The organism is Achromobacter deleyi (assembly GCF_902859705.1).
Taxonomy (GTDB): domain Bacteria; phylum Pseudomonadota; class Gammaproteobacteria; order Burkholderiales; family Burkholderiaceae_B; genus Achromobacter; species Achromobacter deleyi.
The window spans coordinates 55289-109218 of sequence record NZ_CADIJO010000006.1 but is presented as its reverse complement, the minus strand read 5'-3'; the positions used below and the strand labels follow the sequence as shown (position 1 = coordinate 109218).

Annotated in this window: 61 protein-coding genes and 1 tRNA gene (1 of these 62 cut by a window edge); 38 read left to right on the top strand and 24 right to left on the bottom strand. The window is 68.0% G+C overall.

Annotated features, from left to right (window positions below; translation table 11 throughout):
• Both HV798_RS11180 and HV798_RS11175 read left to right on the top strand, forming a co-directional pair.
• Positions 1-180 carry the 3' end of a glutamate-cysteine ligase family protein gene (locus tag HV798_RS11180; protein WP_175193363.1) on the top strand. 1293 nt of this gene lie to the left of the window's left edge, so only the last 180 of its 1473 coding nucleotides appear in the window; its start codon lies beyond the left edge, outside the window; the stop codon is at positions 178-180.
• Between the two features lie 172 nt (positions 181-352).
• Positions 353-796, top strand: a complete 444-nt coding sequence (locus tag HV798_RS11175) for a CesT family type III secretion system chaperone (protein WP_246288701.1) — start codon at positions 353-355, stop codon at positions 794-796.
• Positions 797-828: 32 nt separating this feature from the next.
• On the opposite strand, the gene HV798_RS11170 is transcribed toward HV798_RS11175, so the two are convergent.
• From HV798_RS11170 to sctW, 8 genes are read right to left on the bottom strand one after another with little or no spacing between them, the layout of a single operon-like run.
• Positions 829-1095 (bottom strand): EscF/YscF/HrpA family type III secretion system needle major subunit, encoded by a 267-nt coding sequence (locus tag HV798_RS11170; RefSeq protein ID WP_025137564.1) that lies wholly within the window; start codon positions 1093-1095, stop codon positions 829-831.
• A 10-nt stretch (positions 1096-1105) separates the two neighbouring features.
• A complete protein-coding gene (locus tag HV798_RS11165; RefSeq protein ID WP_025137563.1) occupies positions 1106-1375 on the bottom strand; it encodes a hypothetical protein in 270 nt (89 codons plus the stop codon).
• A 37-nt stretch (positions 1376-1412) separates the two neighbouring features.
• Entirely contained in the window at positions 1413-2807 is a 1395-nt protein-coding gene (gene sctD, locus HV798_RS11160) for a type III secretion system inner membrane ring subunit SctD (RefSeq protein ID WP_175193362.1), read from the bottom strand.
• 25 nt (positions 2808-2832) lie between these two features.
• Positions 2833-4926 (bottom strand): type III secretion system export apparatus subunit SctV, encoded by a 2094-nt coding sequence (gene sctV, locus HV798_RS11155; protein WP_025137561.1) that lies wholly within the window; start codon positions 4924-4926, stop codon positions 2833-2835.
• Between the two features lie 8 nt (positions 4927-4934).
• Positions 4935-5294, bottom strand: a complete 360-nt coding sequence (sctY, locus tag HV798_RS11150; protein ID WP_175193361.1) for a type III secretion apparatus assembly chaperone SctY — start codon at positions 5292-5294, stop codon at positions 4935-4937.
• Between the two features lie 8 nt (positions 5295-5302).
• A complete protein-coding gene (sctX, locus tag HV798_RS11145) occupies positions 5303-5710 on the bottom strand; it encodes a type III secretion apparatus assembly protein SctX (protein WP_175193360.1) in 408 nt (135 codons plus the stop codon).
• Positions 5711-5729: 19 nt separating this feature from the next.
• On the bottom strand, positions 5730-6140 hold the full coding sequence (locus tag HV798_RS11140) for a type III secretion system chaperone family protein (RefSeq protein WP_175193359.1): 411 nt from the start codon (positions 6138-6140) through the stop codon (positions 5730-5732).
• On the bottom strand, positions 6137-7240 hold the full coding sequence (gene sctW, locus HV798_RS11135; RefSeq protein ID WP_175193358.1) for a type III secretion system gatekeeper subunit SctW: 1104 nt from the start codon (positions 7238-7240) through the stop codon (positions 6137-6139). The genes HV798_RS11140 and sctW overlap by 4 nt, the downstream gene beginning before the upstream one ends.
• Before the next feature lie 229 nt (positions 7241-7469).
• On the opposite strand from sctW, the gene HV798_RS11130 reads away from it, so the two are divergent.
• The 23 genes from HV798_RS11130 (at position 7470) to sctC (ending at position 24838) form a co-directional block, all read left to right on the top strand.
• Positions 7470-8195, top strand: coding sequence for a hypothetical protein (locus HV798_RS11130; RefSeq protein ID WP_246288699.1), 726 nt, complete (start codon positions 7470-7472; stop codon positions 8193-8195).
• Between the two features lie 36 nt (positions 8196-8231).
• Positions 8232-9035: a hypothetical protein gene (locus HV798_RS11125; protein ID WP_175193357.1), complete on the top strand. Its 804-nt coding sequence runs from the start codon at positions 8232-8234 to the stop codon at positions 9033-9035.
• Positions 9036-9124: 89 nt separating this feature from the next.
• On the top strand, positions 9125-9715 hold the full coding sequence (locus tag HV798_RS11120) for a hypothetical protein (RefSeq protein WP_246288726.1): 591 nt from the start codon (positions 9125-9127) through the stop codon (positions 9713-9715).
• 38 nt (positions 9716-9753) lie between these two features.
• On the top strand, positions 9754-10065 hold the full coding sequence (locus tag HV798_RS11115) for a hypothetical protein (RefSeq protein WP_025137553.1): 312 nt from the start codon (positions 9754-9756) through the stop codon (positions 10063-10065).
• Between the two features lie 24 nt (positions 10066-10089).
• The gene (locus HV798_RS11110; protein WP_025137552.1) at positions 10090-10590 is read left to right on the top strand and encodes a SycD/LcrH family type III secretion system chaperone; all 501 of its coding nucleotides are present in this window, start codon (positions 10090-10092) and stop codon (positions 10588-10590) included.
• A 1-nt stretch (position 10591) separates the two neighbouring features.
• Positions 10592-11410 carry a type III secretion system translocon subunit SctB gene (sctB, locus tag HV798_RS11105; RefSeq protein WP_175193356.1) on the top strand — a complete coding sequence of 273 codons (819 nt, stop codon included), beginning with the start codon at positions 10592-10594 and terminating at the stop codon, positions 11408-11410.
• A 22-nt stretch (positions 11411-11432) separates the two neighbouring features.
• The gene (gene sctE / locus HV798_RS11100; RefSeq protein WP_175193355.1) at positions 11433-12716 is read left to right on the top strand and encodes a type III secretion system translocon subunit SseC family protein; all 1284 of its coding nucleotides are present in this window, start codon (positions 11433-11435) and stop codon (positions 12714-12716) included.
• A gap of 25 nt (positions 12717-12741) precedes the next feature.
• Positions 12742-13221: a CesD/SycD/LcrH family type III secretion system chaperone gene (locus tag HV798_RS11095; protein WP_281360842.1), complete on the top strand. Its 480-nt coding sequence runs from the start codon at positions 12742-12744 to the stop codon at positions 13219-13221.
• A 12-nt stretch (positions 13222-13233) separates the two neighbouring features.
• On the top strand, positions 13234-13671 hold the full coding sequence (locus tag HV798_RS11090) for a tetratricopeptide repeat protein (protein ID WP_029953791.1): 438 nt from the start codon (positions 13234-13236) through the stop codon (positions 13669-13671).
• Positions 13672-13678: 7 nt separating this feature from the next.
• Positions 13679-14107, top strand: a complete 429-nt coding sequence (gene sctI, locus HV798_RS11085; RefSeq protein WP_175193354.1) for a type III secretion system inner rod subunit SctI — start codon at positions 13679-13681, stop codon at positions 14105-14107.
• Positions 14107-14943 carry a type III secretion system inner membrane ring lipoprotein SctJ gene (gene sctJ / locus HV798_RS11080; protein WP_175193353.1) on the top strand — a complete coding sequence of 279 codons (837 nt, stop codon included), beginning with the start codon at positions 14107-14109 and terminating at the stop codon, positions 14941-14943. The genes sctI and sctJ overlap by 1 nt, the downstream gene beginning before the upstream one ends.
• A gap of 2 nt (positions 14944-14945) precedes the next feature.
• Complete coding sequence (locus HV798_RS11075; protein WP_175193352.1) at positions 14946-15602, top strand: SctK family type III secretion system sorting platform protein; 657 nt, start codon at positions 14946-14948, stop codon at positions 15600-15602.
• Positions 15572-16210: an HrpE/YscL family type III secretion apparatus protein gene (locus HV798_RS11070; RefSeq protein WP_025137544.1), complete on the top strand. Its 639-nt coding sequence runs from the start codon at positions 15572-15574 to the stop codon at positions 16208-16210. The genes HV798_RS11075 and HV798_RS11070 overlap by 31 nt, the downstream gene beginning before the upstream one ends.
• A 2-nt stretch (positions 16211-16212) precedes the next feature.
• Positions 16213-17544: a type III secretion system ATPase SctN gene (gene sctN, locus HV798_RS11065; protein ID WP_025137543.1), complete on the top strand. Its 1332-nt coding sequence runs from the start codon at positions 16213-16215 to the stop codon at positions 17542-17544.
• The gene (gene sctO / locus HV798_RS11060; protein WP_175193351.1) at positions 17541-18047 is read left to right on the top strand and encodes a type III secretion system stalk subunit SctO; all 507 of its coding nucleotides are present in this window, start codon (positions 17541-17543) and stop codon (positions 18045-18047) included. The genes sctN and sctO overlap by 4 nt, the downstream gene beginning before the upstream one ends.
• Entirely contained in the window at positions 18044-18610 is a 567-nt protein-coding gene (locus HV798_RS11055; RefSeq protein ID WP_175193350.1) for a hypothetical protein, read from the top strand. The genes sctO and HV798_RS11055 overlap by 4 nt, the downstream gene beginning before the upstream one ends.
• Before the next feature lie 12 nt (positions 18611-18622).
• Positions 18623-19687 (top strand): type III secretion system cytoplasmic ring protein SctQ, encoded by a 1065-nt coding sequence (gene sctQ / locus HV798_RS11050; RefSeq protein ID WP_246288697.1) that lies wholly within the window; start codon positions 18623-18625, stop codon positions 19685-19687.
• Positions 19684-20352, top strand: a complete 669-nt coding sequence (gene sctR, locus HV798_RS11045; RefSeq protein ID WP_025137539.1) for a type III secretion system export apparatus subunit SctR — start codon at positions 19684-19686, stop codon at positions 20350-20352. The genes sctQ and sctR overlap by 4 nt, the downstream gene beginning before the upstream one ends.
• Positions 20353-20359: 7 nt before the next feature.
• Positions 20360-20626 carry a type III secretion system export apparatus subunit SctS gene (gene sctS, locus HV798_RS11040; protein ID WP_008163300.1) on the top strand — a complete coding sequence of 89 codons (267 nt, stop codon included), beginning with the start codon at positions 20360-20362 and terminating at the stop codon, positions 20624-20626.
• Between the two features lie 15 nt (positions 20627-20641).
• Positions 20642-21442: a type III secretion system export apparatus subunit SctT gene (sctT, locus tag HV798_RS11035; protein ID WP_025137538.1), complete on the top strand. Its 801-nt coding sequence runs from the start codon at positions 20642-20644 to the stop codon at positions 21440-21442.
• Positions 21439-22497: a type III secretion system export apparatus subunit SctU gene (gene sctU / locus HV798_RS11030; RefSeq protein WP_025137537.1), complete on the top strand. Its 1059-nt coding sequence runs from the start codon at positions 21439-21441 to the stop codon at positions 22495-22497. Before sctT ends, sctU begins: the two co-directional genes overlap by 4 nt.
• Positions 22494-22886: a CesT family type III secretion system chaperone gene (locus HV798_RS11025; protein ID WP_175193349.1), complete on the top strand. Its 393-nt coding sequence runs from the start codon at positions 22494-22496 to the stop codon at positions 22884-22886. Before sctU ends, HV798_RS11025 begins: the two co-directional genes overlap by 4 nt.
• A gap of 47 nt (positions 22887-22933) precedes the next feature.
• Positions 22934-24838, top strand: coding sequence for a type III secretion system outer membrane ring subunit SctC (sctC, locus tag HV798_RS11020; protein ID WP_175193451.1), 1905 nt, complete (start codon positions 22934-22936; stop codon positions 24836-24838).
• 73 nt (positions 24839-24911) lie between these two features.
• On the opposite strand, the gene HV798_RS11015 is transcribed toward sctC, so the two are convergent.
• The 4 genes from HV798_RS11015 to HV798_RS11000 all read right to left on the bottom strand — a co-directional run bounded on the left by HV798_RS11015 (position 24912) and on the right by HV798_RS11000 (position 29755).
• Positions 24912-25523 (bottom strand): RNA polymerase sigma factor, encoded by a 612-nt coding sequence (locus HV798_RS11015; RefSeq protein WP_175193348.1) that lies wholly within the window; start codon positions 25521-25523, stop codon positions 24912-24914.
• A 256-nt stretch (positions 25524-25779) separates the two neighbouring features.
• On the bottom strand, positions 25780-26349 hold the full coding sequence (locus HV798_RS11010; RefSeq protein ID WP_175193347.1) for a BspR family type III secretion system anti-sigma factor: 570 nt from the start codon (positions 26347-26349) through the stop codon (positions 25780-25782).
• Between the two features lie 200 nt (positions 26350-26549).
• Entirely contained in the window at positions 26550-27755 is a 1206-nt protein-coding gene (locus tag HV798_RS11005) for an ABC transporter substrate-binding protein (protein ID WP_175193346.1), read from the bottom strand.
• Positions 27752-29755: a SpoIIE family protein phosphatase gene (locus HV798_RS11000; RefSeq protein ID WP_175193345.1), complete on the bottom strand. Its 2004-nt coding sequence runs from the start codon at positions 29753-29755 to the stop codon at positions 27752-27754. Before HV798_RS11000 ends, HV798_RS11005 begins: the two co-directional genes overlap by 4 nt.
• A 109-nt stretch (positions 29756-29864) precedes the next feature.
• Here HV798_RS11000 and HV798_RS10995 point away from each other — a divergent pair, with 109 nt between their 5' ends.
• A complete protein-coding gene (locus tag HV798_RS10995; protein ID WP_175216409.1) occupies positions 29865-32333 on the top strand; it encodes an MFS transporter in 2469 nt (822 codons plus the stop codon).
• Between the two features lie 36 nt (positions 32334-32369).
• Here the strand turns inward: HV798_RS10995 and alr are convergent, their stop codons facing one another.
• Positions 32370-33521: an alanine racemase gene (gene alr / locus HV798_RS10990; RefSeq protein ID WP_175195634.1), complete on the bottom strand. Its 1152-nt coding sequence runs from the start codon at positions 33519-33521 to the stop codon at positions 32370-32372.
• Between the two features lie 134 nt (positions 33522-33655).
• A complete protein-coding gene (locus HV798_RS10985; RefSeq protein ID WP_025137528.1) occupies positions 33656-34087 on the bottom strand; it encodes an ATP-binding protein in 432 nt (143 codons plus the stop codon).
• A 194-nt stretch (positions 34088-34281) separates the two neighbouring features.
• On the opposite strand from HV798_RS10985, the gene HV798_RS10980 reads away from it, so the two are divergent.
• Positions 34282-34617, top strand: a complete 336-nt coding sequence (locus HV798_RS10980; protein ID WP_175195618.1) for an STAS domain-containing protein — start codon at positions 34282-34284, stop codon at positions 34615-34617.
• 27 nt (positions 34618-34644) lie between these two features.
• Here the strand turns inward: HV798_RS10980 and HV798_RS10975 are convergent, their stop codons facing one another.
• Positions 34645-34875 carry a hypothetical protein gene (locus HV798_RS10975; protein WP_175195616.1) on the bottom strand — a complete coding sequence of 77 codons (231 nt, stop codon included), beginning with the start codon at positions 34873-34875 and terminating at the stop codon, positions 34645-34647.
• A gap of 187 nt (positions 34876-35062) precedes the next feature.
• Between HV798_RS10975 and HV798_RS10970 the strand changes: the two genes are divergently transcribed.
• From HV798_RS10970 to HV798_RS10960, 3 genes are all read left to right on the top strand, one after another.
• Positions 35063-35998 (top strand): NUDIX hydrolase, encoded by a 936-nt coding sequence (locus HV798_RS10970; RefSeq protein ID WP_175195614.1) that lies wholly within the window; start codon positions 35063-35065, stop codon positions 35996-35998.
• A 128-nt stretch (positions 35999-36126) separates the two neighbouring features.
• Positions 36127-37008: a carboxylating nicotinate-nucleotide diphosphorylase gene (nadC, locus tag HV798_RS10965; RefSeq protein ID WP_175195612.1), complete on the top strand. Its 882-nt coding sequence runs from the start codon at positions 36127-36129 to the stop codon at positions 37006-37008.
• 30 nt (positions 37009-37038) lie between these two features.
• Entirely contained in the window at positions 37039-38025 is a 987-nt protein-coding gene (locus HV798_RS10960; protein WP_175195610.1) for a tripartite tricarboxylate transporter substrate binding protein, read from the top strand.
• Positions 38026-38087: 62 nt separating this feature from the next.
• Here the strand turns inward: HV798_RS10960 and HV798_RS10955 are convergent, their stop codons facing one another.
• The gene (locus HV798_RS10955; RefSeq protein WP_175195608.1) at positions 38088-38765 is read right to left on the bottom strand and encodes a tellurite resistance TerB family protein; all 678 of its coding nucleotides are present in this window, start codon (positions 38763-38765) and stop codon (positions 38088-38090) included.
• A gap of 181 nt (positions 38766-38946) precedes the next feature.
• On the opposite strand from HV798_RS10955, the gene HV798_RS10950 reads away from it, so the two are divergent.
• Positions 38947-39345: an OsmC family protein gene (locus HV798_RS10950; protein ID WP_175195606.1), complete on the top strand. Its 399-nt coding sequence runs from the start codon at positions 38947-38949 to the stop codon at positions 39343-39345.
• 89 nt (positions 39346-39434) lie between these two features.
• Here HV798_RS10950 and fabI read toward each other — a convergent pair whose 3' ends face one another.
• The 3 genes from fabI to gloB form a co-directional block, all read right to left on the bottom strand.
• The gene (gene fabI, locus HV798_RS10945; protein ID WP_029953785.1) at positions 39435-40220 is read right to left on the bottom strand and encodes an enoyl-ACP reductase FabI; all 786 of its coding nucleotides are present in this window, start codon (positions 40218-40220) and stop codon (positions 39435-39437) included.
• 134 nt (positions 40221-40354) lie between these two features.
• Entirely contained in the window at positions 40355-41770 is a 1416-nt protein-coding gene (locus tag HV798_RS10940) for a transglycosylase SLT domain-containing protein (protein ID WP_025137520.1), read from the bottom strand.
• Between the two features lie 7 nt (positions 41771-41777).
• A complete protein-coding gene (gloB, locus tag HV798_RS10935; protein ID WP_175195604.1) occupies positions 41778-42599 on the bottom strand; it encodes a hydroxyacylglutathione hydrolase in 822 nt (273 codons plus the stop codon).
• 20 nt (positions 42600-42619) lie between these two features.
• On the opposite strand from gloB, the gene HV798_RS10930 reads away from it, so the two are divergent.
• The 7 genes from HV798_RS10930 to HV798_RS10900 all read left to right on the top strand — a co-directional run bounded on the left by HV798_RS10930 (position 42620) and on the right by HV798_RS10900 (position 49643).
• Positions 42620-43399, top strand: coding sequence for a class I SAM-dependent methyltransferase (locus HV798_RS10930; protein WP_175195602.1), 780 nt, complete (start codon positions 42620-42622; stop codon positions 43397-43399).
• A gap of 51 nt (positions 43400-43450) precedes the next feature.
• Positions 43451-43912 carry a ribonuclease HI gene (rnhA, locus tag HV798_RS10925; protein WP_175195600.1) on the top strand — a complete coding sequence of 154 codons (462 nt, stop codon included), beginning with the start codon at positions 43451-43453 and terminating at the stop codon, positions 43910-43912.
• Positions 43913-44111: 199 nt separating this feature from the next.
• Positions 44112-45191: an efflux RND transporter periplasmic adaptor subunit gene (locus HV798_RS10920; protein WP_175195599.1), complete on the top strand. Its 1080-nt coding sequence runs from the start codon at positions 44112-44114 to the stop codon at positions 45189-45191.
• A gap of 25 nt (positions 45192-45216) precedes the next feature.
• Positions 45217-48339 carry an efflux RND transporter permease subunit gene (locus HV798_RS10915; protein WP_175195597.1) on the top strand — a complete coding sequence of 1041 codons (3123 nt, stop codon included), beginning with the start codon at positions 45217-45219 and terminating at the stop codon, positions 48337-48339.
• A gap of 4 nt (positions 48340-48343) precedes the next feature.
• Positions 48344-49066 carry a DNA polymerase III subunit epsilon gene (dnaQ, locus tag HV798_RS10910; RefSeq protein WP_025137514.1) on the top strand — a complete coding sequence of 241 codons (723 nt, stop codon included), beginning with the start codon at positions 48344-48346 and terminating at the stop codon, positions 49064-49066.
• 60 nt (positions 49067-49126) lie between these two features.
• Positions 49127-49201 (top strand) — tRNA-Val (locus HV798_RS10905).
• 274 nt (positions 49202-49475) lie between these two features.
• Positions 49476-49643 (top strand): hypothetical protein, encoded by a 168-nt coding sequence (locus HV798_RS10900; protein ID WP_025137513.1) that lies wholly within the window; start codon positions 49476-49478, stop codon positions 49641-49643.
• Between the two features lie 52 nt (positions 49644-49695).
• Here the strand turns inward: HV798_RS10900 and HV798_RS10895 are convergent, their stop codons facing one another.
• The 5 genes from HV798_RS10895 to HV798_RS10875 are packed head-to-tail and all read right to left on the bottom strand — an operon-like array spanning position 49696 to position 53740.
• Positions 49696-50163 carry a YaiI/YqxD family protein gene (locus HV798_RS10895; protein WP_025137512.1) on the bottom strand — a complete coding sequence of 156 codons (468 nt, stop codon included), beginning with the start codon at positions 50161-50163 and terminating at the stop codon, positions 49696-49698.
• Positions 50163-50426, bottom strand: coding sequence for a hypothetical protein (locus HV798_RS10890; protein ID WP_025137511.1), 264 nt, complete (start codon positions 50424-50426; stop codon positions 50163-50165). The genes HV798_RS10895 and HV798_RS10890 overlap by 1 nt, the downstream gene beginning before the upstream one ends.
• A 42-nt stretch (positions 50427-50468) precedes the next feature.
• A complete protein-coding gene (locus tag HV798_RS10885; protein ID WP_175195595.1) occupies positions 50469-51998 on the bottom strand; it encodes a TAXI family TRAP transporter solute-binding subunit in 1530 nt (509 codons plus the stop codon).
• Positions 51995-53203: a sodium/glutamate symporter gene (gene gltS, locus HV798_RS10880; protein WP_175195593.1), complete on the bottom strand. Its 1209-nt coding sequence runs from the start codon at positions 53201-53203 to the stop codon at positions 51995-51997. The genes HV798_RS10885 and gltS overlap by 4 nt, the downstream gene beginning before the upstream one ends.
• Before the next feature lie 33 nt (positions 53204-53236).
• Positions 53237-53740: a GNAT family N-acetyltransferase gene (locus HV798_RS10875; RefSeq protein WP_175195591.1), complete on the bottom strand. Its 504-nt coding sequence runs from the start codon at positions 53738-53740 to the stop codon at positions 53237-53239.
• Positions 53741-53930 lie beyond the last annotated feature (190 nt).

The window sequence follows — 53930 nt, the reverse complement described above, 5'->3', positions numbered from 1 at the left end:
CTGGCGGTGGCCGAGGGCGGCCTGGCGCCGGACGAGCGCCACTGGTTGGCGTATGCCCGCTACGCGATCGATGCGCGCAGCACGGGCGCGGACCGCCTGTTGCGGCTGTGGCGCAGCCTGGAAGGCGACGCGCAGCGGCTGGCCAAGGTAGGCCGGCAGCGCGCGGTGGTGCCGCTGTGAACATTGCGTCGGCGTGACGCCGAGCCGCCGCGGTAGCGATCGCGGCGGGGCTGTCGGTGCGCGAGGTCTGGGCGGCGCGCGCAACGAATGCCATAATGCCGGCTCGTCCACCCTCTCGCATGCCGGGCTGCCACGTTACGCAGTCGGTGTCCGGTCTTGCAGAACCGCCATCGTGTCAGATCCCCATTTCGCCCGGATACTCTCCGAACTCGGCATCGCGCTGGGCATTCCCGCCTTGGCGCCGGCGGATGGCGGCCTGTGCCAATTGGCATTCGACGGACGCCACCTGGTGCAGTTGATGCTGCATGGCGCGCGCGGGCAAGTGCTGCTGTCGTGCGCGGTGGCAGGCGGCAAGATGGATGGCCCCCAGGCGCTGCACGCGGCGCGGAGCAATTTCCTGCAAGCGAGCGGTGGCGTGGTCGCGTGCGCGGCCCCCGATGGGCGCCTGCATCTGCAATTGGGCGTGCCGCGCGAACAGTGCGGCGCGCAGGCGCTGCTGGCCGCCATCGACGCGCTGCTGGGCCAGGTCGAGGCCTGGGAAAAACGCAGCGCGCGCGCCGAACCCGACGTCAACGCGCTGCGGCGCGATCCCGCCTTCATGATGCGGTCGGTCTAGGCCGACCGCCGCGCACCCTTGATACAGGGGCCTTAGCTGGCCTTCTGGATCACGCCCTTGAGCGAGTCCGCGATCTGCTTGGTGATCGTGCTCTGGATCTCGATCAGCATGGTCCATTGCTGCACCTGTTGCTGCATCTTCAGCATGTCCGCTTGCGACACGCTGCCGTCGGCGTTGGTGCGCATGTTCGACAGCGTCGTCTGCAGATTGCTTTCCTGCGAACGGATGCTGTCGTAGATCGTGTTGTTCACGCTGTTGAAATTCAGGCCGGACGAGCCGGTCAATCCGTTCAGTGCCATGGTGCGTCTCCTAGCGGGTCAAGGGAGAGAAAGCGGACGCTGGGAGAGCGCCGGCCGGGGATTCAAGAGAGCTTTCTGCCAGCACGTCGCGCGCGGCGGCCGCCGCTTGCGCCACGGCCTGGCATTGCTGGAACGCCACCGGGACCAGGCCGGAATCGAGCCGGGTGCGCGCAGACTGTTCCAGCGTGGCCAACTGCTGCATCAGCTTGGCGCGCAGGTCGGCGCCGCCGGGCGCGGCCAGGCGTTGTTCCAGTTCGGTCAGGGCGGTCGAGGTGTTCATGCGGGCTGGGGTGGTCGTGGCGGTTGGTCAGGGGGTCTCAACGGGTGACGATGGCCGTGCGCGGGCCTTCGAAGATGATGCGGGTGTTCTCCACGGCGACCAGGCGGTACTTGCGGTAGACCCCGCCCACCAGAAGCTTGCTGCCGTCTTCGAGCACCACGAAGGGCTGGGGGCCGCCCACGACGCTGCGGATCACGAACGGTACGCTGTCGGCGGCCGGCGCGGCGCTGGCCGCGGCCAGCTTGGCCACGCCCAGATAGCTTTTGTTGAAGTCGTCCACCAGTTCCTGCAAGCGCGTCTGCTGGTCGTCGTCGAGCGCGCCGGGAGCGATTTCCAGGTGATCGGGCTTCCAGGCCAAGGTCACGCCCGACAGGCCGGCGTCCACCAGTTGGCTGGATAGCGTATCGCTCAATTGCTGCGTCAGCGCGATGTCGTTGCCCAGCACCGTCATGCCGGGCAGTTGCGCGCGCAGCGCATCCAGCGCCGAGGCGCGTTCTCGGGCGCTGCTCGCGATGCCGGCAATGTTCAGGCGCCCATCGCCTTCGTAGCGCGGCTCGTAGCGCACGTTGAAGGCGCGCAGCGCGCCGCGGGCGGTGCGCACGACCTCGTCTTCGTTGCTGACGCGCATGGCCGGCATCGGCCAGATCTGCGACAGCGCCGAGGCGACCGCGTCCTGTTCGGCGGCGTTGCGCACCCAGCCCGATACCGTCACCATGCCGTCGCGCGACATCGATACGTGCAGCCGTGAGGCCAGGCCCATGCGATCGAACACGGCGGATATCTGGCCCACCGATTTTTCCGCGGCGGCCAGACGCGGGTCGACCTGCGGCGCGCGCGTGGCGGTGGACGTGGGCATCAAGGCCAGGCCGATGGCCACCAGGATGGTCAGCACCACGGCGGCCAGGCCCAGCACCATGGGCCAGGAATCGCGCTTGCGGCGCCGGCCCTGGGCGAGCGGCAAGGGCAGGCGCTGTTCCAGCTGGCGGTCTTCGTCGCTGGACGCGAGCGCGGCGGCACCGGTGGCCGGTGTGCGTGTATCCGCGGCGGGCGCCGGTGGGGGCGTCGCGGGCGCGGCGATTGCCGCGGCAGGCTCTGCCGTCTGCGCCACGGCATCGTTGGCGGCGTCCGGCGCCTGGGCCCAGGGGTCTGCGCGCCGTGCCACGGTGATCCACACGGGGCCCAGCGGCACGGGCCGGTTGAACGGCGTGCCGGGCGGCGGGATGCCAGCGGATTCGCCGGCCTGGCCGTCTTCCACCGCCAGGTCCCAGCCGGCCGCGCCGATGCGCACACGTGCGGCGCGCGGGCTCATGCCGTCGTCGGCCAGCACGATGTCGCAGGCCGGGTCGGCGCCCAGCACCGAGCCGTCTTCGACCAGGCAGCGGGCGTCGCGGTGCAGCCCGGACAGGACTCGCAGTTCCAGCGCTTCGCTCATCTCGGGGCTCCGGTGGGGTGCAAGGTCACAGGTCCACCCTGGCCAGCGGCTGTACGTTGATTTCCTGCGTCAGTTCCTGGTAGGACAGCACCGGCAGCTCGTACAGGTCCTGCTCGATCATCTTGCGCAGGTAGCGGCGAATGTCCATCGACGTCAGCAGCACAGGCTTTTGCGCCGCGGCCGTCAGGTCGCCGGTGGCGCGCTTGATGTTGTCGACCAGCTTCTTGGAGGCGCCCGGGTCCAGGGCCAGGTAGCTGCCGGCCGAGGTCTGGCGGATGGCGCCGCGCACGGTCTCTTCCACGTTCGGCGCCAGCAGGTAGGCGGGCAGGATGTTCTGGCCGCTGGAATATTTGTAGCTGATGTGGCGCTTGAGCGAGACGCGTACGTATTCGGTCAGCAGCACCGAATCCTTTTCCTTCTGGCCCCATTCGATCAGCGCTTCCAGCACGGCGCGCAGGTTGCGTACCGAGATGTCTTCGGACACCAGCCGCTGCAGGATCTCGGCGATCTTCTGCACCGGCATCACGCGCAGCGCTTCTTTGACCAGGTCGGGGAAACGGTCTTCCATCGCGGTCAGCAGGAAGCGGGTTTCCTGGATGCCGATGAAGTCCGATGAATATTTCTTCAGCACGAAGGCCAGGTGCCAGGTCAGCACCTGGTGCGGGTCCAGGAACGGAATGCCGGCCGCGGACAGCGTGGGCGCCAGTGCCGCATCCACCCACAGGGTGGGAATGTTGGGCAGGAAGCGCTTGTCGGTGTCGTACGGCACTTGCAGCGCCTGCAAATTCTGTTCGGTATCGCGCACCAGTACCGCGCCGGGCCGCAGCTTGCCTTGTGACACCGGCACTTCGGACAGCAGGATGTTGTAGGTGTCCGGCGCCAGCGCGTCGTTGAAGCGCAGCTGGATGCCCGGGAACGGCACGCCCAGGTCGAAGTACAGCGCGCGGCGAATCTTGAGCAGTTCGTCGTTCAGTTCGTCGGCATTGAAGCTGCGTTGCAGGGCCGCGGCCACGTCGATCATCAACGGCAGGGTGGGCGCGAATTCGGCGCTGCCGTCGGCGCGCGGCTTGGCCTGGGGCTTCTGGCCGTCGGCGGCCAGCGCCGGGATCTCGGTGATTTCGCCGGTCTTCTCGTCCACCACCTTGCGGGTGCCGCGCAGCAGCACGAAGCCGATGGTTCCCACCACGGCGGCCAGCGCCAGGAAGGTCAGGGTGGGCATGCCGGGAATCAGGCCCATGCCGACCGCGATGGCCGCGGCGATCAGCAGCGCGCGCGGCTGGGCCAACACTTGTGCGCCGATATCCTTGCCGACGTTGGACGGGCCGTCGCCGGTCTGCACGCGGGTCACGATGATGCCGGCGCAGATGGCGATGAACAGCGCCGGGATCTGCGCGATCAGGCCGTCGCCGATGGTCAGGATGGAATACACCTGCACCGCCTCGCCCGCGGTCAGGCCGCGCTGCATGGTGCCGATCAGAATGCCGCCCAGCAGGTTGACCGCCACGATGATCAGGCCGGCGATGGCGTCGCCTTTGACGAACTTCATCGCGCCGTCCATGGCGCCGTACAGCTGGCTTTCCTTTTCCACCACCGAGCGCCGCTTGCGGGCCTCGTCCATGTCGATGGTGCCGGCGCGCAGGTCGGCGTCGATCGACATCTGCTTGCCCGGCATGGCGTCCAGCGAGAAGCGTGCGGCGACTTCGGCCACGCGTTCGGCGCCCTTGGTGATGACGACGAACTGCACGATGGTGAGAATGAGGAACACCACCAGGCCCACGATCAGGTTGCCGCCCACCACGAAGTTGCCGAAGGTCTCGATGATGTGGCCGGCATCGCCCTGCAGCAGGATCAGGCGGGTGGTGGCGATGGAGATGCCCAGGCGGAACAGCGTGGTGACCAGCAGCACCGACGGGAATGACGAGAAAGCCAGCGGCGACGGCAGGTACATGGCCACCATCAGCAGAATGGCGGACAGCGTCATGTTGGCGCCGATCAGCACGTCGACCAGGGTGGTGGGCAACGGCAGGATCATCATGAAGATGATCGAGACGATCAATATCGCCAGGACGATATCGTTGCGGCTGGTGGCGACGGCGACGGCGCGGTTCAGGGCTTGCATGGGGCGGCTCAAAGCGTTTCCGTCTCGGTGGTCGCGGGCGCCGGGGCGGGGCGCAGGGCAACATAGGCGCGCATGGCCGCGGCGGCCTCGTCGCGGCGCGCCAGGGCCTGCAGGGCCTGGGCGCGAATCAGGTGGAACGGCGCATCGACGCCGCCTTGCATGGCCAGCAGGTCCAGCGTCGAGAGCGCGGCGTCGGCCTTGCCGGCGCGCAGCTGCGCCAGCGCCAGCGTGGCGAGCTGGCGCGTATCGGCCAGACCCAGCGTCTGCAGGGCGCGCAGCACCACCGCGGTCTTCTCGGGCCGGTTGTTTTCCAGGTACACGTACGCCAGCAGGCTGAGCAGCTCGCGCGCTTCGGGCGTCAGGGGCATGGCGGCGCTCATCCCTGGTACAACGCGCTGCGGTACATGGCGACCAGGTCACGCAGGCCGGCTTCGTCCTTCAGCAGTCGCACGGCGCGGTTCAGCGCGCGGGCGTCTTCCGGATTGCTGCCCTGGGCCTGCTCGGCCGCCGTGGCCAGGCCGTCCAGCGCCGACTGCAAGGCCTGGCCGAACTTGCCCGGCAGCAGCAGGTCGCGGTTGGCCAGCGGCGGGCGCAACTGGCTGTCCAGGTAGCGATCGGTGCCGGGGGTGTCCAGCAACTGGGCGAGTTGAGCCTTGACGCCGTCGGTGGGCGGGGCCAGTTCCTGGCGGTCCGGCAAGTGCTGGCCGGCGGCTTCGCGGCCGGCGTAGGAAATGCCGTCCAGTCCTCTGTCGAAGGCGTAGCCGTTGATGCGCATATCTGACATGTCTTGGTCTCCGTCCCGGTCAGTCGGCGCGTGCGTCGTCAAGCCAGCGCGACAGGGCGTCCACCGCCTGCTTGAGCGCCGGGGCGTCCGCCTGGGCGGCAGGCAGCCGCGTCACGGCCAGCAGGCGCGGCAGGCCGTCTTGCTCGCGCAGCGCAACCTGCACCGCATAGCCTTCCAGGCGGGAATGGTGGGCCCGCTTCCAGGCTTGCAGCAGGCGCTGCGGGGCGTCGTAGGGCACGGGTTCGGACACGTACACCAATACTTCCTCGCCGGACGCCGGATCGCCGGCCGCCGGATCGCCGGCCGCTTCGATGGCCACCCGGCGGCCCGATTCCAGTTGCAGCGCCACGTTGCCGCCCGGGCCCAGGGCCAGCCCGTCCATGCCGATGTGTTCGCCGAAGGCGCCCAGCGCGCGGTCCAGGCTGTTCATTCGTATTCCTCGTCGATGGCCGCATCCAGGGCCAGTTGCGCCGCGTTCAGGACGGATTGGCGGGCGTCCAGGTCGGGAAACATCGGCACCGGCAGATCCTTGAGCACGGCACGCACGCCGCCCAGGAAAACGATGCGTGCTCCGACCGAGTCCACGCCATGGCCGGACGCCAGCGCCGAAAAGCGCGATTCCGATACCCATTTTTCGTTGCTGACGTTGACCAGGTCCTGCATCAGCCGGTCTGCCGCCAGCGTCGTGCCGTGTTCGCTGGCCAGCTTCTGGCCCAGCTCGGCGCAGCCGTCCAGCACCGTGACGGCCACGCCTAATTGATACAGGTCCTGCATCAGGGCTTGCAGGCGGTCCGGGTTGGTGGACGGGCGCGCGGCGGCCAGGTCCTGGCCCAGCGCCTGGATCAGTTGCTGCAGCCCGCGGGCCACGTCCTTGCCGCCGAACCGTTCCAGCGCCAGGCCCAGGGTCTTGGCCAGCGACGACTCGCCCAGCACCACGTCCTGGTAAGTGCGCTGGAAATCGGCGATGCCACGGGCGTCGTCGGCGTAGCCGGCTGCGGCGCCGATGGTGTTCAGGCTGGCGCGTATCTGCGGACCGCTTTCCAGTTCCAGGTCGGCCAGCGCTTCGCGCAGACCGTCCAGCACGTCTTCGGGCGCGCCTTCGCGTTCGCCCTGGCGCAGGGCGTATTGCAGGCCCAGGTACTGGCGCGCCGCGTCGCCGAACGCCTGGGCCGCCGCCTGGCGCGGGTCGGCCTGGCCGGCCAGCAGGTGGCGGGCCAGCTCGATCAGCTTCTCCTGGGCGTCGGCGTCGTGGGCCTCGGCCAGGAAGGCAACGATGGCTTCGGCGCTGAGCAGTTGCAGCGGCGCTTCGCGGCCGACCTTGCGTTCGGCGTGGTGCTTGTCCTCGGCCTTCTCGGCCATGTGCAGGCTGAGCTCTTCGGCGGAATCCGCCAGCGAGACTTCGCCGTCCACCTTCACCGCGGTCTGGCCCAGCATCGTGCCGACCTGCGGCTGGCCGGACTGGATATCGGCGTCGGCGGTCGAGGACGAGAAAGCGGAAGAAGCGGGCAGGCCGGTATCGATACGGTTCATGGGGACGCGGGTAGGCGGCGGGCGAGAGCCGCGCATGGTCTGGGGTAGTAACGGTTGGGGCGGGAAAGTTCCATCCCGTTTGCAGGGAACCCTGGCGCGGCATCCGTTACGTACACGGGGCAGGCAGCGGAAGCGTCGAAAGCGGTGCTGCCAGGCGGAATTTCAGGGTTAACCCGTGATGGATCAGGGGCGCGCCGCGGGCAGCGGGCACCCGTCAAAGGAGAATGGAATGTCTACGGTTTCCGGATTGGGAGTGGGCAACGTTGCCGGCATGGATCTGTCGGGCATGGACCTGGAGACCGCACTGATGACGGTGCAGACCCAGCGTTCGCAGATGCTGGAAGACGCCTTGCGCCAGCAGCTGGATGCGGTGAACGGCCGCAATGGCCAGATGGCGGGCATGAACGAGGCCATGAATGCCAAGACGGCCGACAACCTGAAGCTGGAGTCGGCCAATGTCAGCCTGCAGGACCAGATCGGCCAGCTGAAAGACCTGCAAGGCCGCCTGTCGGCCAGCAAGTGCCCCAATCCCGAAGGCTGGTATGGCCTGTCATGGGGGCAGGGCGACGACAAGAAGCTGTCGCACGACACGCTGGCCCAGATCAAGGCGGCCGGCCTGACGATCCCGACCGGCGACGACGCGCCGCGCGACGTCGACCGCAACGGCACCATGGACGCCAAGGGCCGGGTCGTGCAGAACTTCGTGGACCAACTGAACGGCAAGATCGCGGCGCTGGAAGCGAAGATCGTCGACAACGGCAAGGCCATCGACGCCAATAAGCAGGCCGTGAACGAGATCAAGTCGTCGCTGGACAACCTGAGCAATACCCAGCAGATGGAAATGCTGCGCTTGCAAAGCCTGACCGGCAAGCGCAACGAGGCCTTCGACGTCATGACCAATTTCCTGAAGAAGATGCAGGAAAGCCGGTCGTCGATCATCGGCAACATGCGCTGAACCTGGGCGCTGGGCGTCGAATAACAGGGGCGGATGATGAGCGGACCGGTAAGCGGCAGCCAGCCCATGCTGGGCGGGGTGAGCCTGGAGAGTTCCAGCGGGGTACGCGGCGCGGACCTGGTGGGCGCGGACCAGGAAACGGCCATGCTGAGCGTGCAGGGTGAGCGCGGCCGCCTGCTGGACAAGCAGATCGAGACGCAGATCCAGGAACTGCGTGCGCTGAACCGCCGGTTGGAGCTGCTCAATACGGTGCAGGCCGGCTTGAAAGGGGTGCAGGCGCAGTTCAACGCCAACGCCAAGCACAACAAGGAATGGGACGACGCCAGCGGCGGCTGGAGCTTTCGGCGGGCCGACGAGATCAACCGGGCGGCCGCCGAGGCGGGCCTGAACCTGGGGTTTTCGTCGGACAGCAATACCTGGCGCCTGTTCGGCCACATGGGCGACATGAAGGAATTCGCCCACGCCTACCTGCCGCCCGACCAGGCCGACCTGCTGGTCAAGTGGCGCGACAAGGGCGACCTGCGCGGCCATTTCCTGGCCGAGACGCTGGTCAAGAAAATGGCCGGCAGCGACGGCTTCATGACGCCCGATTACCCCGGCCAGACGCTGAACCGCTGCCCCGGCGGCATCCGCTACGACTCCGACTATGGCGAGCTGCGCCAGGCCGTGCAGCGGGTGCAGGGGGCCATCGACGAGACGTCCAACCAGCAACAGGACCAGATGCTGCGCCTGCAAGCCCTGACCAACCGCCGCAACGAGTCGGCGGAAATGCTGAGCAACTACGTCAAGAAGATGCAGGACAGCAAGATGTCGATTTCGGAAAAGATTCGTGGAACCTGAGGCCGGGTTCCGTTACTTACGCTGCATCGTCGGTCAACCGTCTACATCGAATCCGGGCAGTCAGCCCGGGCCAGGAGCCCATCTTGAACATGAACGTGAACAGCGCCAACGTCGGCAACGTCGGATTGAGCAACCTCGCCGGCATGGACATCGAGACCGCCCTGATGATGGTGCAGTCCGAGCGCACCAAGCTGCTGGACAGCCAGCTCAAGAGCCAGATCGAGGAAGTGCAGAAGCGCAATGAGATGACCGGCGCCCTGAACGACATGCAGGCCAAGCTGAACGGCATGAAGGGTTCGCTGGAATCCAAGGACGCCAAGCCGGGCGACGTGGTCAAGGGCAACGTCGGCACGCCGACGAACGACGCGCTGGCGAAGGACTACGCCATCCTGGCGTTCAAGCTGGGCATGGACCCGGCGCCCGTCAAGGCCACGCCGATCAAGGATGCCCAGGGCAACGTCACCGGTGCGAACGTCACCGGCCTGCCGACCCGCGAGGGCCTGGAAAAGGCGATCCCCGACCTCAAGAGCAAGCTGGACGCGGCCAGCAACAGCCAGCAGATGGACATGCTGCGTCTGCAAAGCCTGTCGAACAAGCGCAACGAAGCCTTCGACACGATGACCAACTTCGTCAAGAAGATGCAGGACAGCCGTTCGTCGATCATCGGCAACATGCGCTGATCTGCCCCCAATAAATACGCCCACCCCGGAGAACGGCAATGGCCGATACCCAAGAGCAGAACATCCAGGACATCATCGAGCGCGCCGAAGCCGCCGTGCGCGATGCCCAGCGGTCCATCGAGGAATCCGACGACAAGCTGCGCAAGCTGGGCCTGGACCCGGAAAAGGTCCGCTCGACGCTGCAGGCGCAGCCGATGGACGACCGCCAGCGCGACGAGGCCCAGGCCCTGTTTCGCCAGGACATGGAAGCGATCGACCGCGAAGTCGAGCAAGAGGCGGCCTATGCCCGCCAGCGCAGCGCACCGCGCGCCGCCGGTGCCCCGGTCAAGCGTCCGCGCACGATGGTCTGAACGACACGCACCAGGAGCCGCCCGATGACAACCGCCCAGGCGCCGATGACCGGCGAAGAGTACGCAGCGCTGCACGACCAGATCGTCGGCCAGTTGGCCCGAGGCGGCAGCCTGGGCCAGCTCAAGGGCATGACCGCCGACGAATGCGAGGCGCTCTACAGCCTGGGCTATGGCCTGTATGAAAAGGCGCGCTACGCCGACGCGCTCAAGGTGCTGGCCTACCTGGTGTCGCTGGACCACACCGAACACCGTTACCTGGTGGCGCTGGGCGCCACCGCCCAGGCCATGGGCAAGCATGCCGACGCGCTGCAGCAATACATGGCGGCCACCCTGCTGGACCCGCTGGAGCCGGCCCCGGTGTTCTACGCCGCCCAATGCCTGCTGGACATGGGCCAGCCCGACGCCGCGCTGCAATCGTGCGACCTGGCGCTGGCCATGTGCAAACCCGACCGCCACGCCGTGCTGGCCGAACGCGCGCAGGCCCTGCGGACCCTGCTCGCCGCGCGCGGCGCCAAGGAGAATTGACATGATCAACATCAACAACGCCGGCATCAATCCGGCGCTGCTCAATCCCCTGGCCGGTGCTGACGGCGCGCCACCGCCCGCCGCAGGCTTCACCGAGCTGGACGCCACGCAGTACGTGGCCAGGGGCGGCGCGGCCGACAAGCTGGCCGCGCTGGGCCTGCCGCCGCCGCCGGGCAACGCTTCGGCGGGTGTGGCAGAGGCCATGAACAAGCTGATGGCGTCTGCCGACACCGATATGTATGCGGTGATGGCGTTGCTGCAGAAGATCTCGCAAGAGCAGCGCAACGCCGCCCGGGCGGATCGGGCCGCGTCGATGGATGCGCAGACCCAGGCACTGATGTCGGCGGCGGACAAGATCAAGGAAGCGGCCGAAGAACGCTTCAAGGGCGCGCTGGCCCAGGGCATCAGCCAGATCGTCGGCGGCGCCATCCAGGCGGGTGTCGGGCTGGGCGGCATGGGCGCGATGGGCGCATCGGCGCGCATGACCACCACGTCCAGCCCGTTGACGGCGCAGCAGACGGTCACGCAGGCCAAGCTGGACGGCTTTGCCGCCAATTCGTCGGGTATCGGCCAGGGCCTGAGCGGCATGGCCGGCGGCGTGGGCGGCATCGTCCAGGCCGCCTACGACCGCAAGGCCGGCGAAGCCGACGCAGCGCGGGCGCGGCTGGAAGCGGACGCCAAGGTGGCCGAATCCGGCGCGCAGCACGCCAATGACCTGATGCAGCAGATGATGGATGTCATCCGCGACGTTCGCGACAAGCTCGGCGCCATTGAGCAGAGCCGCAGCGAAACGACCCGCGGCATCGCCCGCAACCTCTGAACCCGCCTGGGGAGCCACCACTATGGATATCCGGCCTTCTACCGGCAATGCCGGCCTGCCGCCCGCGCTGGACCCGTCCGGCGCCGGCGCGGTCGCGGGCGCTGCGGCCCAGGCTGCGTTGCAGGCCGCCAGCGGTCTGGACCTGGCCGCACTGGCCTCGCAATGGGCCTCGAGCGTGGCACAGGCGCGCAACAGTGCCGGCGACGGCGTCACCAATGCCAACGGCAAGCCCGCCATCGCGCCGCCGGCGCGGGAATTCTCGGCCTCGGAAATGGTGGACCTGCTGCGCGCGCTGCAAGGCAAGACGCAGGACGCGCAATTGCGCAGCGCCAAGGAAAACATCGAGAACAACCGCATCGAGCAGGCCAAGAACAACGAAGAGCAGCTGCGCAAGGTCGATGAGTGGATCCAGAAGAGCAAGGATGCCGAGAAGGGCGGCATCCTGGGCAAGATCTTCGGCTGGATCGGCGCCATCGTCGCCGCGATTGCGGCTGCGCTGATGGTGGTGGCCGCCGTGGCGGCGACCGCGGTGACCGGGGGCGCGGCGGGCCCGGTGATGGTCGCGCTGGCGGCGATTGCCGTGGCGGGGGCGGTGAGCCTGCTGGCCAACCAGATATCGGCCGAGTGCGGTGGACCCGAAATCAGCATCAGCAATCTGGTCACACAGGCCGTCAGCAAGCTGCTGCAGGCGTTTGGCGTCGAACCTGAAATGGCCGAGAAGATCGGCAACATCGTGGCCGGCGCGTCCATGCTGATGACCGGGGCGATCCTGATCGAACCCGGCGCGCTGGGCAAGATGGCCGGCGCCATCGCGGTGCTGGCCGGGGCGGACCCGCAGACCGCCGGCTATATCGCCATGGCCGTCGGCCTGGCGGCCACGATCACCGTGGGCATCGTGATGGCGGTGGCCACCTTTGGCGCGGGCGCCGTGTCGGCCGGGGCCAATGCCGCGGCCAACGTCGGCTCGCAAACCGCGCGCACCGTCGCCGATTCGGCCAAGACGGCCGGCCAGGTGGCCTCGGGGGTGGCGTCCGTGGCCAAGGGCGCGGGCCAGATCGCCACCGGCGCCGAAACCATCAAGTCGGCCCAGGCGCAAGAGGCGGCCGACAAGGTACTGGCCGACAAGAAGGCGCTCGAGGCCCTGCTGGTCAAGCTGCAGGCGTCGATGGAAGACGAGCGCGAAAAGATCAAGAGCGTGATGCAGGCCATGGATGAGTCGATGCAGATGGTCAGCAAGATGATCAACGCCGCGGCCGACAGCATGAGCCAGGTCACCGCCAATATCGGCAAGCGCGCGATGGTCTGACCCGCGCAACATCGGAACCCACACCATGTCCCAATCTTCCTCCGCAACGACGCGCAGCCCCTTCGGGCAGCAACTGTACGACGGCCTGGCGGCGCTGCCAGGCAGCCAACGGCTGACGGCCGACCAGCTGGAAGTGATCTACGCGATGGCCTATGCCCATGTGGCCCAGGCCCAGTACGCGCAGGCCTTGCCTTTGTTCGCCTTCCTGTCGCAATACGGCCCGACCCGCAAGCATTACCTGGCGGGCCTGGCTTTGTGCCTGCAGATGCAGGCCCGTTTCGAAGAGGCGATCCGCATCCAGTCGCTGATCGGTGTGCTGTTCCCGCCGTCGCCCGAGGCGACCTTGCGCGTCGCCGAATGCCAGCTGGCGCTGGCCCAGTCCGATGCCGCGCGCGAATCGTTGCGGCTGGTGGTGGCGGCGGCAGAGGCCGACAGTGCCTATGCCCAGGCCGGCGCGCGCGCCGCCTCGCTGCTGGCGCTGGCCGAAAAGGAGGTCCGCCCATGAGCGGCAAGCATCATGAACGATAGGGTGGGCGCAGGCTCGGCAACGGCCGTCTCGGGTGAGACGGCTTTTGTACTTGAAGCGGACGACGCGCGTTGCCTGGCCGAAGTCGGCTTCCTGGCGGCGGGCCGCGGCGACGTCGCACGCGCCGATGCCATCTTCCACGCCCTGCGCGCCCTGCGCCCCGGCCGCGCCTACCCCTGGTTGGGCCTGGCGGTGGCGCGCCTGAACGCGGGCCGTGCCGACGAAGCCGTGCGGCTGCTGGAGCAGGGCGAGGCCAGCGCCGCGGGCGAACGCACGCTGCTGGCGGCCTGGCGCGGCCTGGCGCTGCAACTGGCGGGCCGCAACGCCGAAAGCGTGCGCCTGCTGCAGGCTTGCGCCGACACAGATGCCGGTGGCGAGGGCGCCGCGCTGGCGCGTTCGCTGTTGGGATTGCAAACCGATCAAGGCTAGGAAAACCATGGAAATCACCGCGCTTGCCGCCGCTTTGTCGCCGGCGCTGGACTCGGTCAAAGCCGCGCCGGCCGCCACGCCGTCCGAGCTGGTCACCGAACGCTTCAACCAGTTGATGGCCGCGCCCGAGGCGGGCGCGCCGTCGTTGACCGGCCTGCAGGCCGCGCTGCAATCGGCGTTCACGCCCGGGGTCGACGCGGCCCCGGCCACGCTGGGCAACCAGATCCTGTCCAGCCTGCGCAGCACCACCACCGAGTATTCGGAGAAGTGGCAGAACATCTCCGGCCGCCTGGACGCCATGTCCACCGAGCCGTCCATCGCCGACATGCTGCGCCTGCAAGCCGATCTGGTGCAGATCTCGGTGCAGTACGAAATGGTCGGCAAGGCCGTTTCGCGCACCACGCAAAACATCGATACGCTCGTCAGGATGTCCTAATGCACGCCGTTGCCACGTTGTCCCTTCCTGCCGATCAAGGCGCCTCACCGCTGCGGCGCCTGCGCTGGCTGCTGTTCGCCCTGGCGTTGCTGCTGGCCGCCTGCGGTTCGCGGGTCGAGCTGTTTTCGGCCGCCAATGAAAGCGAGGCCAACGAGGTGCTGTCGGTGCTGCTGGATGCCGGTATCTCGGCGCAGAAGGCCACCACCAAGACCGGCGTGGCCGTGTCGGTGGACGGCCAGCAAGTGGCCCGCGCGCTGGACATCCTGCGCGCCCGCGGCCTGCCGCGCGAACGCTTCGACGGCATGGGCCAGATCTTCCGCAAGGAAGGCCTGGTGTCGTCGCCGCTGGAAGAGCGCGCCCGCTACATCTACGCCCTGTCGCAGGAACTCACCAACACGCTGTCGCAGATGGACGGCGTGCTGGCCGCCCGGGTGCACGTGGTGCTGCCCGAGCGCGGCGGCGTCGGCGAGACCACCACGCCGTCCACGGCCGCCGTGTTCATCAAGCATCAGACCGGCTACAACCTGGACGCACTGCAACCGCAGATCCGCAAGCTGGTCACGCACGCCATTCCCGGGCTGACCGAAGACCGCGTGTCGATCGCGCTGGTGTCGGCGCAGCCGGCCGGCGCGGCGGCGGCCGCGGCCAATGCGGCGCGCCAGGCCATGGGTATCGACCCCGGCGAAGGCACGTCCACGACGCTGACCGCGTGGCTGGTGGGGCTGGTCGTGCTGGTGCTGGCGTTGGCCGGCGTCGTCGGCTACCTGCTGTGGCGCTATGGCATGCCCAGCCGCGCCCGGCCCGAGCGCCGCGAACCCGTGTCCGAAGGGCGCTAGCCATGGCGCTGGCGTTGACCGCGCTGGACCGCCGGCTGGTTGAATTCAACCAGCTGCCCAGCCGCACCCTGCACCCCAGCCGCCATGCGGCCTATGCGCCGCCGGCCACGCTGGCGGCGATTGCCGCCGCGCCTGCGCTGGCAGCGGGCTGGCACCGGCATTGGTCGCGCGACATCCTGGATGCCCTGGGCCTGCGCCAGCGACCCGTGATGGACCCTGACCGTCCCGAACTGGCGCTGGCGCTGCTGGCCCCCGACGCGTTGGCGCAGTGCGTGCGCCGGCTGGGTGCTGTGCTGTGCGGCCCGCGGCTGCGCCGCGCCATTGCCGGCGACGAAGTGCGCACGCTGATTGCGGACCTGGGCGCGGACTTGCTGGACTTTACCCGCCGCACCGCCGGGTCGTTGCACGGCGGCATTGCGGCCAGCAGCGCCTGGTCGCTGGCCGAGACGACCGCCGCGGTGGATGCGCTGGGGCGTGACGCGCTGCGCGCGGCCCTGGCCGGCGGCGGCCCCGAATTGGCGCAGCGCGCCGAATTGAAATTGCCCGACCTGCCCGCCGGCCCATCGCCCCTGCCGGGGCAAGAGGCGTTGTCGCTGGGCTTGTCGCTACTGAAGAAAACGGACCCCACATGGCTTTCCTCATTCCCCGCGATCCGCTGACGCCGCGGGCTGCCGCCGGCCGCATCGATCCGGCCCTGCGCGTGCTGCGGGCCGCCGACCACGCGGCCTGGGCGGATGCCGAGCAACTGCTGGCGCAGGCGCGGGCGCAGGCCGACGAGATCGTCGGCGGCGCCCAGGCGGCCTTCGAGGCCGAGCGCGAACGCGGCTACCAGGAAGGCCGCGAATCGGCGCTGCTGGACCAGGCCGAAAAGATGATCGAAACCGTGGGCCGCACGGTCGAATACTTCGCCGGTGTCGAGAACGAGATGGTCGAACTGGTCATGTCGGCCGTGCGCAAGGTGGTCGATGGTTTTGACGACCGCGAGAAGGTCATGGTGGTGGTGCGCAACGCCCTGGCGGTAGTGCGCAACCAGAAGCAGATGACGCTGCGCCTGAACCCGGCCGAAGTGGACACGGTGCGCGAGCAGATCAACGATCTGCTGGCCGCCTATCCCGGCGTGGGCTACCTGGATATCCTGGCCGACGGCCGGCTGGCGCGCGGCGCCTGCATCCTGGAAAGCGAGATCGGCATGGTCGAAGCCAGTCTGGAAGGGCAGATCCAGGCGCTGCGCCAGGCCTTCCAGCGCACCCTGGGCAGCCGGGTCTAGCGATGCGGCAATTCGACTACATCTCGGAAATGATGTCGCTGGCGCTGCAGGACACGCCGACGCTGCGCATCAAGGGCCGCGTCACGCAGGTGATCGGCACCATCATCAAGGCGGTCGTTCCGTCGGTGAAGGTGGGCGAGGTCTGCATCCTGCGCAATCCGGGCGAGAACTTCGAGATGAAGGGCGAGGTCGTCGGCTTTGCCCGCGACGCCGCGCTGCTCACGCCCATCGGCGACATGTACGGCATTTCCACCGCTACCGAAGTCATTCCCACCGGCCGCGCCCACATGGTGCCCGTGGGGCCGGGGCTGCTGGGCCGCGTGCTGGACGGCCTGGGCCGGCCGCTGGACGAAGCCGAACTCGGCCCGCTGGAGGCCAGCAAGTTCTACCCCGTGTTCGCCGAGGCGCCGGACCCGCTCAAGCGCCGCATCATCTCCGAGCCGCTCGAACTGGGCGTGCGCGCGCTGGACAGCGTGCTGACCTGCGGCGAAGGCCAGCGCATGGGCATCTTCGCGGCGGCGGGTGGCGGCAAGTCGACGCTGATGGGCATGCTGGTCAAGGGCGCCGACGTCGATGTGACCGTGGTGGCGCTGATCGGCGAACGCGGCCGCGAGGTGCGGGAATTCTTGGAACACGAGCTGGGCCGCGAAGGCCGGCGCAAGAGCGTGATCGTCTGCGCTACCAGCGACAAGTCGTCGATGGAACGGGCCAAGGCCGCCTATGTGGCCACCGCCATCGCCGAATATTTCCGCGACCAGGGCAAGCGCGTGCTGTTCCTGATGGATTCGGTGACGCGTTTTGCCCGCGCCCAGCGCGAGATCGGCCTGGCGGCGGGTGAGCCGCCGACCCGCCGCGGCTATCCGCCGTCGGTCTTCGCCACGCTGCCCAAGCTGATGGAACGCGCCGGCATGAACGAACATGGCTCGATCACCGCGCTGTACACCGTGCTGGTGGAAGGCGACGACATGACCGAGCCCATCGCCGACGAGACCCGCTCGATCCTGGACGGCCACATCGTGCTGTCGCGCAAGCTGGGCGCGGCCAACCACTATCCGGCCATCGACGTGCTGGCCTCGGCCAGCCGCGTCATGAACGCCGTCATCACGCCTGAACACAAGCAGGCCGCCGGCCGGCTGCGCGAGCTGATGGCCAAGTACCAGGAAGTGGAACTGCTGGTGAAGATCGGGGAATACAAGCGCGGCGGCGACGCGGTGACCGACGAGGCCATCGACAAGATCGGCGCGATCAACCAGTTCCTGCGCCAGCGCACCGACGAACGGGCCACGCTGGCCGATGCCCTGGCGCAGATGAGCGCCATCGTGGGGACGCGATGAACGTCTTTGACGAGCTGCTCGCCATCAAGCGGTTCCGCGAGGGGCAGGCCGAGATCGCGGTGTCGCGCCAGCGCCTGCGCCAGGCCGAGGCCGATGCCGCCCGGCAGGCCTCGGAGCAGGCGCTGACGGATTTCCGCGAAGCGGCCGACAGGCGCGAGCGCGAGATGTACCGCGACCTGTGCAGCCGCGTGGTACGGGTGCGCGAGATCGAACACGTGCTGCAAGGCGTGGCCGGCCTGCGCGAGGGCGAGCGCCAGTGCGAAACCGCGCTGGAACAGGCTGCCCAGCGCCTGCAGGAAGAAAGCCAGGCCCTGGCCGACAGCCGTGCGCGCCACCAGCAGGCGGTGCGCCTGACCGGCAAGTTCGTCGAGCTGGCCAGCATTCACCTGGCCGAGCACCTGAAGGCGCTGGAGCACAAGGAAGACATGGAAATGGAAGAGGCCGCCACGTTGTCGCGCGACCGAGAGGACTGGGAACAGCACGAGGAGTTCGAGCCGGCATGAGCATCGACCGACGCATCGGCCTGGAAACCGCGATACCCCAGGGAACCGGCCTGGCCCAATCCGATGGCCAGGCCCCCGGCCGCCACGCCAGCGACGCCGACCGGCGCGCGTTCGAGCAGGCGCTGGCGCAGGACCCCGACGCCGACGGCAAGCCGCCCGCGGCGCCTGCGGCGGCGACGCCGTTCTCGCTGTTTGGCGCCGGCGCCTCGACCGCGCCCGTGCCTGCCGAGGCGCCATCGTCGGCGTTGGCCGACGCGCTGCTGGGCAGCGCGGAGCAACTGCTGGTGGCCGATGGCAGCCAGGGCCGACGCCAGGTGCGCGTGGAATTGAAGGACGACGTGCTGCCCGGCGTGAGCGTGTCGGTCTATGAAGAAGAAGGCCGCGTCGTCGCCGATTTCGTCTGCGCCAACGAGGCCTCGCGTGAACGCCTGAATGCCATGGCCCGGCCGCTGGCCGAGCAGTTGGCCGACAGCCTGGCGCGGCCCGCGCGCGTGCGCGTCAGCGCCGACGATCCCGAATATCCCTGCCTGGCCGAGACCGACGCTTCGGCGCCGGCTCGTTGACCCCTGGAACCCATGACCGCAAGTCTGCAACATCCCTTGCCGCGCCTGACCGCCAACGAAGCCCGCGCCCGCTCGCTGATCGCGCGCCACGGCGCCGACCTGTCCGTGACGCTGGCGCCGTTGGCCGGCGCCGACGCCGAGCCGGCGCACTGGCGCCTGGGCTTCACGCCCGGCGTGCCCGATGCGCTACGCCAATCCGCCACTCTGTCCGCCGACCTGGAATGGGCCGGGGCGCGCCTGCGCCTGGGCCTGCCTGCCAGCGCCGCCGATGCCTGGCTGGCCGCCCGGCTGCCGGGCATGGAAGCCGACGCGCTGCCGCCCGCGCTGGTATCCACCGCTATCGAGACCCTGTTGGCCGAAGTGGTGGCCGGGCTGAGCGAGGCCTCGCCCGGCGGCCCGGTGCGCGTGGTGGGCCGTGACGGCCCGGCGCCCACCTTGGCGCAGGCCTGGACGGTGGCTGCGCGCCATCCGGCTACCGGCCATACCGTCTACGCCACGCTGGAAGCCGACGGCCTGGGCCTGATGCTGCTGGCCGGCCTGGTGGGCCGCGCCGCGCCCGCCGCCAACGAGATCGACGCGGACGCGGTGCCGGTGCGCATCGCCGCCTGCCTGGGCTGGACCTGGCTGCCGGCCGCGGACCTGCGCGCCCTGGCGCCGCGCGACACCGTTTTCCTGGATCACAGCCTGGTCACGCCCGACGGCGAACTGTGGCTGGGCGCCGGCGGCCAGGGGCTGCGGGTGCGCCGCCAGGATTCCTCATACCTCATCACTCAAGGCTGGACTTCCCTCATGACCGAGACGCCGCAAACCCCGGCCGATGCCGAAGCGGGCGCCCAGGCGCCGCTCGATATCGACGCCATTCCCGTCAGGCTCACGTTCGAATTGGGCGAGCGCCAGATCACGTTGGGCGAACTCAAGCAGTTGCAGCCCGGCGAGACCTTCGACCTGGAGCGGCCGCTGGCCGACGGCCCCGTGCTGGTGCGCGCCAACGGCGCGCTGGTCGGCAGCGGCGAACTGGTCGAGATCGACGGCCGCATCGGCGTGACCTTGCATCGCCTGGGCAAGGCGGGCGCATGAGCGGCGCGGATCCCATCAGCCTGGCGGTCGTACTGGCGCTGTTGGCGCTGGTGCCGCTGGCTGCCGTCATGACCACCTCGTTCCTGAAGATCGCGGTGGTGCTGACGCTGGTGCGCAATGCCATGGGCGTGCAGCAGGTGCCGCCGAACATGGCGCTGTACGGCCTGGCGCTGATCCTGTCGGCCTACGTGATGGGGCCGGTGGTGATGCAGATCGGCGACGAACTGCGTGCCCCGCCTGCCGTGGTGGCGCCGGGCCAGCCCCAGCCTGACCGGCTGGAGGGCATCCTGGATGCCGTGGCGCGCGGCGCCGAGCCGATGCGCGCCTTCATGCTCAAGAACAGCCGCCCCGAGCAGCGCGACTTCTTCATGCGCACCGCGCGCGGCCTGTGGGGCGAGCAGCAGGCGCGCAACCTCAAGCAGGACGACCTGCTGGTGCTGATTCCGTCGTTCCTGCTGTCGGAACTGACCGCGGCATTCCAGATCGGCTTCCTGCTCTACCTGCCATTCGTCATCATCGACCTGATCGTCTCCAACATCCTGTTGGCGATGGGCATGATGATGGTGTCGCCGGTCACGATCTCGATGCCCCTGAAGCTGTTCCTGTTCGTCATGGTCGACGGCTGGACGCGGCTGATCCAGGGCCTTGTGCTGTCCTACGCCTGAGGCCGCCATGGGAACCGTCGACCTCGTCTCCTACATGACCCAGGCGCTGTACCTGGTGCTGTGGCTGTCGCTGCCGCCGATCGCCGTGGCGGCGATCGTGGGCACGCTGTTTTCGCTGTTCCAGGCGCTCACGCAGATCCAGGAACAGACGCTGTCCTTCGCCGTGAAGCTGATCGCCGTGTTCGCGACCATCATGCTGACCGCGCGCTGGCTCAGCGCCGAGCTCTACAACTTCACGATTTCCGTGTTCGATCTCTTCTACAAGATCCACTAGGAGCGACACGCGGCCATGATCTCGGGCATCACCTACGTCGAAGCGAAAGTCTTCCTGGGCACGCTGGCGCTGACGCAGCCGCGGATCCTGGCGCTGTGCGCGATGCTGCCCCTGTTCAATCGCCAGCTGCTGCCCGGCATGCTGCGCTACGCCATCTGCGCGGCCATCGGCATCGTGCTGGTGCCGGCGCTGTCGCCGCGCTACGTGCAGATGGACCCGTCCGCCATCGAACTGGTGCTGCTGGTCGTCAAAGAGGTCTTCGTCGGCCTGGTGATGGGCTTTCTGGTGGCGATCCCGTTCTGGATCTTCGAGGCCGTGGGCTTCGTGGTGGACAACCAGCGCGGCGCCAGCCTGGGCGCCACCATCAACCCGGCCACGGGCAACGATTCTTCGCCGCTGGGCATCCTGTTCAACCAGGCCTTCATGGTGTTCTTTCTGGTGGGCGGGGGCTTCACGCTGATGCTGACGATGCTGTACGACAGCTTCCGGCTGTGGGACCTGTGGGATTGGGCCCCCACGCTGCGCCGCGAAAGCGTGCCGCTGATGCTGGACCAGCTGGGCCGCTTCCTGCGGTTGACGCTGCTGTTCGCGGCGCCCGCGATCGTCGCCATGTTCCTGGCCGAAGTCGGGCTGGCGCTGGTCAGCCGTTTCGCGCCGCAGTTGCAGGTGTTCTTCCTGGCGATGCCGATCAAGAGCGCGCTGGCCCTGCTGGTGATGGTGCTCTACATGAATACGCTGTTCGAGTATGCCGCCGAGGCTACGGGGCAGATCAGTTCGGCCTTGCCGTTCCTGGACAACCAATGGCGGGCGCCATGAGCGGCGAAAAGACCGAACAGCCAACCACCAAGAAGCTGCGCGACGCCCGCCAGAAGGGCGACGTCGCGCACAGCAAGGACTTCACCCAGACGCTGCTGGTGCTGTCGCTGTTCGGCTACATGCTGGGCAACGCCCACGGCATCGTCGAGGCGCTGGGGCGGCTGATCCTGATTCCTTCGACGCTGGTGGGGCAGCCGTTCGAGCAGGCGTTGCCGCTGGCGCTGGACGCGGCGCTGCGCGAGGCGGTGTATCTGGTGCTGCCGTTCGTGCTGATCGTGCTGGTGGTGGGCATGTTCTCGGAATTCCTGCAGGTTGGCGTGGTGCTGGCATTCGAAAAGCTCAAGCCCTCGGCCAAGAAGCTGGACGTGATGAGCAACCTGAAGAACATCTTCTCGAAGAAGAACCTGGTCGAACTGATCAAGTCCATCGTCAAGATCGCCTTCCTGTCGGTGCTGGTGACGCTGGTGGTGCGCGACGCGCTGCCGGAACTGATGGCGGTGCCGCACAGCGGCCTGGCGGGCCTTGAGGCCGGCGTGGGCGGCATGATGCGCACGCTCATCATCAACATCGCCGTCGCCTACGTGGTGATCTCGCTGGCCGATTTCGTCTGGCAGCGCATGCAGTACCGCAAGGGGCTGATGATGAGCAAGGAAGACATCAAGCAGGAATTCAAGGAGATGGAGGGCGACCCCCACATCAAGCACAAGCGCAAGCACCTGCACCAGGAAATGGTGATGCACGGCGCGGTGGCCAATACCCGCAAGGCGTCGGTGCTGGTGACCAACCCGACCCACCTGGCGGTGGCGATCTACTACGAGCCCGGTGAAACGCCGTTGCCGATGGTGCTGGCCAAGGGCGAGGGTGCCCTGGCCGAACAGATGATGCAGGCCGCGCGCGAAGCCGGCGTGCCCGTGATGCAGAACATTCCTCTTGCGCGCGCGCTGATGGCGTCCGCGCAACCCGATCAATACATTCCCAGCGAGTTGATCGAGCCCGTTGCCGAAGTCTTGCGGCTCGTCAGGAAACTGGCTGGCAATCCGGACGCCCCGACATGAACGCACATCCCCTGATTTCCGCCTATGCCACGCGCCACGGCCTGGCACCGTCCGCCCGCCCCGACGGCCGCGTGACGATGGTGATCGACGACACCTATCGGGTGCACCTGCAACCGGGCCGCGACGGCTGGCTGGCCATGAGCGCGCGGCTGTGCGCCTTGCCCGCCAGGAACGCCGGCCGCGACGAGCTGGTGCTGGAAATCGGCAAGCTCGCCGCGGGCATGCTGGCGCGGCATGCCGCCGCCTGCGTGGTCGATCCGCAAGGGCGGGCGCTGTGGCTGCAGCAATCGCTGCGCCCCGGCAGCAGTGAACTGGACCTGGACGAAGCCATGGGCGCGTTTACCAACGCGCTGTCCTTTTGGGCCGGCGCCGTGCGGCGGCTGGCATGAATATGCGATACGGGCGCAGCGCCCGAGGAGAAAGCGTGTTGAAGCGGATGATACTGGCGACCGCGTTGTCGCTGGGCCTGGCGGCAGGCGGGCAAGCCGCGCCGAACTGGCCGAACGTGCCCTATAGCTACTATGCCCGCGATGAAAACCTGCAGACGCTGCTGCGCGAATTTGCCGGCGGCTTCAGCCTGTCGCTGCAGCTTGGGCCTAATGTCACGGGCACGGTCAACGGCAAGTTCAACGCGAATACGCCCACCGAATTCCTGGACCGGCTGGGCGGCGTCTACGGTTTTAACTGGTTTGTCTATGCGGGCACGCTGTTCGTCAGCCGCACCAACGACATGAAGACGCGTTCGGTCAGCGCCATGGGCAGCTCGATCAGCGCGTTGCGCCAGGCCTTGCAGCAGCTGGGCGTGCTGGACCCGCGCTTCGGCTGGGGAGAATTGCCGGACCAGGGCATTGCGCTGGTGTCCGGCCCGCCGGGTTACGTGGACTTGGTCGAGCGCACCGTGGCCGCGTTGCCGATGGGGGCCGGCGGTCAGCAGGTGGCGGTGTTCCGGCTCAAGCACGCTTCGGTCAACGATCGCACCATCAGCTATCGCGACCAGAAGGTGGTGACGCCGGGCCTGTCCACCGTGCTGCGCAACCTGATCACCGGGGGCGGCGGCGGGGCCAACAACGAAACGCTGGCAGCCATCGCCGCGCCGCTGCGCGACAACCCGCCGGCCTTTCCGCTGGTGGGCGGCGACAGCGCCGCGCCGGCAGCCAATGGCGGCGGGGGCCAGGCGCCCGCGCCGTCCGGCGGGGGCAAGTCGGGCCTGCGCCTGCGCGAACCCACGGTGCAGGCCGATGCGCGCTTGAACGCCATCATCGTGCAGGACATTCCGGACCGCATTCCCATCTACCGCAGCCTGATCGAACAGCTGGACCTGCCCAGCACGCTGGTCGAGATCGAGGCCATGATCGTGGACGTGAATTCCGACCTGGTCAGCGAGCTGGGGGTGACCTGGGGCGCGCGCGCCGGCACGACCTCGTTCGGCTACGGCAACCTGGGCCTGGGGCCCAGCGGCGGCCTGCCGCTGGAAAGCGGCGCGGCGCTTTCGCCCGGCACCATCGGCATCAGCGTGGGCAACTCGCTGGCGGCGCGCCTGCGCGCCTTGCAGACCAAGGGGCAGGCCAACATCCTGTCGCAGCCTTCCATCCTGACGGCCGACAACCTGGGCGCCATGATCGACCTGTCGGACACCTTCTACATCCAGACCCGGGGCGAGCGCGTGGCGACCGTCACGCCGGTCACCGTGGGCACGTCGCTGCGCGTGACGCCGCGCCATATCGAAGCCAAGAGCGGTTCGCGGGTGGAGCTGACGGTGGACATCGAAGACGGCCGCATCCAGGAAGAGCGCCAGATCGACAACCTGCCCACCGTCAGAAAGAGCAACATCAGCACCCTGGCCATCGTCGGCAACGACCAGACGCTGCTGATCGGCGGCTACAACAGCAGCCAGAATTCCGAGCAGGTCGACAAGGTGCCGATCCTGGGCGACATCCCGGGCCTGGGCATTCTGTTCTCCAACAAGTCCAAGACCGTGCAACGGCGCGAACGCCTGTTCCTGATCCGCCCGAAGGTGGTGGCAATCAATGGCGAAATGGTGGCCACGCCGGGCGGCGCGGGCACCGGGCCGATGCTCAACGCGACCTGGGGCGGCGATGGCCGCATGACGGCCGGGCAGTACCTGGACCTGGCGCAGAGCCAGCGCACCCGCATCCTGTTCGGGCCGAACGTGGAATTGCGGCGTTCGTCCGGGCCGTTGCGGGCGTCGGAATGGCTGGAAGGCACGCCCAGCGCCGACCCCGTCGCCACGCCCGTGCTCGAAGGCAAGTCCAGCGCGCGGCAGGGGCCGGTGATCCAGATCGAGCCGGTGGCCGCGCCGGGAACGGGCAGGGCGCCGTGAGGATGGGGGCGTGACGAGCGAACGCAGCGGCCGGGACGGCTCGTGCGGCGGCACGGCCGCACGCCGTTCGTGCTCAGTCGTCCAGGTGCAGGCCTTTTTCGGCCAGCTTGTCGCGCAGGGCGGAACGCGCGCGCGACAGGCGGCTGCGCACGGTACCGATCGGCACGGTCAGCAGGGCGGCGGCTTCTTCGTAGGAAATGTCGTCCAGGCCGACCATGAGCAGGATGTCGCGCATGTTCGCCGGCAGTTCTTCCAGCGATTCCTGCAGCAGCGCCATGGTCTGGTTCTGCTCCAGGATGCGGTCGGGGGTCAGGTCATTGGAGGCATGCTCGGCCAGCACGCTGTCGCTGACGAAGTCGTGGCGCCGCTCGGGGGCGCGCGACAGGTAGTTGCGCACCAGGTTCAGCGCAATGCCGTACAGCCAGGAAGACAGTTGTGATTCGCCGCGAAAGCTGCGGTAGGAGCGTGCGGCTTCGACAAACGCCTGCTGGGCCAGGTCTTCGGCCTCGGTGGTGTTGCCGATGTGCTTGATGATGAAGCGCTGCAGCCGGGTGGAATGTTCCCTCACCAGGTCCCGCAGCAGGTATTCCTCGCCCGTGTCCCAACCCGGCCCGTCGCCGTCAGCGCGAATGGGCCGCAGATCCGCTTCCGGGGAAGCGGTTGTGCAATCGCTGGGGTTGGTCATGGAAGGGGAAAAGAAACGTGTATTAAGCTACAAGTTACTACCGGCATGAGGCGAATTATCGCAGCATAGCGGTGTCACAATATTTCGAAAATAGAAATATTGAGGCAAAAGTAGCTTTTTTTTAGTCAGAAATGTAAAGATAAGTAAACCGCTTCGGCGCGGTTTTTCAGCCTGACAATCGGGGACGCAATGCGGCGATGGCAGATGCAATGCCATGAGGACGCCGCGGATGGCAGCGTCCAGGCGTTCCGAATCCCTACGATTTGAGCAGTTCGCGCAGCCAGCCGGCCGCGGTGCCCAGCGCAACCGGGCTTTGGCCGGACTGGGCGGCTTGTTCGAAGCGGGCTTGCATCGCCTGATCCAGCGCGCCTCGGCGGGTGGCATCCAGGCTGGCCGGCGCGATGCCGGCGTCGGCACAGGCCTGCTGGAAAGCGGGTGCGCCATGGGCGGCCGACACGGCCAGCCGCGTCAGGAAATCCACGCCGGAAAGCGCGTCGCTGGACGTCTGCGCCATGTCGAGCGCCAAGGCGACGGTGCGTGCCGACAGCGGTTTTCCGGGGTTGGGCTCCAGGCCCAGTTCGCGCGAAACGGCGCTGGCGATGCCTTGGCCGTAGCTGCGGGCCAGCGCCTGGGCGAACATTTCGGTCGTGTCGACATTGGGCGCGACCCATGCCACGCTGCGGCCGCCGGGCGTGGTGCCCATGCCCAGAACCTGAAGCTTTTCGCCCGCGATGTCGACATAGATGTCTTGACCGCTCTCGGCTGCCTTGGCAAAGGCGTCGAGGGAGACGAATGACGACGAAGGGGTAACCGATGAGATTGTCATGCAGCCAATAAATCCGGCGTGTCCGAAATCCGGCCAGAAAGAGGTCTTAACGGCGGGGTCTGCTTGCCCCTGTGGTTAAGTAACCCCGATGGCGCTTTAGTTCCATCGCCAGGACACGTACGCGAATTTTAAGCTATTGCGAGCGCCCGGACGGGCAGTGCGAAACAGGGCGTTACCGGCTTCGCACGCGCAGCCGTGCGTCATTGCGCCTCGTAGACCTCGTCCGCGGCCAGCAGGATATCGACGGGCGGGTCAAAGCCGATGACCCGCGCGGTCTGCAGGTTCAGCGCGATCTTGGCCGGGTCGATCCACACCTGGCTCAGTTCGCGGGCCTTGGCGCCGTTGAAGATGCGGGCCATCGTCTCGGCGTAGAACAGGCCCACGTACGAGTAGTCCGCCTGGGCCAGGCTCAACAGCAGCCCGTGTTTGACCTCTTCCGACCCCAGCATCGAAAAGCTGGGTACGCGCGCCTGGCGCAGGATCTCGGCCACCGTGTCGACCGACGCGGGCGTCACGCCCCGGTGCACCGTCACGTAGGCCGCATCGATCTGCGGCGCCAGCTTGGCATAGCATTCCAGCGCGTTGCGGGTGGCGACTTCGGGGGCGATGCCGTTGGACGGCGCATTGCACGTCAGCACCTTGAAACCCTGTTCGCGCGCCACCTGTTCCACCGCATCGACCGCGCTGTAGGTGCGGCCTTCGGGGCTGTCTTCATAGACCAGGCCCAGCCGCTTGAACGGCACGATCTCGTGGAACAGGCGCACCTGGCGCTGGTAGCGTTCGGGCTGCACGCGGGCGTGCAGGTTGTCCAGCCCGCTGTCCTGGGCCGAACGGGTGATGCGGGCGCCGACCGCGTCACTGGTCGAGGCCACGATGGTCGGCACTGGCGCGCCCATGCCCGCCATGTCCTGGCCGGCCCAGGTGCCCATGGCGATGATCAGGTCGATGTCCTTCTTGCCTTGCAGCCGCTGCTTGATCGATTCGCGCACGGCCGGGCGCTGGGCGGCGTCGAAATTGCCGGGCTGCCACCAGGCATCGCGCACGAATTCCAGCGTGTCGCTGCGGGTGTTGTCGGCCAGGAATTCCCACATCTGCTTGCCGCTCAGGCCGTCGGGAATGGTGGGCACGGTGATCCAGCCCAGCTTCTGCAGGCCGTCCACGGTCACGCGCAAGGTGCGGGGATATTCGCTGTAGTCGCCGCTTTCGAAATAGCCGATGCGCCATTTCTTGCCATCCGGCCGGGGTACGGGCTTGGTGGGAAACACTTGCGGGGCCGCAGCCGGGGTAGCCGCTGCCGGCGTGCCGGTGGGGGCGGCCGATGCGCCAGACGCCGCGGCCTGGGCCAGGCACGCGGCGGGCGCCAGCAGGGCCAGGCTCAGCAAAAGGGTGGGCAGCGAAGTCTTCATGGGCGGCGGATCACGATCAAAGTGATGTCATCGGATTGTTCCGCGCCGTCGGCAAAGGCCTGCACGTCTTCCAGCAGACGCTTGGCCAGGCTGGCCGCCGGCACGGGGGGATTGGACAGCACGGCCAGCAGGCGCGGATCGCCATACTGCGCATTCTGCGGATTGACGGCCTCGGTGACGCCGTCGGTGTAGCCCACCAGCATTTCGCCGGGCGCCAGCAGCGTCGACAGGCTGCGGTATTCCAGGTCTTCCTGCACGCCGCAGGCAGGGCCGCTGCGGCCTTGCAGCAGCCGCACCACGCCGTCGGCGCCCACCACCGCGGGCGGCAGGTGGCCGGCATTGGCCCATTGCAGTTCGCCCGTGGTCATGTCCAGCACGCCGATCAGCAGCGTGACGAACATCATGTTCGGGTTGTTTTCGGACAGCCGGTTGTTGATCTTCTGCATCATCAACGCCGGGTCGGTCTCGTCCTCGGCGGTGGCGCGGATCAGGGTGCGCGTGACCGCCATGAACAACGCGGCCGGCACGCCCTTGTCCGAGACGTCGCCGATCGCCAGGCACAGCCGTCCGTCGGGCAGCGTGAAGTAGTCGTACAGGTCGCCGCCCACTTCCTTGGCCGGCAGCATCACGGCGTTCAGGTCGATGCGTTCGCGCGTGATGGCCGACAGCGGCACCGGCAACAGGCCCAGCTGGATCGCGCGGGCGATGTTCAGTTCGCTTTCGAAGCGTTCGCGCGCCGTGGTTTCGCGCATCAGGCGGGCGATGTTCTCGCGCAGCTTGCGGTCCATGAACAGGAACGACGACGCCAGCCGGCCGACTTCGTCCTTGTGCTTGGCCGGCAGCGCCGCGATATGCGCGGGCACGCTGGACTCGGCGGTCAGGTCCTGCTCGGGCAGCAGGCGGGCATAGCGGGTCAGCGTTTCCAGGGGGCGCACGATGCGCGCGGCCACCAGCCAGGCGCAGACCAGCGCCACCAGCATCATGCCCACGAAGATCAGCGCCTGGCGGTTCAGCAGTTCGCGCGCCGGAGCGGTCAGGTCGCTCTCGGGCACCACCGCCACCACCGTCCAGCCCAGCGGTGCAAAACGCGCGCTGTCGATCTGCCAGGGACCGTCGCCGCCATCGAAGCGCAGGCTTTGCAGCTTGCCGCCATTATCTTGCCGGGCCAGCAGGGTGCGCAGCGTTTCGCCGCCGCTGTCCTTGGCGTCCAGCAGGCCGGCGCGCGCCTGCGGCGGGGGCACCACCATGCGGCCGTCGTCGGTGGCGATGAAGATGAAGCCCGATTGCGCCAGCGTCAGTTTCGAGAGCGTGTCGCGCACCGAATTCTCGAGCTGGGTGCGGCGGGTCTCGATCTGCTCGATCACGTCCTGGGCGCTGTCCGAAATGGCGAACACCCAGTTCCACGGACGGAAATAGCCGAAATAGGCGTAGCGCGTTTCGCCATCGCCGCGCTGGGCCGATGGCGGCCAGCGATAGATGGCAAAGCCGTAGCCGGACGTGCGGCTTTCTTCGAGCAGCGCCTGCGCCAGCGGTCGGTTCTTGAAGTCGGACAGTGTCGACAGGTCCCGGTCGACCATGTCGGCGTTGCCGCTGGCCAGCACCTGGAAGTCGGCATCGTAGACAAACGCGTAGCGCCGGTCATCCAGCTTCAGGCGGTTGATCCAGGCGCGGGCCATGCCCTTGGCCGCTCCAGGGGTGATGATGCCGCGCTCGGCCAGGTCGGCGTAGGCGCCCAGCGCCGCCGCCACCACCGTGCCGCTCTGCATCAGCTGGCGCCGGCCGCTGCGTACGGTGGATATCTTGTCCGACAGCAGCGCGCCCCAGCGGGCCTCGGCATCGCGCAGCACCAGTTCCATCACGTTGCTGACGGCGTGGCGTTCGCTGTTCATCACCGTGCGCGTGACATTGCGCTGCGTCGTCAGCATCACGAATGCGGCCACCGCCAGGAGCAGCGCTACGACCAGTAGAAAAATCTTGCTACGGAGCGAGCGCAACGACATGGGGGATAGTGGGGGCGGGTGAGGTGATGACGTGAAATAAGATGCAATTTGCATTAATTGTAAATACCATTAGTGCCCGTGTGTAAATACTTTGCGGCGGCGGGGCCCCATGCGTAGCGAACCAATACAAATAGTGCTCGATGGGTTGCGTCGCCGCCCCGTGCTGGAAGTCACATTGGCCTGTCTGGCCGTGCTGCTGCTGGCGCAGGCGCTGATCGGCGCCCTCAGCCTGTCGGCCCTGAACCGGTTGGTGGTGGACACCACTGCCGACCGCGTCGAAGTGGTGGCGCGGCGCGTCGCCGGCAATATCGAAAACGGCTTGCGGCTGGGCAAACCCCTCGAACAGTATTTCGGCCTGCGCGACACGTTGCGCGACGGCGTGGCCGGCTCGCGCGGCGTGCAGGGCGCGGCGGTGCTGCTGGCCGATGGCCAGTCGCTGGCCGCCCAGGGCGAGCTGCCCGAGGACGCGGCCGAACTGGCCCGCACGCTGGACACGCGCGGCACGCCGGGCGCCGGCCAGGCGCGGCGCGGCTCGGGCGCCATCGTGGCGGTGGCCGACGACCGCGTCACCGTCGCCGTGCCCTTGACCGCCGCGGGCGGCAAGGCGGTGGGCGCGGTGGTGCTGTCGGCCGCCAAGGATGGCGAAGCCAGCCGCCGCCTCATCATCGACAACCTGCAGGTATTGCTGATCGTCACGGTACTGGTCGGGTTGGGCCTGGCCGCGGTCTTCAAGTACGTCGTGCCGCTCACTTCGCTGGCTGCCGGCGGCCGTGCCCGCTTCGTGGTGCCGCTGCTGGCGCTCGTGGTGGCGCAGGGCGTGTACGCCGCCTACACCATCCATACCTTTCGCAGCGGCTGGCTGGAAGTCACGCGCAACAACGTGGGGCTGCTGGCCGAAGGCCTGCAACGCGACCTGAACCGCGTGCTGGGCTACGGCCTGGAAGTGGACCGGCTGCGCGGCGTGGACGCGCCGTTCTCGCGGCTGGCCGGCACGTTTCCGGCAGTGGCGCAGATCGAACTGGCCGACCGCAACGGCCGCGTGCTGTACGGGGCCGACGCGCGCGGTCCGCTGGATGTCTCGACGCTGCCGCAGACGCGTCCGCAGCCCGACGACCTGACGCTGGTGCTGCCGCTGGGGGCGGCGCTGGCTGACCCCAAGGCGCATGGCGACCTGGTACTGCGGCTGTCCAGCGACGTGATCGCCGCGGGCGTTCGCAGCCGCGCGCTGGATGCGGTAACGGTGGTGGGCGTGGCGCTGGTGGCCGCGATTGAAATGCTGTTGCTGCTTTCTTTGCTGATGAATCGCGCGTTCGCCGCGCGCGCCACGCTGCCGGATGGATCGCGCGTGGGGCCCGACGACGAATCCGAAGTGGGCCGCATCGCGCGGCCGGTGATGTTCGGCTTTCTGTTTGCCTGGGCGTTGCCGCTGGGCTTTCTGCCGCTGTACGCGCGCAGCCTGTCCGCGGGCGGCCTGGACCTGCCGGCCAACCTGCTGCTGGCCTTGCCGATCTCGGTGGAAATGGGCTGCGGCCTGCTGACCTCGCTGCTGGCGGGCCGCCTGACCGACCGCAAGGGCTGGCAGGTGCCGGTGCTGGCCGGGCTGGGCGTATCGGCGGCCGGCATGCTGGCCTGCGCCGCCGCCACCAATCTGTTGATGTTCAGCGCGGCCCGCGGCCTGGTGGGCCTGGGCTATGGCCTGACCTGGATGGGCCTGCAGGGCTTCATCGTCACGCGCAGCCCGCCGCAGTTCCGCGGTCGCAACATGACCGGCGTGATCGCGGGCCTGTTCGCCGGCCATCTGTCGGGTGCCGCGGTCGGGGCGATGCTGATGGAACAGGTGGGCTTTCGCGCCGTGTTCGCGGTGGGCGCCGTGATGCTGGCCATGCCGCTGGCCGGCGTGCTGGTGCTGATGCGGCCTTACATGGATCGCGGCCGCAAGCTGGCCGCGCAGGCGGCGGGGCGCGCACGCGCGCACTTCTCGGACACGCTGAAGCTGCTGTTCACACGCGATTTCGGCTTGCTGCTGCTGGGCAGCGTGATTCCGTTTTCGATCGCGCAGGTCGGCCTGCTGTCGTTCGCGCTGCCGCTGTACCTGGAAGCCGAAGGCGTGGCCGCGTCCAGCATCGGCCGCGTGCTGATGATCTACGGCCTGTGCGTGATCTACGTCGGCCCATTGATGGGCCGCGTGGTGGATCGCAGCCGCATCAAGAAAAGCTGGATCGTGCTGGGCGGGCTGGTGGGCAGCATCGGCATGCTGGGCCTGTACTTCAACAGCGGTCTGTTGGCGGCCGCGGCGGCCGTGCTGTTGCTGGCGCTGGCCAGCTGCTTTGCCGGCGCTTCGCAGTCGCCCTACATGCTGGCGCTGCCGGACGTGCAGCGCTACGGTGCGGCCGGCGCCACCAGCGTCATGCGCGCGGCCGACAAGCTGGGCCAAATGGCCGGCCCGCTGGTGGTTGGCGCGATGTTCGGCGCCGCCGGCATGGGCGCGGGCCTGGCCGCGACGGGCGTGATCTACCTGTGCGCGACGTTGCTGTTCCTGCTGTTCGCACCGGCCCGGCCGCGCGAAGAGACGGCCTGATGCAAGGAGGGCGCCGCGATGCGTGGGCGCCGGCATTCAGCGCGCCGGGCCCGCGCCGGCCTGCGCCACCGGCACCCGGGCCGACAGGCCCGTCAGCAATTGCGCCGCGATGGTGCCCGCGGACGACGCCACTTCTTCCACCGACAGGCCGTCCGCGCCCCACAGCGTGACGGGCGCGCCGATCGCGGCCTGCGGCACGGGGCCCAGGTCCACCGCCATCATGTCCATCGACACGCGTCCGAGCAGGCGGGTGCGCATGCCCGCCACCACCACCGGTGTGCCGGTCGGGGCATGGCGCGGATAGCCGTCCGCATAGCCGCAGGTGACGATGCCGACCGCCATGTCCTCGGCCGCCAGGAAGGCGCCGCTGTAGCCCACGCCGGCGCCGGCCTTCACGCGCTGCACGCCCACCACCTGCGAGTGCAGCGACATCGCGGGCAGCAGGCCCAGGTCGGACGAAGCGCGATCGGCGAACGGACTGGCGCCATACAGCGCCAGGCCCGGCCGCACCCATTGCGTGGCGGCCGCCTGCAGGCCGTGACGCAGCACGGCGGCGGAATTGCTGGTGGATACCGGGCCCGGCAGGCCGCGGATCACCTCGCGGAACTGGGCATCGGCCGTGGCAACGCCATCGGCCTCATCGGCGCGGGCGTAGTGATTCAGGTGGCCGACTTCGCCGATCACGCCGCGCGCCGCCAGATCCGTGGCGACCTCGAAGGCCGCGCGGTAGTCGTCGGCGCTGAAACCGGTGTGGTGGATATCGCCCGCAAAACGCAGCCACACGGCGGGCCGTTCGGCCGCAGGCGACTGCGCCAGCCATTGCAGCTGCGCCGCATGGGTAATGACCAGATGCAGGCCGGGCGTGTCCAGCAGCAGCGTATCGGCCTGCGAGTACAGGCCGCCGTACACCAGCACCGGGCCGCGCCAGCCCAGCCGGCGGCAGTTGCGCGCTTCGTCCAGGTGCAGCACGGCCAGGCCGTCCGCATCGCGCAGCGCGGGCAGCACGCGCGCCAGGCCGTGGCCATAGGCGTCGGCCTTCACGGTGGCCCACAGGCGCGGCGCACCGGCGGCCGGCAGCGCGGCGCGCAGGCGGGCAAGGTTATGGGCCACGGCGCCCGCGTCGACACGGGCATACAGGGGGCGGGCAATCAATCCTTCTGGACGATAGGGTGCGTTCACGGGCGGCATCTGGGCGTGGGCTGCACGCAGGTACGCGCGCAGTCTATGCATGAGTGACAGATCGACCGGTTTTGTTCGGTACTTTCTGTCTATGCATTACAAGTTGTCGATAGCGCATCTTGATCGGGCGCGCCGGGGGAAGGTCACGCGGCGCGCATGATGAGCGTCAGGCGGTTTTCGTCGCCGTGGCGCAGGTAGCGCAGGTCGTGCAGATAGTGCTGCATCAGCCGCACGCCGTGGCCGCCGATCTCGGCGTCATCGAGCGTTGCAGCCAAAGGCGGAGGCGGGGTCTGGGTGGGATCGTACGGCCGGCCATTGTCGATTATCTCCAGCGATATCCATTCGCCGTCCTGGCGGCAGGCAAGGCTGACGCGGGCGGGGTCCGGGGCAAGAAGGGGATCGTCGAAGGCGTATGAAACGATGTTCGTCAGCGCTTCGTCCAGGCTCAAGGACAGACCGAAACTCAGCTTGGGCGACCAGGTGTCGCGCTCGGCGATGGCCTCGATCCATTGCATGGCGGAGGCAACGGCGTGGGCGTCGGGAACGAGGTCAAGCGTATCGGGCTGAGAGGGCATGGTCGCCTTGCGTTCAGTGGTACACGTGCAGGTGCAAGTATGCCCGATTGCTGGCAGGTGGCGTAACGGACGGCGCTGTCCGGCGTATGGAAGATTGCGTTTGGCTGCGCGGGCGCCTCGCGTATCATCTCGGCATCGCGCCGCCACCCGCATGGGCCGGGACCGGGGGCGCCGGTCACTTATCGGGAACCACTATGAATCTCGCAGTCGAGAAAGTCGGAGAAGTGCTGGTTGTCTCGCCCGAAGGCCAGATCAACAGCGGCAACGCCGCGGGCATCGAAGCCGACCTGCTGTCGCAGGTCGAAAAAGGCGAACGCCGCTTCGTGCTGGACATGTCCAACCTGAACTACATCTCAAGCGCCGGCCTGCGCGTCGTGCTGGTGCTGGCCAAGCGCCTGAAGCAGGGCTCGGGCGCGCTGGCGCTGTGCGCCATGCAGCCGCATGTGCGCGAAGTGTTCGACATCAGTGGTTTCCTGGCCATCCTGACCGTGGTCGACACGCGCCAGGAAGCCGTGGCCAAGGTCGCCTGAGCGACCCCTGGCCAGGCTTTGCCGGGCTCAGCCCTTGCGGTTTTCGTAAGACGTGTCCAGCACGTCGTCTTCGGGCGTGATGATGCCCGGATCGCCAGGTTCTTCGATGGCGCGGCCGCGTCGCGGCATGCCGGCCACCGTCTCGCTCTGATCAGGCATCGGCAGGATGCCGGTGCCTTTGCGAGGGTCGACGGGCGGCGGTTTTTCGGCCGCGGGGGCGGGCGGGGTGGCGGCGGGATCGGGCGTGTTTTTCAACATGGTCTCGGCTCCGGTTGCGGGCGTCCCAGGATGGCGGCGCACCGACATTCACGTCCCATGTTAGGTCCGTGAGCCCGCCATCAGGGGCTTTGCGCTGTCACGTTTGCAAGGGGCTGTTGCAGGGCCCGAACCTTATAATGCCGAGCGCTTCGCAGCGCCTGGTTTCCTCCTTTTTTCCACGCCTACCTTGACCGAATCCGTCGAACGCTCCGTGCATGCCGAACTCGTCGCCGTCCTCGTCGCCGTCACCAACGGCGAACCGCGGGTCCTGACGACCGACGACGCGCGGGCCTTGCCGGCCGGCCCGTTCGAACTGTCCCATCGGTCCTTGCAGGCGGGCTTGCGCGCCTGGGTCGAAACCCAGACGCATCATCCGCTGGGCTACGTCGAGCAGCTCTACACCTTTGCCGACGGCGATCGTTCCGATGAATCGGGCGCGCGCGTCATGTCGGTCAGCTACCTGGGCCTGACGCGCGAGGCCGGCGAAACCGGCGTGGCGCAGGTGGGCTGGCAGGATTGGTACCGCTATTTCCCCTGGGAAGACCGGCGCGCGGGCACGCCCGCCCTGGTCGACGCGCAGATCGTGCCGCGCCTGCTGGCCTGGTGCGACGACACGGCGGAGGCCGCCACCCGCAGCCGCCGGCGCCAGCGCGCCGCCATCACGTTCGGGCTGGACGGCGCGGCCTGGAACGAAGACATGGTCTTGCAGCGCTACGAACTCTTGTTCGAAGCCGGCCTGGTGCCCGAATCCGCCCGCCGCCAACCGGGCGCCGCGGCGGCCGTGCTGCCGGGCGAACCCATGCGCCACGACCATCGCCGCATTCTCGCCACCGGCATCGCGCGGCTGCGCGCCAAGATCAAGTACCGCCCGGTGGTGTTCGAACTGATGCCGGCGCAATTCACGCTGCTGCAATTGCAGCTGGCCGTCGAAGCCCTGGCCGGACGCGGCCTGCACAAGCAGAACTTTCGCCGCCTGATCGAACAGCAGGCGCTGGTGGAAGAAACTGGCGACATGGCTACTGGCACGGCGGGCCGGCCCGCCAAGCTGTTTCGCTTTCGCCGCGACGTGCTGCTCGAACGCGCCATTGCGGGCAGCAAACTGCCCTTGTCCCGCGGTCTCTGACGCGTCACCCCTCCCGACGCGGTGCCTGTCCGGCATGCTGCGCCGCAGCTTGACAAGCAATATGCTCATCTCTAGCATAAGTAGTGCGCATTCCTTGCGCGCCTTTTTTTAACTACTAAATACTCAAAATGAGCATAAAAGGTGAAGTGCCCGCTGCCGCCCGTTTGGCCATTCCCGCCTTGCCGGATGTGATGCTGGAGCCGCTGGTGCGCGCGGCCTTGCTCGAAGACCTGGGCCGTGCCGGTGACCTGACCACCGACGCCATCGTGCCCGCCGACGCCGTGGCCGAGACGCGCCTGGTGGCGCGCCAGGAAGGCGTGCTGGCCGGGCTGGACCTGGCGCGCCTGGCGTTTCGAGCCATGGACCCCACTATCGAATTCACCGTGGCGCAACGCGATGGCGCCGCGCTCGAGCCCGGCATGGAAATCGCGCGCATCCGCGGCAACGCCCGCGCCATGCTGACTGCCGAGCGGGTGGCGCTGAACTTCCTGTGCCACCTGAGCGGCGTGGCGACCGCGACGGCCTCCATCGCCCGCGCCATCGAAGGCCATGGCGCCCGCGTCACCTGCACGCGCAAGACCCTGCCGGGCCTGCGCGCCGTGCAGAAGTACGCGGTGCGCGTGGGCGGCGGCAGCAACCATCGCTTTGGGCTGGACGACGCCGTGCTGATCAAGGACAACCACATCGCCCTGGCCGGCGGCGTCGAAGCCGCGGTGCAGCGTGCCCGTGCGGGCGTCGGCCACATGGTCAAGATCGAGCTGGAAGTCGACACGCTGGCCCAGCTGGAAACCGCGCTGGCGCTGGGCGTGGACGTGGTGCTGCTGGACAACATGAGCCTGGACGAACTGCGCCAGGCGGTCGCCATGGCGCGCGGCCGCGCCATTACCGAAGCGTCCGGCCGCATCACCCCCGACACCGCCGCCGCGGTAGCCGCCACCGGCGTCGACCAGATCGCCGTGGGTTGGCTGACCCACAGCGCCAAGGTGCTGGACATCGGCCTGGACGCCTGAGCCCGGCCCCGCCACGACAGGCAGAAAATCATGAAACGCGCGCTTTTATCCCCGGCCCTGCTCTTGACCCTGGCGCTGGGCGCCTGCGGCAATCCGCCCTCTGGCGATACGCCGTCCGATGCGTCCTACCCGACCCATCCCGTCACCATCGTCGTGACGTTTCCGCCGGGCGGCGGCACCGATCTGCTGGCGCGCCGCCTGGGCGCCAGCCTGCAAGAGCAGTTCGGCCAGCCCGTGGTGGTGGAAAACCGCCCCGGCGCCAGCGGCAATATCGGCGCGCGCATCGTGGCCGAATCGCCGCCCGACGGCTACACCTTGCTGATGGTCAACAGTTCCTTTGCCATCAATCCCGGGGTCTACCGCAACCTGGGTTTCGCACCCAAGCGCGATTTCGCGGCGGTGATCAACGTGGCCTTTGTGCCGTCCGTCTTCGTGGTGCCGGCGGCATCGGCCTTGCGCAACCTGGACGACGCGCTCACTGCCGCACGGCCGGACAGGCCCCTGCCGTTCGCCTCCTGCGGCAACGGCACGCCCCAGCACCTGGCGGGTGAGATGCTGGCGCGCGCCACCGGCGCGTCGTTGCAGCATGTGCCTTACAAGGGTTGCGGTCCGGCGCTGACCGATGTGATGGCAGGCCAGGTGGGGGTGGGTATCGTCACGGCCTCGAGCGCCGCGCCGTTGATCGCGGCGGGTAAGCTGCGGGCGCTGGCGGTCACCTCGCCGCAACGCTCGCCGCTACTGCCCGAGGTGCCGACGGTGGCCGAGCAGGGTGTGCCGGATTACGCGCTGGATCAATGGCATGGCCTGCTGGCGCCGGCCGCCACGCCGCCTGCGGTGGTTGCGAAGCTGAACGCGGCGGTCGCCCGGATCGTGCAGCGGCCGGATGTGCAGGCGTCGTTGCGCGAGCAGGGCTTCACGCCGACCATCAGCTCGCCACGCGCGTTCCAGGACATGATCAATGCGGACATCGACCGCTACACGGCGCTGACCGAGGCGATCGGGCTGCGCGCGGACTGAGGCGGGGATCGACGCCTGGGCCGCAGACCCCGGGCGTCGATGCCACGGCCCTCAACCTGGCCTCAGGCCACCGCCGCGCGGGCGTGCTGTTCCAGCTGTTCCTTCAAGCCGGGCTGCAACTGCAGGCGGCGCGCCAGCTCGTCCAGATAGGCGCGTTCCATGTAGCTTTCCTCGTCCACCACCAGCAGGCTGGCCAGATACATCTCGGCCGCCATTTCAGGGGTCTTGGCCGACTGCGCGATCGCGGCCGGGTCCAGCGGACGGGCCAGCTCGGCCTCCAGCCAGCGGCGGTCCTGCGCATCGGACGACAGTTTGCCCATCTCGGTTTCCAGCAGGGCGCGTTCCTCGGGGCCGATATGGCCGTCGGCCTTGGCCGCGCCGATCATGGCCGTCAGCACCGCCGTGCTGTGCTGCTCGGCTTCGGGCGGGGGCAGGCGGTCCAGCGTCTGCGGCGGCCCGGACGGCGCGCCGGCCTGGTTGCGTTGCCAGTCGCCATAGGCGCGATAGGCCAGGGCGCCCAGCGCCGCCATGCCGCCGTACATGGCGACTTTGCCGCCAATCTTGCGGGCCTTCTTGCTGCCCAGCAGCAGGCCCAGCGCGCCGGCGCCCAACGCGCCGCCGCCCAGCCCGGTCAGGAACGAGCCCTTGCCGCCCGTGGCGCCCTGCACCTTGGTACTGGCGTCGGACAGCAGGCCTTGGCCGGATTGCAGCAATTGATCGAGAAGTTGTCTGGCGCTCATGTGGCCCCCTGGTGAATGCGAATGGTCTTGCGGACAGGAATATCCGACCACGGCCGCGGCAGGAAGTTCAGCTTACAGTCAGAAATGGATGTAGCGCGCCCGGGCGGGCGACCGCGGCGGATGCTACAACCTGGGCAGAGGCGGTGCGCGCGCGCCGCCCGCAACGCAAGGAACCCCGCCCATGACGATCCACGTGCGCCAGAACGCGCCCAACACCCTGCAATTCACCGCCACGGCCGAAGGCCACGACCTGCCGCTGGACATGCCGCAGCCGCAGGGCGCCGGCCCGGACCCGCACGACTATTTCGATACCGCATTGGGCGGCTGCAAGGCCATGACGCTGATGGTCTATGCGCAGCGCAAGGGCCTGCCGCTGGAATCGGTGGGGGTGGACGTGGTGCGCGATGCCGGCGAAGAGCGCAAGGGCATTTACCGCCTGACGGCCAAGCTGACGCTGCACGGCGACCTGACCGACGCGCAGATCGATGAATTGCTGGCCGTGGCCGAAAAGTGCCCGATCCACAAGCTGATGACGGCGGTGGACGTCCAGGTGTCCACGCTGATCGTGCGGCCGGCCTGAACCAAAAAAAAACGGACCCGCAGGTCCGTTTTTTTGTTCTGCCCGAGGCAGGCTGGGCCGACCCAGGCCGGGTCAGGCCCCGTCCGGTATCAGTCTTCCATGCCCGGGACGACGGTCGAGAAGCCCGCGTCCACGTGGGTGATCTCGCCGGTGACGCCAGCGGCCAGGTCCGACAGCATGAAGGCGGCCACGTTGCCGACGTCGTCGATGGTGACGTTGCGGCGCAGCGGCGCCTGGGCCTCGACGAACTTCAGGATCGCCGAGAAGTCCTTGATGCCGCTGGCGGCCAGGGTCTTGATCGGGCCGGCCGAAATGCCGTTGGCGCGGATGCCGCGCGGGCCCAGCGCCGTGGCCAGGTAGCGCACGCTGGCTTCCAGCGAGGCCTTGGCCAGGCCCATGGTGTTGTAGTTGGGCACCACGCGCTCGGCGCCCAGGTAGGTCAGCGTCAGCACCGAACCGTTGCGGCCTTCCATCAGCGGCAGGGCGGCCTTGGCCATGGCGGCGAAGCTGTAGGCGGAAATGTCGTGGGCGATGCGGAAACCTTCGCGCGACAGGCCGTCCAGGAAGTTGCCGGCAATGGCTTCGCGCGGCGCGAAGCCGATGGAGTGCACCAGGCCGTCCAGGCCGTCCCAGCGCTTGGCCAGGTCGGTGAAGGTGGCTTCGATCTGGCTGTCTTCGGCCACGTCGCACGGCAGCACGATGTCGCTGCCGAACTCGGCGGCAAATTCGCTCACGCGGTCTTTGAAGCGGTCGCCCACGTAGGTGAACGCCAGTTCGGCGCCTTGCTGGTGACAGGCGCGCGCGATGCCGTAGGCGATGGAGCGGTTCGAAAGCACCCCGGTGACCAGGATGCGTTTGCCGGCGAGAAAGCCCATGTGTGGTTCCTTTGAATTTTTTCCTTCTGGAGACCGCCTATTTTAAGGAGTTTGGCGGCTCCGCGGACAAAACGGCGCGGCGCCCTGGTGGGCGCCGCGAGATATGACGGGGGGCCGGGTCTCGGCCCCGGACTTCAACCGCGGGCGTTGGTGCCCGGCACGCGCAGCTGGGCGCCGATCTTGAGCGCATTGCCCTTCAGGTTGTTCAGGGCGCGCAGCGCATCCACCGAGGTGCCGTACTGCTTGGCCAGCGAGAACAGCGTGTCGCCCTGGCGGACCTTGTGGGTGCGCACATTGGGACGGGCCGACGCGCCGCGGGCGGCGGGGGCCGCGGCCTTGCCGCGCGGGGCCGGCGTCTTGGTGCTGGCCGGGGCCGAATCCAGCGCGCCCACGGGGGCGGCCAGCGAGGCCAGCTGCACGCCGCCCGTGCCGGGATCACCCGGCACCAGCAGCGACTGGCCCGACGCGACCTTCTGGCGCGAGCCGATGTCGTTGGTTTCGCGCAGCTTGGCTTCGGTGACGCCGAAACGCTTGGCGATCGAGGCGTACGATTCGCCGCGGCGCGAGTGGTAGACCTTCCAGGCGCTCAGGTCGCCTTTGTAGTTGGTCAGGTTGGCGTTGAAGATTTCGACGCGGTCGGCCGGCAGCAGCAGGGTGGGGCCGTGGTCGCCGCGGATGACGGGGCGGTTGAACGACGGGTTCAGGGCCTTGAATTCGTCCAGCGGCATTTCGGCCAGCTTGGCGGCGATTTCCAGGTCGATGTCGCTGTTCTTCTGCACCGTCACGAAGTAGGGCGTGTTGCCTACCGGGGGCAGCGCCACCGCGTAGCGCTGCGGGTCGGCGATGATGTTCTTGATGGCCTGCAGCTTGGGGACGTAGTTGCGGGTCTCGTCCGGCATGTTCAGCGACAGGTAGTCGGTGGGTTGGCCGGCGGCTTCGTTCTTGGCCATGGCGCGCTGCACCGAGCCTTCGCCCCAGTTGTACGAGGCCAGGGCCAGGTACCAGTCGCCCTGCATTTCAAACAGCTTTTCCAGGTAGTCCAGCGCCGCGTTGGTCGAGGCGATGGGGTCGCGGCGCTCGTCGCGCCACCAGTCCTGCTTCAGGTTGAAGTGCTGCCCGGTGGCCGGCACGAACTGCCACAGGCCGGAGGCCTGGGCGCGCGACAGGGCGGTCGGGTTGTAGGCGCTTTCGACGAAGGGCAACAGGGCCAGCTCGGTCGGCAGGCCGCGGCGGTTGATTTCGTCGACGATGAAATACAGGTATTTGCCGGCGCGCTCGGCCATGCGCTGCACCGCCTCGGGGTGGGACGCGTAATAGTCGGTCCACTGTTGCGAGAGGTCGGTGTTCAGGTTGGGGATGGCGAAGCCGCGGCGGATGCGGTCCCAGGCGTCGGCCGGCGGGTTGGTCAGGTCAACCGTGCGGGACGTGTCGCGGGCGATGTAGCGCCCTTGGGAGTTGGTGGTGAGGTTCTTGCTGTCGGGGGATTTGGTTCCTGCGCAACCGGCGAGGACTGCCATCAGAAGTGGCAGAAGGAGTCGGGATAGCTTCATCGGGCGGTCACTTGAATTCGTTCTTCCATTCACGAAGGGAGGCAAAAACCTCTACCGGCGTAGTTTGGTCGCGGCCGGCCCAGTCAATTGCGGCGCGGACGACGTCAGCTTGCTGCGTACGCAAAAACGGGTTGGTCGCGCGTTCCTGACCGATGGTCGAGGGAAGCGTGGGAAGACCTTCTGCGCGTAATTGCTGGGCCCGCTGATACCACTGTTGCAGGGTGCGGTTGGCGGGTTCGACTGCCATGGCCCAGCGCAAGTTCGCTAGAGTGTACTCGTGTGCGCAAAAAACCTGTGTATCTGGCGGTAAAACAGAAAATTTTTCCAAGGAATCATGCATTTGCGCGGGAGTGCCCTCGAAAAGCCGGCCGCACCCCCCCGCAAACAATGTGTCCCCACAGAACAGCACAGGCTGTTTTCCCGCCGCCCGGCCGACGTAGGCGATGTGTCCGGCGGTGTGGCCGGGCACGTCCAGCACGGTCAGGTCCAGGTCCAGTTCGGGGATTTCCACCCGATCGCCCTCGACCAGCGGCACGTCGCAGCGCGGCAGCGTCTCGCGGGCGGGCCCATATACCGTGATGCCGCCAATGCGGGACAATTCCAGGACGCCTCCCACATGGTCGCCGTGGTGGTGCGTGAGTAGAATGGCGCGCAGCTTCAGGCCTTCGCGGGCCAGCCATTGCAGCACGGGGCCAGCTTCGCCGGGGTCGACCACGGCGGCTTGTCCGTCGCGGACGATGGCCCAGATATAGTTGTCGGTGAAGGCGGGCAAAGGCAAGACCGCGGCAGTGCTTTCGCGGCCGCCTGCGGGGGCGGTCAAGGCTTGCATGAGATTCGAAGGAATAAGACGTGGCAGAAGAGACTGCGCCGATTGTAGAACTGGCTGAATGGTTCCAGACGCCGCCCGGGCAGTATGCCCTGGCCTGGGAACGCGCGCAGTTCGACGCGGCCGTGGCGGACGTGTTTGGATATTACGCCTGGCAGGTCGGGCTGGCCGACATGAACCTGCTGCGCGCCAACCGCATGCCCTTCAAGGGCTATGTCGGCACCGAAACGCCCACCCCCGAGAGCATCGCCGGCTGGCAGTCGCGGGTGGTGCTGGCCCAGCCCGAGGCCCTGCCGTTCGAATCCCAGAGCGTTGATCTGCTGATCCTGCCGCACGCGTTCGAATGCGCGGCCGAACCGCACAACGTGCTGCGCGAGGTCGAGCGCGTGCTGGTGCCCGAAGGGCGGGTGGTGATTTCCGGCTTCAACCCCTGGAGCATGTGGGGCGCGCGCACCCGCATGCCCGGCATGGAACCCTGGTTGCCGCAGCCACCGTCGTCGCAAGTCTCGCTGCCGCGCCTGAAAGACTGGTTCAAGCTGCTGTCGCTGGAAGTCGAGCAAAGCCATTTCGGCTGCTACGCGCCGGCCTGCCGCAGCGAAAAATGGCTGCAGCGCTGGGGCTTCCTGGAATCGGCGGGGGCGCGCTGGTGGAGCCTGGGCGGCGCCGTCTATCTGGTGTCGGCCGTCAAGCGGGTGGCCGGCATGCGTATCATTGGGCCCGCCTGGAAGACCAAGCCCAAGCGCGCCCGCGCGGCGTCGGTGGTGGTCAATCGCCAGGCGGACGACGGTTTCGACCGCTCCTGAAGCGGCCCCGCCGGTTTCACTGTGACAGTACAAGGACATACCAGCAGCACCATGCAGGACAACAACGCGAACGACCAGAAAGTGGAAATGTGGACCGACGGCGCCTGCAAGGGCAACCCGGGTCCGGGCGGTTGGGGGGTGCTGATGCGCGCCGGCGCGCACGAAAAGACGCTGCACGGCGGCGAGGCCCAGACCACCAACAACCGCATGGAACTGCTGGCCGTCATCGAGGGCCTGCGGGCGCTCAAGCGCCCGTGCATCGTCACCATCCACACCGACTCCCAGTACGTCATGAAGGGCATGACCGAATGGCTGGCCAACTGGAAGCGCCGCGGCTGGATGACGGCCGATAAGAAACCGGTCAAGAACGCCGAACTGTGGCAGGCCCTTGACGACCAGGTGCGCCGCCACACCGTGTCCTGGCGCTGGGTGCGCGGCCACACGGGCGACCCCGGCAACGAGCGCGCCGACCAGCTCGCCAACCAGGGCGTGGAATCCATCAAACGCGGCTGATCGGGCCGCAATTGGGCCGACGGCGCCCATGCCGCATCGGGATATACCCTGGGTCGGGTGGTTTAGTGCTTTCAGCGCGCTACAGGATTGTTCCAGTATGTAAATCCGGGTGCTAAAGTGCCAAGCCTTATTCCAGATCCAGCGGCGCCGCCCCTGCGGGGCATGCGTGGCGCGCGCCGCGATACCGCCACATTCGCGCATGAAAAAAGCTGTACTGTTGGCCGCCGTCGCGGCCGGGTTGGCCGCGGGGGCCGCGCTTGGCGTATTCGTGCCGCGCTGGCTTGCGCCGGGCGCCGTCGAATCCAAGGCGGCCGCCAAACCGGTGCCCAAGGCCGCCGCCGCGCGGGTCGAGGTCGCCGTCGTCACTGAAATTCCGTTCGCCCGTGGCCTGTCGGCCGTGGGCAGCCTGCGTTCGGACGAGGCCGTCGTGCTGCGGCCCGAAGTGGCCGGGCGCATCCAGTCCATCGAATTCAAGGAAGGCCAGCCCGTCAAGCGCGGCCAGCCACTGATCCGGCTGGATGACTCGGTGCCGCGCGCCGAGCTGGCCCAGGCCCGCGCCAACCTGACGCTGGCGCAGAGCCACTACCGCCGCGCCGTGGCGCTGCAGGGCAAGGGCTTCGTCAGCCAGCAGGCGCGCGACGAATCGGCCAGCACGCTCAAGGTACAGGAAGCCGCCGTGGCGCTGGCGCAGGCGCGCCTGGACAAGATGACCATCACCGCGCCCTTCGCCGGCTTTGCCGGCCTGCGCAGCGTGTCGGTGGGCGACTACGTCAACCAGGGCCAGGACCTGGCCCCGCTCGAAGCCATCGACCCGCTCAAGGTGGATTTCCGGGTGCCGGAAATGTATCTGAGCAAGGTCGGCGTGGGCCAGCAGCTGACGCTGCGCCTGGATGCGCTGCCCGGCCAGGAACGCCAGGGCCTGGTGTACGCCGTCAGCCCGCTGATCGACGCGGGCGGGCGCTCCATCCTGCTGCGGGCCACGGTGGCCAACCAGGATTCGGTGCTGCGCCCGGGCATGTTTGCCCGCGTGCAACTGATGTTCAACCAGGACAAGGCGCTGGTCGCGCCCGAAGCCGCGCTGTCGCCGTCCGGCGAAACGCAGTACGTCTACCGGGTCAAGGACGGCGTGGCCGAGCGCCGCGAAGTCACCATCGGCGAACGCCGCGAAGGCCGCGTCGAGATCCTGACGGGCGTGGCCCTGGGCGACCAGCTGGTGGTGTCCGGCCTGCAGCGCGTGACCGACGGCGGCGCCGTGCAGGTCGTGAACAACGGCGCCTGACGCCACATCCGCGAGCGGCTGCCCCATGCGTATCTCCGAAACCTGTATCAATCGGCCGGTGTTCGCGTCGGTGCTGTCGCTGATCATCATCCTGATCGGCCTGATCTCGTATTCCCGCCTGTCGGTGCGCGAATACCCCAAGATCGACGAACCCATCGTGTCGGTGGACACCACCTACAAGGGCGCCTCGCCCGAGGTGATCGAATCGCAGGTGACCAAGCCGCTGGAAGACCAGCTGGCCGGCATCGAAGGCGTGGACGTGATGACGTCCCGCAGCCGTTCAGAGCGCAGCCTCATCAACATCAAGTTCAACCTGTCGCGCAACCCGGACGCCGCCGCGGCCGAAGTGCGCGACAAGGTCTCGCGCGCGCGGCGCTTCCTGCCCGACGAGATCGACGAGCCCATCATCGGCAAGGTCGAGGCCGATTCCCAGCCCATCATCTACATCGCGGTGGAATCCGGTTCGTACTCGGCGATCCAGACGTCCGACTACATCAACCGCTACATCAAGACGCGGCTGTCGGTGCTGCCGGGGGCGGCCGAAGTGCGGGTGTTCGGCGAGCGCTTGCCGTCCATGCGCATCTACGTGGACCGCGACAAGCTCGCCGCCTACGGCCTGACCGTGCAGGACGTCGAGACCGCGCTGCGCAGCCAGAACGTCGAAATTCCCGCCGGGCGCATCGAATCGCGGGCGCGGGAATTCTCGGTGGTGTCGTCCACCGACCTGCAGACCCCGACGCAGTTCGAGAACGTCATCGTCGCCAACGTGAAGGGCTACCCGGTGCGGCTGCGCGACGTCTCCAAGGTCGAGATCGGCGCCGCCAACGACCGCGTGCTGTCGCGTTTCAACGGCAAGCCGGCCATCAACATCGGCGTCACGCGCCAGTCCACCGCCAACCCGCTGGAACTTTCCAAGGCGGCGCGCGAGGAAATCGTGCGCCTGAACGAGAATCTGCCGGCCGGCATGAAGCTCACCATCGCGTATGACTCGTCGGTGTTCATCGAGCGGTCCATCGATTCGGTGTTCCACACCATCGGCGAAGCCATCATCCTGGTGGTGCTGGTGATCTTCTTCTTCCTGCGCAACCTGCGGGCCAGCATCATCCCCATCGTCACCATTCCGGTGTCGCTGGTGGGCGCCTGCGCGCTGATGTACCTGTTCGGCTTTTCCATCAACACGCTGACGCTGCTGGCCATGGTGCTGGCCATCGGCCTGGTGGTGGACGACGCCATCGTGGTGCTGGAAAACATCTTCCGCCACATCGAAGACGGCATGCCGCGCAAGGAAGCCGCGCTGCGCGGCTCGCGCGAGATCGGTTTCGCGGTGGTGGCCATGACCATGACCCTGGTCACCGTGTACGCGCCGCTGGCGTTTGCCACCGGCCGCACCGGACGCCTGTTCATCGAATTCGCGCTGGCGCTGGCCGGCGCCGTGCTGGTGTCCGGCTTCGTGGCCCTGACGCTCACGCCCATGATGTGCTCGGTGCTGCTGCGCCACCAGAGCAGCCACAGCCGCTGGTACAACCTGATCGAAGGCTGGCTGAACGGCATGAGCAACGGCTACCGCCGCCTGTTGGGCGCATCGCTGCGGCATCGCTGGCTGGTGGTGGTCATCGGCGTGGCCGTGGCCGCCGGCAGCGGCGTGCTGTTCAAGGTGGTCAAGAGCGAACTGGCGCCCATCGAAGACCGCGGCGTGGTGTTCGGCATCGTCAGCGCGCCCGAGGGCGCCACGCTGAACTACACGCTGGACAGCATGCAGGGCATCGAGGGGTTCTACGCGGCCATTCCCGAAGCCAGCGGCAGCCAGGTCACGGTGGGCTTTCCCACCGTCACCGACGGCACCGCCATCCTGCGCCTGAAACCCTGGGAAGAGCGCGGCCGCAAGCAGCAGGCCATCACGCAGGAATTGCAGCCGCTGTTCTCGTCGCTGCCCGGGGTGCGCGCGTTCCCCACCAATCCGCCGTCGCTGGGCCAGTCCGCCCGGTCCAAGCCGGTGGAATTCATCATCATGAGCCAGGCGTCCTATGAAGAGCTGGCGCGCCTGACCGACGTGTTCCTGACCGAACTGCGCAAGTATCCCGGCCTGATGAACCTGGACACGGACCTGCGCCTGAATACCCCCGAACTGCGGGTGCGGGTGGATCGCGACAAGATGGCGGACGTGGGCGCCAATGTCGACACCGTGGGCCGCACGCTGGAATCGATGCTGGGCGGCCGCCAGGTCACCCGCTACAAAGACCAGGGCGAGCAGTACGACGTGATCGTGCAGGTGACCCCGCGCGACCGCGCCAACCCCACCGACATTTCCGGCATCCACATCCGGGCGCGCGACGGCAGCATGGTGCAGCTGGACAACCTGCTTGGCGTGCACGAAGGCGTGTCGCCGCAGTCGCTGAACCACTTCAACCGCCTGCGCGCGGTCAAGATCGACGCCGCCGTGGCGCCTGGCTACGCGCTGGGCGAAGTGCTGACCCACATGCACCAGGTGGCCCGCGAAGTGCTGCCCAACACGGTCGTGACCGACCTGGACGGCCAGTCGCGCGAATTCCGCGATTCGTCCGGCAGCATCTACCTGGTCTTCGCCATGGCGCTGGCCTTCATCTACCTGGTGCTGGCCGCGCAGTTCGAAAGCTGGCGCAACCCTTTCATCATCATGCTGTCGGTGCCGCTGTCCATGACCGGCGCGCTGCTGGCGCTGTATCTCACCGGCGGCACGCTGTCGATCTACAGCCAGATCGGGCTGATCACCCTGGTGGGGCTGATCACCAAGCACGGCATCCTGATCGTGGAATTCACCAACCAGCTGCGCGACGAGGGCAGGGAACTGTTCGAGGCCGTCACCGAGGCCAGCGTGCTGCGCCTGCGCCCGATCCTGATGACCACGGGCGCGATGGTGCTGGGCACGGTGCCGCTGGCGCTGTCGACCGGCGCGGGCGCCGAATCGCGCCAGCAGATCGGCTGGGTTCTGGTGGGCGGGCTGATGCTGGGTACACTACTGACCTTGTTCGTCGTGCCGGTGGCCTACACCCTGATCGCCACCGCACGCAAGAAACCCGGCCCCGCCGGCAGCGCAGCGCATCCCCCGGCCGAGCCGGGCGCCCCGGATGCCCACACGCGGCCGACGTCTGCGGCCCAAGCGTCGGAATAGCTTTATGCGCCAGATCATCTTTGACACTGAAACCACCGGGCTGGACCCGGCCCAGGGACACCGCATCGTCGAAATCGGTTGCGTCGAACTGGTCAACCGGATGGCCACCGGCAACAACCTGCACATTTACCTGAACCCGGACCGCGACAGCGACCCCGAGGCGCTGGCGGTGCACGGCCTGACCACCGAATTCCTGTCCGACAAGCCGCGTTTCGCGGAAGTGGCCGACGAATTCGTGAAGTTCATCCAGGGCGCCGAGCTGATCGCACACAACGCCGCGTTCGACGTGAAGTTCTTCAACGCCGAACTGGCCAAGACCGGCCGTGGCGTCATCACCGAATACTGCGACACGGTCACCGACTCGCTGCTGCACGCGCGCTCGCTCTTCCCGGGCAAGCGCAACTCGCTGGATGCGCTGTGCGACCGCTTCGGCATTTCCAACGCCCACCGTACGCTGCACGGCGCCTTGCTGGACTCGCAGTTGCTGGCCGAAGTCTGGCTGGCCATGACCCGCGGGCAGGACGCGCTGCTCATCGACGTGGACGACAACGACCAGGGCGCCAACGGCGGCATGGTGCTGGCCCGCTTCGACGCCTCCGGCCTGCCGGTGGTGAAGGCCAGCGAGGCCGAATTGGCCGAGCACGAAACCTACCTGGCAGCGCTGGACAAGTCGGTGGGCGGGGAATGCGTCTGGCGCAAAATGGACGCGCCGGCGGCGGTCAACTGAAGTTTTTCACAGGCGACTTGCACACTTCCAAAAAAGCGTGCTAATATTTCGCCTCTTTCGGGGTGGTTAGCTCAGTGGTAGAGCACTGCCTTCACACGGCAGGGGTCACAAGTTCGAAACTTGTACCACCCACCAAAGACCCTCGAAGAACCTGGCCTGGCTGCAAAGCGGGCAAGCGTGATTCGAGATAGCAGTGCAAAGCAATAGAGCCAAAGCAATGAAGCCAACCCCGCGGTTGGCTTTTTTGTTTTCTGCGCCTGCTTTCTACGTCTTTCTTGACGTGGCGCAAGCCACGCGATGGCGCTTGCGCGCTATCGTCCCCGGGGTTGTCTATGATGGAAGCTGAAGTATCGAAGCCGAGATCGACGCTGACCGATCGAAGCTGAAACCCACGCTTCGGGAGACCCTTATGCACCCCAGCACCAACACCATGTTGATCATCATCGTCACAGGCGTGGCGCTCATGCTGGTCGGGTTCGGACTGCGGGACCGCAATATCGGCATGGGCTTGATGGGCATTGGCCTCATCACGGCCATCGGCACGATCATCTACAAGGCGTACATCACGTTCTATTGAGGATCGCGTAGCCCGCGTCGGCCACGCACCGGCGGGCGGGGGCCTGCCGTGTTCAGCCCTTGGGCGCCGCCTGGCGCGCCACCCGTGCCAGCAAGGTATCGAGCTGGTTGGCGAAGGCCTTGCGATCCGCCTGGCTGAACGAGGGCGGTCCGCCCGTATCCACGCCGCTGGCGCGCAATTCTTCCATCATGTCCCGCACCGCCAGCCGTTCGCGGATGGTTTCCGGCGAATAGCGTTCGCCGCGCGGGTTCAACGCCATCGCCCCTTTTTCCAGTACCTGCGCCGCCAGCGGAATGTCGCCGGTGATGACCAGGTCGCCCGCGGCCGCGCGTTCGACGATATGCGCGTCGGCCACGTCGAAGCCGCGCGGCACCTGCACGGCGCGGATCAGCGGCGACGGCGGGGTGTGCAGCGCCTGGTTGGCCACCAGGGTCAGCGGCACCTGCCAGCGCTGCGCGGCGCGAAACAGGATGTCCTTGATGACCCCGGGGCAGGCGTCGGCATCGACCCAGATATGCATCAGCCCAGGGCCTTCTGCAGGGCTTCGGCGACGAGGTCGTTGGTGGTGATGCCGCGTTCGGCGGCCGCCGCGCGCAGCGCGTCGGCTTGCGCCTGCGACAGCTTCAGCGGAAACGGCACCAGGCCGGCGGCCTGGTCCAGCTTGCGCTGCTCGCGGCGGTCGGGCGCCTGCGACGCCGTGCCGAAGCGGTCGGGCGTGGCGGCTTGCTTGAGTTGGCCGGCCAGTTTCAGCGCCTGGTTCTTTTGCAGATCGAATTTATTCATGAAGATTCCTGATTGGGATCGCAATCATAAGCGCAAGCGCGCTCAAGGCTTGCCGGGTTCGGTGGGTCCCGGACGGGGTTTGGGGTGTTCCAGCGCCGCCAGCCCTTCCTCGGCGCCATCGTGCAGCGGCACCGTCAGGCCGCGCCGGGCGGTCGCGACGCTGACCTGCGCGCCCTGGGCCGAGCCGGCCGCCAGCAGGTCCTGGCCGGTCTGGTAGACCGCGCGTACCACTTGCAGGGCCTCGTCGCGGGTCAGGTCGGCCGTGGTCAGCAGCAGCGCGGCCATGCCGACGGTGGCGACCGGCTCGGGCTGGTTGGGGTAGGTGCCGGCCACGATGTCCATCGGCATCAGCGCGCTGTCCTGGGCCGCCAGCGCCTTGACCGCGGCGGGGTCCAGCGGCAGCAGCATCAGGTGCGCCTGGGTCAGCGCGTCGCGCAGCGGCGTCGCGGGCACGCCGATCACCTGCGCGGCCGCGTCGATCGCGCCGGAATTCAGCGCCGATAGCGAACCGGTGAACGTGGCGGGCACGGCTTCGTAGTCGCGGCCGGCCTGCAGGCCATGCGCGGCCAGCACGGTTTCCAGCGTGGCGCGCACCGCCGAGCCTTCGGCGCCCATGGCGATCTTCTTGCCCTTCAGGTCGCGCACATTGCGCAGCCCCGCGTCATCGCGCACGACGATGTGCACCATTTCAGGGTACAGGCTGCCCAGCGCCCGCAGCCCCGTGAAGGGGCCTTGCGCCGCGAACGGGCCGCGGCCCTCGTAAGCCAGCTTGGCCGTATCGGCCTGGGCCAGCCCGACCACCGCATCGCCGCTGCGCAGCAGGGCGATGTTTTCGGCGCCGCCGCCGGTAATGAGCGGCGTGACGCGGATCTGGCGGGCCTGGCCCACGTTGCCCAGCGCCCGCGCGAAGGTGACGTATTCGCCGCGGTCCGGGCCGCCCGCCAGCGGATAACCCTGCTGCATGCGTGCCAGCCTGCCGTTGATGCGGGCGACCGAGCGTTCCAGCTCTTGCTGCACGACATGCTGCGCGGTGCTGGATGCGCTGTAGGCGACCGAATGCGTGATCTGGTCCAGCGTGTCCAGCAGCCGCTGCGTCACGGGCGGCGGCGCGCCGGTGTCCAGCGCCGGGGCTTCGGCGGCCTTGAACCCGGCCGGCGTCACCAAGGTCCAGGCATCGCCGTCCTTGCGGTAAATGGCGCTGGCGTGCGCCACGATGCGGTCGCCCGCCTGGTTGCCGCTGGATTTGACGCCGCTGATGCTGCGCGGGCCGGCGCCCAGCAGGGTCACCAGGGCGGCCGCGCCGGGCTGGTCCCAGGCGCCCAGTGAAATGTCGCGCACCACTTCCAGGCGCAGGTCGTAATAGACCACGCGGCGGGTCTCGCCGGCCGGCGCATTGCTGTCGGCGGCCGAACCCATGCGCTTGATGTCATCGACGCGGAACAGGCCCGCGCCATAGGTGGCGGCCAGGCCGCGTTCGACGTCCGCGCGCAGCGCATCGGTGTCGGGCGCGCGGCCGCAGGCGGCCAGCAGCAGGCACAGGGCCATCAGCAGAATGCGTTTCAGCATGCTCACATCCCCCCCACGAACGGCAAGGAGATCAGGGACGTCAGCACGATCACGTTCAGGATGTCCACCAGGAAGGCGCCGGTCACAGGCACCACGATGAAGGCCTGCGGCGCCGGGCCATGGCGGCGGGTCAGCGCCTGCATGTTGGCGATGGCCGTAGCGGTGGCGCCCAGCGCAAAGCCGCAGAAGGCCGCCGACATGATGGCGGCCTCGTAGTCGCGCTTGAGCAGCCGGAATACCACCCAGGCCGCATACAGCGCGCAGAACAGCGTCTGCACCGCCAGGATCAGCGCCAGCGGTCCGGCCAGCCGTGCCACGCTGGACAGGTCCAGCGTCATCATCGTCATGGCCAGGAACAGCGACAGCGTGATGGTGCCGATGATTTCGGTGGCGCGGTCGTCCAGCTTCAGGCCCAGGCGTTCGCCGCCGTTGCGGATCAGCACGCCGGTCGCCAGGCACCACAGGAAGTTGGGCAGGCTGACGGGCGCGCCTTCCACCAGCGTCGCCAGGAAACCGCCCGCCACCAGGCAGACGAAGGCGGCGGTCATGGACGTGATGAACGAGGCCGCGGTCGACGGCGCCTGTGCGCCGGCCAGGTCGGGTACGTCGTGGCTGCCGTCGGCCTGCGGGTCCAGGCTGCCGCGCAGCTTGTGGCGCCGCATGATCCATTCGGCCACCGGGCCGCCCACCACGCCGCCCAGCACCAGGCCCATGGTGGCCGCGGTCATGGCCAGCGCCATCACGTCCTGGATGTTGTTGACGTCGGCAAAGCGCGTGGCATAGGCCGCGCCCGTGCCGTGCCCGCCCACCAGCGTGATGGTGCCGCCCAGCAGGCCCATCAGCGGATGCATGTCCAGCAACCAGGCCATGCCCAGCCCCACCGCGTTCTGCAGCACCAGGAAGGGAATCAGCGCCAACAGGAACGCGATCAGGCGCGGGCCGCCCTTGGCCAGCAGCTTCAGGTTCGCGGTCAGGCCGATGCAGCCGAAGAACAGCAGCAACAGCGTCGGCTTGATGCTGGTTTCCAGGGCCACCGACACGCCGCCCCAGGTGGACAGCAAGTAGGCGGCCACGGCGAACAGCAAGCCGCCGACGATCGGGTCGGGGATGCTGTAGCGCGCCAGTACGCCGATCCGGGAGGTCAGTACGCGGCCGATGGCAAGCACCAGGCAGCAGGCCAGCAGGGATTGGACTGGGGAAAGCGAAATCATGGATACCTTCGCGCCCCGCGGGGCGCAGTGAATTCAGAGCGGAAATGCACGCGCCATGTAGCTGGCTTGCGGCCCGTAACCTTCAAGCTTGGCCGCCAGGTCTTGCCCGCCGGCGGCAACGGGCGCATAGCCATGGCGGACCCAATACCCCACCGCCGAACCCAGCGACACCAGGCTGGCCCGCTGTAAACCGCACTGCATGGCGCCTTGGGCCGCGGCGTGCAGCAACGCCTGCCCGACGCCCAGGCCCTGGGCCGACGGCGCTACCGCGCAGTCGTGCAGGAACCAGTGATCGGCCGGTTCGGGCAGGGAGGTCAGCGCCGCGTCCAGTGTCGGGGGCAGGCCGGCGTCCCAGGGGTACGACACCAGATAGCCCAGCAAGGCCGATGCCGCTGGCGGCGCGGCGGCCTGAGCCACCCAGCAATGGGCAGGCGCAAGCGTCAGCCGGTTCAGGAAGAAGTCAGCGCTTTCCAGCAGGAAATCCGGGTAGGCCACGGCCTGGACCTGCAGGATGGCGTCGACGTCGCTGGCCAGCATGGGGCGGACTCGATATTGCATAACCACCTTGTAAAACAATAACTTCGCGCATTTTACCGGGCTGGAAAACCAGGGGCGGATGGCATCCGGTCCCCCTGCTTTACGTCCCTTCACATATGGGGGACAGAGATTCACGCGGCTTCATACATTTGGCCCGATCCGCTGCCTAGAATTGGTTGCAGGGGCACCG

Excerpts from the sequence above, each read along its gene's own strand:
- HV798_RS11170 (WP_025137564.1), bottom strand. The coding sequence starts at position 1,095 with ATGGCACTGAACGGATTGACCGGCTCGTCCGGCCTGAATTTCAACAGC.
- HV798_RS11165 (WP_025137563.1), bottom strand. The coding sequence starts at position 1,375 with ATGAACACCTCGACCGCCCTGACCGAACTGGAACAACGCCTGGCCGCG.
- sctD (WP_175193362.1), bottom strand. The coding sequence starts at position 2,807 with ATGAGCGAAGCGCTGGAACTGCGAGTCCTGTCCGGGCTGCACCGCGAC.
- sctV (WP_025137561.1), bottom strand. The coding sequence starts at position 4,926 with ATGCAAGCCCTGAACCGCGCCGTCGCCGTCGCCACCAGCCGCAACGAT.
- sctY (WP_175193361.1), bottom strand. The coding sequence starts at position 5,294 with ATGCCCCTGACGCCCGAAGCGCGCGAGCTGCTCAGCCTGCTGGCGTAC.
- sctX (WP_175193360.1), bottom strand. The coding sequence starts at position 5,710 with ATGTCAGATATGCGCATCAACGGCTACGCCTTCGACAGAGGACTGGAC.
- HV798_RS11140 (WP_175193359.1), bottom strand. The coding sequence starts at position 6,140 with ATGAACAGCCTGGACCGCGCGCTGGGCGCCTTCGGCGAACACATCGGC.
- sctW (WP_175193358.1), bottom strand. The coding sequence starts at position 7,240 with ATGAACCGTATCGATACCGGCCTGCCCGCTTCTTCCGCTTTCTCGTCC.
- HV798_RS11130 (WP_246288699.1), top strand. The coding sequence starts at position 7,470 with ATGTCTACGGTTTCCGGATTGGGAGTGGGCAACGTTGCCGGCATGGAT.
- HV798_RS11125 (WP_175193357.1), top strand. The coding sequence starts at position 8,232 with ATGAGCGGACCGGTAAGCGGCAGCCAGCCCATGCTGGGCGGGGTGAGC.
- HV798_RS11120 (WP_246288726.1), top strand. The coding sequence starts at position 9,125 with ATGAACGTGAACAGCGCCAACGTCGGCAACGTCGGATTGAGCAACCTC.
- HV798_RS11115 (WP_025137553.1), top strand. The coding sequence starts at position 9,754 with ATGGCCGATACCCAAGAGCAGAACATCCAGGACATCATCGAGCGCGCC.
- HV798_RS11110 (WP_025137552.1), top strand. The coding sequence starts at position 10,090 with ATGACAACCGCCCAGGCGCCGATGACCGGCGAAGAGTACGCAGCGCTG.
- sctB (WP_175193356.1), top strand. The coding sequence starts at position 10,592 with ATGATCAACATCAACAACGCCGGCATCAATCCGGCGCTGCTCAATCCC.
- sctE (WP_175193355.1), top strand. The coding sequence starts at position 11,433 with ATGGATATCCGGCCTTCTACCGGCAATGCCGGCCTGCCGCCCGCGCTG.
- HV798_RS11095 (WP_281360842.1), top strand. The coding sequence starts at position 12,742 with ATGTCCCAATCTTCCTCCGCAACGACGCGCAGCCCCTTCGGGCAGCAA.
- HV798_RS11090 (WP_029953791.1), top strand. The coding sequence starts at position 13,234 with ATGAACGATAGGGTGGGCGCAGGCTCGGCAACGGCCGTCTCGGGTGAG.
- sctI (WP_175193354.1), top strand. The coding sequence starts at position 13,679 with ATGGAAATCACCGCGCTTGCCGCCGCTTTGTCGCCGGCGCTGGACTCG.
- sctJ (WP_175193353.1), top strand. The coding sequence starts at position 14,107 with ATGCACGCCGTTGCCACGTTGTCCCTTCCTGCCGATCAAGGCGCCTCA.
- HV798_RS11075 (WP_175193352.1), top strand. The coding sequence starts at position 14,946 with ATGGCGCTGGCGTTGACCGCGCTGGACCGCCGGCTGGTTGAATTCAAC.
- HV798_RS11070 (WP_025137544.1), top strand. The coding sequence starts at position 15,572 with ATGGCTTTCCTCATTCCCCGCGATCCGCTGACGCCGCGGGCTGCCGCC.
- sctN (WP_025137543.1), top strand. The coding sequence starts at position 16,213 with ATGCGGCAATTCGACTACATCTCGGAAATGATGTCGCTGGCGCTGCAG.
- sctO (WP_175193351.1), top strand. The coding sequence starts at position 17,541 with ATGAACGTCTTTGACGAGCTGCTCGCCATCAAGCGGTTCCGCGAGGGG.
- HV798_RS11055 (WP_175193350.1), top strand. The coding sequence starts at position 18,044 with ATGAGCATCGACCGACGCATCGGCCTGGAAACCGCGATACCCCAGGGA.
- sctQ (WP_246288697.1), top strand. The coding sequence starts at position 18,623 with ATGACCGCAAGTCTGCAACATCCCTTGCCGCGCCTGACCGCCAACGAA.
- sctR (WP_025137539.1), top strand. The coding sequence starts at position 19,684 with ATGAGCGGCGCGGATCCCATCAGCCTGGCGGTCGTACTGGCGCTGTTG.
- sctS (WP_008163300.1), top strand. The coding sequence starts at position 20,360 with ATGGGAACCGTCGACCTCGTCTCCTACATGACCCAGGCGCTGTACCTG.
- sctT (WP_025137538.1), top strand. The coding sequence starts at position 20,642 with ATGATCTCGGGCATCACCTACGTCGAAGCGAAAGTCTTCCTGGGCACG.
- sctU (WP_025137537.1), top strand. The coding sequence starts at position 21,439 with ATGAGCGGCGAAAAGACCGAACAGCCAACCACCAAGAAGCTGCGCGAC.
- HV798_RS11025 (WP_175193349.1), top strand. The coding sequence starts at position 22,494 with ATGAACGCACATCCCCTGATTTCCGCCTATGCCACGCGCCACGGCCTG.
- sctC (WP_175193451.1), top strand. The coding sequence starts at position 22,934 with ATGATACTGGCGACCGCGTTGTCGCTGGGCCTGGCGGCAGGCGGGCAA.
- HV798_RS11015 (WP_175193348.1), bottom strand. The coding sequence starts at position 25,523 with ATGACCAACCCCAGCGATTGCACAACCGCTTCCCCGGAAGCGGATCTG.
- HV798_RS11010 (WP_175193347.1), bottom strand. The coding sequence starts at position 26,349 with ATGACAATCTCATCGGTTACCCCTTCGTCGTCATTCGTCTCCCTCGAC.
- HV798_RS11005 (WP_175193346.1), bottom strand. The coding sequence starts at position 27,755 with ATGAAGACTTCGCTGCCCACCCTTTTGCTGAGCCTGGCCCTGCTGGCG.
- HV798_RS11000 (WP_175193345.1), bottom strand. The coding sequence starts at position 29,755 with ATGTCGTTGCGCTCGCTCCGTAGCAAGATTTTTCTACTGGTCGTAGCG.
- HV798_RS10995 (WP_175216409.1), top strand. The coding sequence starts at position 29,865 with ATGCGTAGCGAACCAATACAAATAGTGCTCGATGGGTTGCGTCGCCGC.
- alr (WP_175195634.1), bottom strand. The coding sequence starts at position 33,521 with ATGCCGCCCGTGAACGCACCCTATCGTCCAGAAGGATTGATTGCCCGC.
- HV798_RS10985 (WP_025137528.1), bottom strand. The coding sequence starts at position 34,087 with ATGCCCTCTCAGCCCGATACGCTTGACCTCGTTCCCGACGCCCACGCC.
- HV798_RS10980 (WP_175195618.1), top strand. The coding sequence starts at position 34,282 with ATGAATCTCGCAGTCGAGAAAGTCGGAGAAGTGCTGGTTGTCTCGCCC.
- HV798_RS10975 (WP_175195616.1), bottom strand. The coding sequence starts at position 34,875 with ATGTTGAAAAACACGCCCGATCCCGCCGCCACCCCGCCCGCCCCCGCG.
- nadC (WP_175195612.1), top strand. The coding sequence starts at position 36,127 with ATGAGCATAAAAGGTGAAGTGCCCGCTGCCGCCCGTTTGGCCATTCCC.
- HV798_RS10960 (WP_175195610.1), top strand. The coding sequence starts at position 37,039 with ATGAAACGCGCGCTTTTATCCCCGGCCCTGCTCTTGACCCTGGCGCTG.
- HV798_RS10955 (WP_175195608.1), bottom strand. The coding sequence starts at position 38,765 with ATGAGCGCCAGACAACTTCTCGATCAATTGCTGCAATCCGGCCAAGGC.
- HV798_RS10950 (WP_175195606.1), top strand. The coding sequence starts at position 38,947 with ATGACGATCCACGTGCGCCAGAACGCGCCCAACACCCTGCAATTCACC.
- fabI (WP_029953785.1), bottom strand. The coding sequence starts at position 40,220 with ATGGGCTTTCTCGCCGGCAAACGCATCCTGGTCACCGGGGTGCTTTCG.
- HV798_RS10940 (WP_025137520.1), bottom strand. The coding sequence starts at position 41,770 with ATGAAGCTATCCCGACTCCTTCTGCCACTTCTGATGGCAGTCCTCGCC.
- gloB (WP_175195604.1), bottom strand. The coding sequence starts at position 42,599 with ATGCAAGCCTTGACCGCCCCCGCAGGCGGCCGCGAAAGCACTGCCGCG.
- rnhA (WP_175195600.1), top strand. The coding sequence starts at position 43,451 with ATGCAGGACAACAACGCGAACGACCAGAAAGTGGAAATGTGGACCGAC.
- HV798_RS10920 (WP_175195599.1), top strand. The coding sequence starts at position 44,112 with ATGAAAAAAGCTGTACTGTTGGCCGCCGTCGCGGCCGGGTTGGCCGCG.
- HV798_RS10915 (WP_175195597.1), top strand. The coding sequence starts at position 45,217 with ATGCGTATCTCCGAAACCTGTATCAATCGGCCGGTGTTCGCGTCGGTG.
- dnaQ (WP_025137514.1), top strand. The coding sequence starts at position 48,344 with ATGCGCCAGATCATCTTTGACACTGAAACCACCGGGCTGGACCCGGCC.
- HV798_RS10900 (WP_025137513.1), top strand. The coding sequence starts at position 49,476 with ATGCACCCCAGCACCAACACCATGTTGATCATCATCGTCACAGGCGTG.
- HV798_RS10895 (WP_025137512.1), bottom strand. The coding sequence starts at position 50,163 with ATGCATATCTGGGTCGATGCCGACGCCTGCCCCGGGGTCATCAAGGAC.
- HV798_RS10890 (WP_025137511.1), bottom strand. The coding sequence starts at position 50,426 with ATGAATAAATTCGATCTGCAAAAGAACCAGGCGCTGAAACTGGCCGGC.
- gltS (WP_175195593.1), bottom strand. The coding sequence starts at position 53,203 with ATGATTTCGCTTTCCCCAGTCCAATCCCTGCTGGCCTGCTGCCTGGTG.
- HV798_RS10875 (WP_175195591.1), bottom strand. The coding sequence starts at position 53,740 with ATGCTGGCCAGCGACGTCGACGCCATCCTGCAGGTCCAGGCCGTGGCC.